Genomic DNA, 41,977 nt, shown 5'->3' on the forward strand with positions numbered 1-41,977 from the left:
GACGACAAGGTCACTTCCTTCAACTAATTCAATCCCCAGCTGCTTTGCAAGAAATAAGTGCTCATAATAAGCAGAGTTATATATGCCTGTCGTTAATAACACCGCCTGAGGCGAAGATGAAGCATTATCCGGTGCATAGCTGAACAGAGCCTTTTCCAACTCTTTAAACTGATTTTCCAAAGGGAGCACACGATAGTGCTCAAACAGTTCTGGATACACTTTTCTGATTACCTGCCGATTTTGATAAACATACGAGATACCGGAAGGATTGCGCAGATTATCTTCCAATACTCGGTATTCACCGTTTTCATCCCGTATAAGATCAATTCCCGCTAGAAATAGAGGATGAATAAGCGGCAGGTCCATCTCTTTAACCTGCTCTTCATTATAGTAGACGCTGTTTTCGATTAGCTCTTTCGGCACAACTTCTTCCTTAATAATCTTTCTTTCACCATAAATATCTTCTAGAAAGTGACTTAACGCCTCTACTCTCTGTTTTATTCCTTCCTCGATCTCTTTCCACTTCTTTTCTGGAATGATGATAGGAACAAAATCAAATGGAGGGGTCTGTTCGGTATCATCCTCATCTGGATTAAAAGTAATGCCCTGCTTTAAAAAGTGTAACCGGGCTTTTTCATGTTTTTTTCGCAATTCTTCTGCAGAAGCCACTGAGATTGTCTCGTTAAAAGCTTTGTAGTGGTCCTTGGGGTTTCCTGACCGATCCATCATTTCGTCGAAGAAACTATCTGCTTGATAGTTGATTAACATGTGACTCCCTCCTTTTTCAGATTCTATGAAACTTTACCCATATAACAAAGTTTACACACAAAAAATGTAAAAAAAGCCTGTATTTTCTTATTACCAGAGAGGGTATAGGGTTAAATTACTATTTTATGAGTATATTCATATGATAATTTCCTCTTCGTTGAGAAGTCTTTTACTACGAAGAGTGCGCGTCTCCAAGCAAGTCGGTCCACCGGAACATTACCTAACGGACCTTATAAAATAGAAAATGAATAACACTTAAGTTATATTAAAAAAATATTACAAGTGGAAAACTGGTTTAACACTCATCCAAATAGTGGTAAATATTTTATATACTATTCTAGGAGGTTGATGAAAATGGCTAAGAACAATAACCAAAACCAAAATCAATCGATGACTACGGAAGAAGCAGGTCGTAAAGGCGGAGAGAAAACAAGCCGTAAATACGATCAAGAACACTTCGAGAACATTGGTAAAAAAGGCGGCGAAAAAACGTCTCAAAACCATGATCAGGAATTCTATGAAAACATTGGCCAAAAAGGCGGCGAAACGACCAGCCAGGAATACAGCAAGGAACATTTTGAGGAAATCGGTCAGAAAGGCGGCCGTAACTCAGGAAATGGTTCTACTACTACTTCCACAAATAATACGTCAAACAATAATACGTCAAACAAACAATTTAAAACTGGCGAAAAAGCTCCAGAATCCGGTAACTATAAAGTAGATAAACTCGTAAACGGAAATAAAAGCGATAATAATAAGGAAATCAGCCTGAGTGAAGGCGACCAATTCCCACCTTCTCCTTCAGAAAATGAAGCAGCTTACTGGGTGAAATCTTCCTAAAACTCAATAATACCCGGCCTTTTGTATTTAAATACAAAAGGCCGGGTATTATTTATTGCAATGTAATATTAGGGTCTATGAAACTTCCAATTAACTATCAATAGAATCCAGTAGAGTCTAGTCTAATCATGGCTTATTCGTTTTATTATTTTGTTTTTCAGCCCAACTCCATGTTCCCAGTATTCTAGCTATTGCTCTTTCTTTTTACAAAATCCCCATTAAAATAAATCCGCCGATGCCGACAAGCACCCCATAAAGTAAAGCAGGTCCCAGGGTTTTTCGGATGACGTTTCCTTCTTCCCCTTCCATACCTGCGACAGCGCTTGCCGCGACCACATTATGGACACAGATCATGTTCCCCGCTCCAGCACCTACGAGCTGTGCGGCGAGCACCACTTTAAGGTTCGCATCTGTAGCCTCCGCTATATTGTACTGAATCGGTGAGAAAGTAAGGGTTGAAACCGTGGCACTTCCCGTTATAAAGGAGCCCAGTTCCCCGAGAAACGGTGCGGCGAAAATCCACATTGGCCCAAAAGCAGCCGCCATTCCCTCAGCAATATAACTTGGCATGCTCATTAAATCATTCATATTCATCCCGGAATTACTGAACACATGCACCATAGCAAGCGTTGCCGATAATGTAACCGCGGTTATTTTCATCGTGGACAGCGATTGCTTGGCCGCCCGCCCGAAATGGTTAAACGATTTTCGCTGCACAAGCAGGGCTAATAGGGCTGCGACGACCAGCACCGTTCCAGGCGAGTATAATACGGCCCAGCTCGACGCAATTCCGTCCACGCCTAAAATGTTCGACCACGATAAATCGATAGCCGTCTGTGTAAATTCCTTAAACCACGGAACAATACGTGTAAGTAACAGCAGAGCCACGACAATAATGTAAGGAAACCATGCCCGGATCAATCCCATCTCGGATTTTTCTTCATTATCCTTGAAATCCTCCTGTTTAGCATCTGTCCATACAGTGGATGGAAGAAGCCATCCCTTTCTGGCTGTTATAGCTGCGACCACGAGCCCGGTCAAGGACCCCAGAATCGCTACAAATTCCGGTCCAAACAAAGTGGCATACACAAGAGCTGAAACATTATACGTGATCCCAATGAGCAGCGTCCACGGGATCATCACGAGGGCATCTTTTATTCCCTTCCCTTTTCCGAAAAACAAGGTCAGCACAACGACTAAAATAAATGGAATAAATGTGCCCGCGAATAAATCAATCAGGGTGACGGTTACGCCAACCTCCTTGAAAAAAGCAGTACCCGCATCGGGCAAAGTGCTGAGTCCGACCAGTACCGGCGTTCCCACCGCCCCAAAGGCCACGGCCGTACTATCCGCAATTAGGGCTGTCGCCACCGCTGCCAGCGGCCTGAAGCCAAGGGCAAGCATTAACGGAGCCGTCACCATGGCCGGTGCACCGAATCCTGCCGCTCCCTCAATTAATGACCCGAATAAAAAAGCGACAAAAATAAGCTGAACCCTCATGTCCTGGGAAATACTCTGAAATCCCTGATTAATACGGGTTACCGCTCCGGTATTACGAAGGGTGTTCAATAACACAAGCGCTCCAAATAATATTAATAAGATCGTCAGCGTTTTATGTACGCCCTGCAGGATGGAAGAAGCAATCACCTGGCCTTCCATTCCCCATACAGTCATCGCTAAAATAATTACCACTACAGCACTGATGGACATCCCTTTGATCGCTGGCATACGCAATAAAACCAGCAACAGAAAGGGAACAATCACAGCACTTAGTGCCACCACCATCAACATTTGATCTCCTCCTCTTTCCTTACATTGATTTTCTTATTCCTTAAACGAACTTTGATTGTCAATAGTTGATACGGTCATCTGATGACCATATTACTCATGGTAACCGCTTACAATGATGTTTTCAATAGGAAGTTATCACCGATTCCACAATTTTCACAAAATATCGATCTCTTTCCCTATTTTCGGTCCTCCCCATGAAACCCTAAAAGAATGAGCTATACAGCTTTTTATTGAAAGCGATTTCTACCCGTGCTAAAATAAGGATTATAAAGTCATCTGATGACCTTACCTATGTTGGTGACACAAGAATCCATGCTGCCTTTCTATAGGAGCGAATGGATCAAGGTATACGCTGCTTTTAGCAAGGTACATAGAGGCAACCATGATGCTGCGCCGGATATGTATAAAAAAGGAAAAGGCATCGCGCCCGCCCAACAATAACGGTAAGATACAAGCGGATGATCATCGGGATCAACATAACGAATGGACGATAACGCCCGATACAGCTACAGGCTGTTTAACCATAAGAGGAGGAATAACATGAATCATAACCACACAACGAGTGACGTGATCCTGATCGGTGCAGGTGTCGTGAGCGCGACACTGGCCACGCTTCTGCACAAATTAGAGCCGGAATGGCGCATCACCCTGTTCGAGAAGCTCGACTCCGCCGGACAGGAAAGTTCCAATGAATGGAATAACGCTGGAACCGGACACGCCGCTCTCTGTGAACTAAACTATACCCCTGAACAGCCGGACGGCTCCCTGGACATTAGCAAGGCCGTGAAAATTAATGAACAATTCCAGGTTTCCAGACAACTCTGGGCCCACCTGGTCGAGCAAGGCAACCTTCAGAGTCCTGAAGAATTTATCCGTCCCTTGCCTCACATAAGCTTTGTGTACGGAAAAGATCATGTCGAATTTTTGACGAAGCGGGTTGAAGCCCTGAAAGATCACCCTCAGTTTCAGGGGATGGAGTTTTCCATAGACCCCGAACAAATTAAAAAGTGGATTCCTTTAATGATGGAAGGCCGTTCCACTGAAGAGCCGATCGCGGCAACGAAATTCGACCATGGCACAGATGTTAATTTTGGAGAGCTGACCCGCCAAATGCTGAAACATTTAGACCAGCAGGACAATATAGAGATCCGTTACAATCATTCCGTCGATGATATTCAACAAAGAGAAGACGGAGCATGGGAAGTTAAGGTACGAAACCTTAAAGAAGAAACCATCGAAGAGCATACCTCTTCCTTCGCCTTTATCGGTGCAGGTGGCGGCGCCCTGCCATTGCTGCAAAAAACAGGCATTCCGGAAAGTAAACGCATCGGTGGATTTCCGATCAGCGGTGAATTCCTCGTCTGTGACAACCCGGAAGTCGTGAAGCAGCACCATTCCAAAGTATATGGAAAAGAACCGGCCGGCACTCCGCCGATGACGGTTCCGCACCTGGACCGACGCCATATTGAAGGAAAAGACACGCTGTTGTACGGACCGTTCGCCGGGTTTACCCCTAAATTCTTGAAAACCGGATCGATGATGGATCTGTTCGGTTCGGTGAAGCCGACGAATGTGATCACGATGCTCGCAGCCGGCGCAAAAAACACCTCCCTGATCAAATATTTGGCAATGCAGCTGAAGATGTCTAAAAAGGATCGAATGGAAGAGCTGCGGAATTTTGTTCCGAATGCATCCAATGAAGACTGGGACCTGCTCGTAGCCGGACAGCGCGTTCAATTGATTGAGGATACAGAAGAAGGCGGCCGCGGTGCTCTCCAGTTCGGTACCAAATTGATTCACGCAGAAGACCGTACCATGGCTGCTCTTCTTGGCGAATCACCAGGGGCATCGGTTTCCGTTTCGATTATGCTCGAGGTCTTACACAAGTGCTTCCCAGAGTATCGTGAGTCCTGGGATCCGAAGCTGAAAGAAATCATCCCTTCCTACGGCGAGTCCCTGGAAGATAACCCTGAGCTGCTGAAGCGGGTTCATGATTCTACCTCACGCACCCTTGGTTTGCTGGAGCCTGTAAAATAAACGAAGTTACTCCTTATAACAACAGAATGACGAAACAAAGAAGCATCGATGCGCTAAATGACGCATCGATGCTTTCTTTATTTTGGGGGCTTAAATTGATCATATAGGAGCCACATTTTATAAAAGCGTCTTTCCGTGCAGATAAAATGAAAAAAAGTCTATCTTCCCATTTAAACTCCTTGTAAATTGGGTATATAATACCTATACAAACATTTAACATAGGCTATAACTCACATACAGAAATAAACCATTATTCACAGGGGAGAACCTTAAATGATCCTGAAAGAACTGATTTCCAATTTAGCTATCCTAGTGGCCATCTTATTTGTATATACCCAGTTAACCAATTCTTCCCCACTGAGACGAACTTCCTCCAGACGGCAGAAAATCACGGCCGGCGTCCTCGCAGGTATATTGAGTAACGTTCTGATGCTGTACAGCATACCTATGGACAGTGTCATCATCGATTTACGGCACATTCCAGTGGTCTTAATGTCCTATTACGGCGGCAGCATTCCTTCTCTCATCACTATGATGCTGATCGTGATGGGCCGATTTTTATTCGGGTTCACGACCCAGGCGGTACTGGCCATCATTTTTATTGGCGGGACGACGTGCCTAACGCTTGTCATTACAAAATTCAAATTATCGAAAATGAAGAAGGTTTTCCTGGCCCTGACCATGTCCAATCTCATCTTCACCATCTTGTTAACCTTTCTTTCACTTCAAATGGATACATTGATTTCGCTGGTTCTTTCCTATTGGAGCATATCGTATCTCGCCGGCTTTCTATCTTTCTATGTGGTTGAATATGTACGCAGAAATCAGAAAATCTTAAACAAATATAAATTCGAATCCGTTACTGACGGGCTAACGGGGCTTAACAACGTACGCAAATTTGATCAAATCTTTAATGAAGTCTGCACCGAGGCACAGAACAGAGACGAAAAGATTTCTTTACTGTATATTGATATCGACCACTTTAAGACAGTGAACGATACTTACGGTCACGTCGAAGGGGATCAAGTCCTGGTTGAATTAAGCCATATTCTAACCAGCACCGCCCGCTCCTTCGATTACATCAGCCGGAATGGCGGCGAAGAATTCACCGTGATTCTCCTCGACTGCCCTGCCCAGCGTGCAGAAGAAATCAGTGAACGGATCCGGAAAAAGGTTCAAAATCATGCCTTTCGATTGGCTACAGGTGAGTCTATTTCTATTACCGTGTCCGTTGGTATTGCCTGTTATGACGAAACAACCAACACGCCGCAATTACTCATTGAAGAAGCCGATCAGGCACTTTATGAAGCAAAACAATCCGGCAGAAATCAGGTCTGTCTATCCCCTACGTTCGCGGGTGAGCATGTGAAAAGCAGTCCGGAAGTCTATTCTTAGACGAACCGGACTGCTTTTTTGTAAAAGAAAGCAGCTGCGTCGGTAATTCCGTGGAGCACAATCTCAGCTAATCGAAGCCTCCTGTGATAAGATGTGTTACGTACATATTGAACCACGATTGGAGCATTCACCATGGTACAACTAGCCAAAAAAGGTTATACCTTATTTATAACTTTATATGTCCTTATGCATTTCGTTGTCTATTTCACCGGCGGAGAAACACTTTCTCCGGTACTTTCCATATTCGGTCTCACTGCCTTCCTGCTCGGCTACTTTTTCCTGCCGATGAAACAGGCAGCCATATCGCTGTTACTGCTTGTCATCGCCTTGATCATTCACCTGACCGCAGGGACCTCCTTAATCGAAGCGACCGTCTCCGGCTTCACCGTAATGAGTGGGCTGATCGCTCTCTTACTGATCGTTCCGACGATCAGCTGGGTCTTAGAGGAAAAGCCATACATCGAAGCGGTTATTAACTTCGCGCAGAACCTGCTCAATACGAGTCGCAAGTTCTATTTCGGCATGATGGTTATCACGCAGATCATCTCTTACTTCCTATTATTCGGTTCGATCCCAATGGTCTACGGGATGATCGACGATTTTTTGGAAAATCAAAAAGGAGAAGTATGGGAGAACTATAAAGGAACCGCCCTGCTGCGTGCGTTTTCCCTGACCACCATGTGGGTCGTCAGCATTCCTAGCTTTATCTTCGCCGTACAGGCGCTCGGAGCATCGCTCGGTTTATCTATCCTGCAGGGATTTGTCATCGCCTTCGCCGGCACCCTGTTGTCCGTTCTATTCTCCCACTTCCAGGAACGTCATTATGGCGTCGATCTTACGGCTGGTATTCAGGAGGAACTGGGTCGAATTGAAGAAGAAAAGAAAGAAGATCCAAACGGGAATCGCGATGCGCTCGAATTCGGCATCTTGTTCGTCACTTTATTCGGATCTATCTTTCTAGTAAACGCCTTTTGGCCCGTGGATCTCTTACTGATTATCCCGATCGTTATCGTAGCGTGGGTCCTTCTCTACTTCATCGTCCGCCGAAGAAGCAGCGCGATTGCAGAGAATGGAAAAACGTATGTCGGAAAAAGCATTCCCAACAAAGCCCAGCAGTTTTCCATCTTACTTGCCGCCGGCTTTCTCATCAATGCCGTCAATCAGTCAGGCTACGGCGAGTATATTATTGACGGATTGTTTTATATTACAGACGCCGTCCCGTTCTTAAACTTCCTGTGGGTCCTTCCGTTTGTTGTGATCATCCTCGGATTTATTGGACTCGGCCCGCTTACAGTAATCGTACTTGTTTCCGGGATTCTACAAGGTGTGGAACTGCCTTATCCCCCGGAGATTGTCGTGCTGGGGATTACATCCGGGAGTGTGATTTCGATTATGTTGTCGCCGCTGATTCTGCCCTCTATTATTTTGAGTTCGGTGAACAAGCTCAGTATTATTAAGAATGGTTTGTTGTTTAACTTTAAGTATGCGATTGCGTTTTATGTGATGGTGCAGATATACCTGCAGTTGTTTGTGGTGTTTTTTATGTAATAAAAAAAGAGAGGCTTAGCCAACTAGCGTGTTGGTAAGCTTCTCTTTTTCTGTCCTATTGTTGTCCATGAGGGAATTTGATAGAATGCATCACTAATAACAAGGTGGGGGGAAAAAATTGAGCAGAATCTTCTATTTAGTCTACTAAAAAACTAAAAACCCGCTCATTCTGAGAGCGAGTTTCATTAGTAATTTTAACGTAGAAGTTGAAGTACTCCTTGTGGCATCTGGTTTGCTTTCGCAAGCATTGCTTGGGAAGCCTGTGCCAATATAGAAGATTTGGTTTGATTCATCATCTCTTTAGCCATGTCTACGTCTCGTATGCGTGACTCTGAGGCAGTCAGATTTTCGGACGATGTACCAAGATTGTTAATAGTATGCTCAAGACGATTCTGATATGCTCCAAGTTTAGAACGCTCAGCTGATACAGTCTCAATTGCACCATCTAGTGTAGTAACCGCAGAGTTTGCTCCACTTTGGGAAGAAATATCGATTGTATCAATACCTAAACCTTCTGAACTCATATCATTTATTCCTAAACTTATACTCTGATCTTGATTAGCCCCAATCTGGAATTTAAGTGAATTATCATTCATCGTTAAACTATCGTCACTAGTCTGAGTACCTGCACCATTTCCTTGAGAAGAGGATAACGTAGATGGATCGTCTAAGTTTATTTTTAAAGTAGCCCCATCTATAGTAACTTCTTTACTAGTTGTACCAGCATCTATTTCAGCCTTTGAAAAAGAAACAGTTTGGGTATTACTTCCATTACCTAATTCAATATCTACTTTTTGGAATGCTCCATCATCTGCATCTGTAGTTGACTCAGCATCATGAGTGACTAGCTGATTCATGGTTATAGTAGCGCCATCTGAAAGATTGTCTCCAAAGTCAACTACTTCTACAGAACCTACTTGATTAGTATTAGAAATACCAGTAGCATTGCTCTCTAAATCACCATTCATAAGTGTTTTAGTATTAAATTCAGTTTCTCCTGATATACGTGTAACCTCTTTTTGTAGCTCACTCATTTCTTTTTGTAGTTCTTGACGATCAGCATCAGTGTTTGTGTCGTTTGCCGATTGTACAGAAAGCTCCCGCATTCGTTGTAGGATTGAATGAGTTTCATTTAATGCACCTTCTGCTGTTTGCACAAGAGAAACACCATCTTGAGCATTCCGAGAAGCTTGATCTAATCCACGAATTTGACTGCGCATTTTTTCGGAAATTGCAAGACCAGCTGCATCATCAGAAGCATTGTTGATACGAAGACCAGAAGACAACTTTTCCATAGAATTTTGTTGTGCATTATTCGCTTGACCTAGTTGGCGGTGCGTATTTAGCGCCGCGATATTGTGATTAATTCTCATTTAAAAATTCCTCCTTGAAATAGTTTATCTCACTTCCTTGTGAGATACATTGGATAACACACAAAAAGTCGGCCGACTTATGTAATGTTTTTACATTACTTATATCGGACGACTTCGCTAAAGTTTTAATCTTTTTTGTTTTTTAATAGACTAAAGGGATTATCTGATAAATTCGTCGCTTCTGCGCTCTCTCTTTCAATCTCTACAGAAATTTCTAGGAAAAAAACCTGAATGTTTATAGCAATCTAGAAACAGGTAATGGCAATCAGTTTATTTAGGTCTTCTCTAAACATGAAAACATTTCCTTCTTTGCGATTATTGACAATCAACTGATAAGGTAATTCCTTTCTAGTGCTAGCAAATAAAACAATTAAGCGTATAAAGGCTTATTGATCCACCGAAGATATAGGAGTAGCATCTCCCAATTCTCGGTAGAGATTAGTGATTAAAATTCTATAATTATTGTCTATCTAGAAGTATTAATTTGATTGTTAATGTCAGGGTTAAAAACCGTTCTATCTTTAGTATAATAATAATATTTCTTATAGTAACTATCTTTTGAGAAATCCCATTCAATGAAGTGTTGTTTTTCGTTTAATAAAAAATCAATTATAAGAGATTTAGTGTTATTAATAGACCGATTATCTTGATTGTCTAATTCTGCTTGGATATCACGTAATCTAACGTTCATTTCTTGCTTATGTTTACTGCTTAGTTTGGGATAACTAAAAAATATTAATACCCACCAGGATAAATTATCTTGGAAAAAATCAGACCAGTTAATACTCTCTAATTTACTTTTGATTAAGGTATTTACTTTCCTAACTATTCTTCTAGAACTAATAAATTTAGACTCTCCCATTAGACACAAAGCAGCTATATGGGTCGGTGTTTCATTATCAATTAATAACTCAGTAATTTCTTCTATAAGAGAGGTTGAAATATTAATATTATAATTAGAAATAAACATTAGGAAATCAATCCAATCTGCAGGATGATTTCTAAAGATATCATTCCTAAACCTTTCTATATTCCTTTCAATAATCTCGTCGATAAACTTACGATCTTCATATAATTCAAACATCATTACAAAGATTCTAATCACCTTCTGAGTAGAGGCGTAACTAGCTGATTTAGTGTATGTTAGTAGTATAAAACTGACTAATTCATTTGCTTCCATATTTATTTCTATATCATTATTATTTTCAATGTTTTTTAAAATAGTACTTAAGATATAAGAAGATATTAATGAACTTTCTCCACTCGCCTTTATAGCAATATTCAATTTATTTCTAATATCTTTATACTTTATTTTACGAAGATATTTTTTTGGGTTAGATTTTTTTTCAATGTTTGAAGCAACTTCCAGGTAGGAATCTGGAATAGCTTCAATATTAATTATCTCATTATAAATTATTTCTATTAACTCTTCTTTGGGATCAGGTTCAGGACTGAATATAGTCATTAAATCATCCATCACAGGAGATAATTGATACATCCATAAGTTAAGAGTATCATCTCTTTCAAAATGACTTTCTTTTAATTCATTTATTTTTAACTGAAATTCATTTATTAAGTTGGACAATTCATCTTTTATTAATTGCTGTGTTTCTTTATCATTTGCAAATATATAGTAATCATCTACAAATCTAAAAATTTTGTAATTATAATCTTCTATTAATCCTTCTCTTCGTAAATTTCGCCCCAGCTTTTGATCTAAATGTACAAATAAAAACTCCGCTAACAACCTACTAATTTCGGGACCTACAATTATTCCATTTGTTTTAGATCCATTTATATTTTGTAAAAACTGATCTATATTTGTATATACTGAATTCGAATTACTCAATTTTTTTGAATCATATATCTTGTTTGAGATTAGCCACTTAAATGAATGTGTATAAATGCTTGGAAAACAATCTTGAATGTCGACTACATTCAACACTTTAAATTTATCCCTATGATAAGTAAATGAGATGTCGTTTAAAAGTTGAGTAATTGTTTTGAAAGGATAATGTTTAAAGTACGTCCCTGATGACTCAAGTGTTATCAGCAATTGTTTTTTTGTCTTATCCGTATAATACACCGTTTGTTTATTATTTTTTTTATAAGTTAAGCTATTTGTCCTTCTCGCTTTTCTTGCTGAAAAGTCTACTTTGTTATGCGTAATATTAATTATGTCATTTTCAAATAAGTCTATAAAAACGAGAGATTGCAACAAACCTAATGGATTAATTAAAGAAATTTCTCTAAACCCTCCACTTTTTTTTCGAACTTTAAATTTTAGTGGTGCTGAATGCCAAGAATGATTGAAATATTTCGCCTCAACCCCCACACCTCTTATTATTTTATTCAATTTCTTTTTGTTTTTATGTAGGTACTCATATAGAAAACGATGAGTAAAATGATTCCCTTTTTCGTATGGTAGTAAATCTGTTAATAAGTAATCTAAATTTTGCCTATTAAATCTTTGAGAATGTTCGTTATTCATTTTGACACTCCTATTTAATAAATGGTAATATGCAGATACACAATATCAAGAGCTAGCGCTCGCTAGTTCTTAAAGGGAATGGCGAGATGATTAATCATCTCGCCATTCCTATTTACACTACATTTCTTAGAAGTTTGTTAGCTAATTCATTATAGCTATAATTCTCTAAATTCTCGTTAGTAAAAACCATCACTCTTTTTTTCAATTCGCTATGACTTAGTCCTACTTTCTTATGTAATAAGATGGCCTTATTGTTTAAAAATAATGAAATAAACTTTTTGTTGTTAATTTGATTTACAATTTTCGCAGGTATTCTAACGCCATTCCTTTTAAAACAAATAAATATTGACTTACAAAAAAAGTTTTTAGTATCATTTGTTATCTTTTCGAAGTCTTCATTGTGATTAATGAACTTTTTTAATTCCTTGTAACTATCGCTGATTCCCCTCACTTGCCAACGATTCTTTGATTGGTTCTTTTTACTCCCATAGTAAACAATTCTTTTAAATATTAATTCTAATTGAAAGCTTAGTAGTCTTACATCATGATGCTGATCATAGGATAATATAATTTTTTCTATCTTATCGTTATATTTATCCAATTTCTTTTTGGCTATTCCAACTTTAAAAGGTTGGTTAGCCGCCTGACCCTTTTCAAATTCATACCCTAGATAATCAAAACTATATTTTACACTCTCAGAATCCCTAAATTCAGTTTTTTTATTATTAATACCTAATTTTTCCCCGAAAATATCTTTAATAATTTTTCCTATTTCAGTTTCTAAATATGTACGACTTATCTTTTCATCTAATATTAATATACAATCATCTACGAACCTAGCAAAATGAAGCATATTTTCGCTAAATTTATTCCTAATACCGAGATCAAATTGCTTACCTACTATCTCTACGAAAGCATTGTGCAATCCAATACCGGGTGTGAGTTTATCAATATTGTGAAGATATTTCCTCAGAAAATAATATTCATAAGGCTTAAGATTAAGAGAGCGTTGAATGAGATTGAAACATTTTTTTGGATTTATATTGTAGAAGAAATTCTTAAAATCAAATTTATATACAGTATATCTATTGTAAAGATGTAAATACGGTATGATATTCATTAACTCAGTCATTATATATGAACGATTAGGGTACGTTACTTTGTAATATGTATTTAGAAGTAACTTATAATAGTCTAAAACAATTTTTTCATTATTTGGTATCAAATCTTTGTTAATTATCTCTCTACCTTTTACTTTTTCCTTTGAGTAAGGAGTTATTTCCTTCTTATTTTCTATTAAAGTGCTAATAATATCTTTTTCCTCGTTAAAATCATTAGTTAATGTTTCTACAATATTTCCCCTCATATTTATAACCTCATCCCATGGAAATTTTTACATTAATTTCTGATTATCAACTTCTTAGATAAATGTTCAATTTACTCTAAAAAGCACACTTTTGATTAGATTAAATCTTCCCATGGAAAATTGTCTCATTTTCAATTATCTTTATCAATTGATATTGTTTATTTTACTAATATAAATTTAAATAAATGTCGTATCCTTGGATAGGAAACATTTAAGGGGATGACTCCCAACAAGCTATTGTATTAAAGTGCTAAGCTCCTGTATATTTATAGATCAAAAAATTCCATATATTAAGAGATTACTATTCTTTAAACATGGTAATCGTAGATAATTGTAGCTTTTCCTCTACATAACAATAACTCCCTCATTATTATATAAAGCGAATGAGGGAGTTTTTAGACCTTATTTTATTCTTCTGAAATCAGTTAATAGTTCCAATTTAGGATAGAGACAGCAGAAAAGCAACCTTTCTATTTCTATAAAGCCTTTTCCTCAGAAGAACTTATTTTCTTTTGATACGTTCCACGCAACATCTGAATGAAGAAATAAGCCCCAAGCAAAGTCCATCCTGCTACCATGATCCATTCATAAGGCCAGATCAGGCTTGCCGGCATACCAGGGAAATACAAAACAATGAACCCTAAACTTAATACTAGAGCTAAGTAGCCAAAGATTGGTGATTTGGCTGCGCGGAAAGGCCGCTCCATCTCGGGTTTCTTTTTCCTTAGTACAATAAAAGAAAGAGCTACAAAGAAATAGGCCACAACAATTCCTAAGCCGCCAGCATCTACAATCCATACAAGTGCGGACCGACCTAATAGTGGTGCTAGCATAGATAGGATACCGATAAATAATATCGAATTCGAAGGTGTCTGGTATTTAGGATGCAGGCGACCGAACCATGCAGGCAGCATTCCAGATTTCGCCATCGCATAGAGAACCCGGCTACCTCCAATAATGAAAGAGTTCCAACTTGTAATAATCCCAGCCACACCACCAAGGATAAGAATTTGGGCAAAAGTATTTGAATTAAACAGGGCACCCATCGCATCTGCAGAAGCGAGCTGGGCATTTGCCAGCTGAGCAGGGTTTAATCCTAACCCCACGCCTAAAGCAATCGCGAGATAGAATACAACAGCACTGGTTACAGATACAATTAATAATGTACCGATTTTCCTGCGAGGCAGATTGGCTTCTTCCGCCACCTGTGGAATGACATCGAATCCGACAAATAAGAAGGGGACCATCACTAACACGGTCATGATGCCGCTTGCACCTCCAACAAAGAATGGAGACAGATTCCCTGGGTCTCCAAGGAAGGCAGAACCAAAAATTAATATGAGTCCTACGGCAATAATCATTAAAGTAAATACCGTTTGCAGGACGGCTGCCTGCTTTAAACCGATGTAATTAATGAACGTAATAATTAAGGCGCCAACAGAACCAATCAACACCCAATTTAAATGAACATCCCAGCCGACAATGGTCCACAGATAACCAGCCTGATAATCCGGCAGTAAGTAGTCAATGACAGTCGGGAGAGCGACCGCTTCAAAAGTAGCTACGGATACATATCCTAGAGTAATTGCCCAGGAGGCTACAAAAGAGTACTTGGCTCCTAAAGCTTTATGAACATATTCATGTTCCCCTCCAACTTTGGGCATCGCTGAAGCGAGTTCTGCATAGTTTAACCCCACACAGATGACAAGAAATCCACCAATTACAAAAGCGATAACCGCTCCCATTGAGCCTGCTTCCGTAATCCATGTACCGGAGAGCACCACCCATCCCCATCCAAGCATTGCTCCGAGGGCCAGGAATAATAAATCAAAGTTTGACAGGACTTTCTTTAACTTTTGTTCTTTCATTGAAAGGTCCTCCTTGGTTTGGGCTTTCTTAAAAACGTAATTTTTTCTGATCGTTACCTTCAAATCACTTATTGTATAACCCATAAATTAAGACGATTAGTGAAAGCTATGTATTGTCTTGTTTGTTTCAAAATTCAGTAAATTAAAGCTAAAAATATAGAGGTTTTATTGCAGATAGATTCATAACATTCTTGTACCTCTGGGAAGTGGACAGGCACTAGCAGAAACGCACTTGCCACACCACCCATGAGTACTTAAGCCTTCAATTACTTCGTTTTGGAGAAGAAATAATTCTTTCCACGACGTAAAAAACTATTCAATACCTCCGATGGAAAGATATTTCGTTTCAATGTAAGGCTCGATCCCCTCAGGACCGCCCTCACGTCCAATGCCGCTCTCTTTCATACCACCGAACGGTGCATGTGCCGCAGACGGTGCACCATCATTCCACCCAAGTATCCCGAACTTCAAATTCTCCTGATAATAGATTCCGGTTCGGTAATCATTCGTGAAGAAGTAAGCGGCGAGGCCGAACGGTGTATTGTTGGCAATCTCCACCGCTTCTTCATTATCACAGAAAGTGGTAAGTGGAATGACTGGACCAAACGTTTCTTCCTGCATAATGTCCATGCCTTCCCCGACGTTTTCGAGTACAGTAGGATGAACAAAATAATAGCCTTTCTCATCGTCTTTATCGTATTGATGACCATAGAGTACTTTCGCACCCTTATCCACGGCATCTTCAATCTGCGTATGGATCTTTTCATAACCACCCGCGTTAATAACCGGCCCAACATCCGTTTCTTCATGGAGACCATTGCCGACCTTCAGCTCTTTGACGCGTGCGGTAAGTTTCTCTGAAAATTCATCTGAGATGGATTCATGGACGAGCACGCGATTCGCGCAGATACATGTTTGTCCGGCGTTCCGGAACTTCGAAGCAAGCGTCTGTTCGACAGCGAAATCGATATCGGCATCTTTTGCCACGATAAGGGGCGCATGGCCTCCGAGTTCCATGGATACGTGTTTCATCGTTGCCGCACTGTTTTTCATTAGTAATTTGCCTACTGGCGTAGAACCAGTAAAGGTGATTTTACGGACGAGTGGACTATCTGTGAAAATCGGCCCAACATCTGCCCCGTGGCCATTTACGTATTGAACCACATTTTTGGGAATCCCTACTTCATGGGCTAATTGGACAAGTCTAATCGTTGTGAGCGGTGTTTCTTCAGCAGGTTTCACCACGAATGTACAGCCCGCGGCTAACGCAGGAGCAGCTTTTCTAGTCATCATCGCAGCCGGGAAGTTCCACGGTGTGATGGCAGCCACGAGCCCGACAGGCTCTTTGGTTACAACAATGCGTTTGGATTCTGAGTGAGAAGGAATCGTTCGCCCGTAGATTCGCTTCGCTTCTTCCGCATACCAATCGATATAGCTTGCCGCATAGGCGACTTCTCCACGTGATTCTTTGAGCGGCTTTCCGCTTTCAAGCGTCATCACTTCCGCCAGCTGTTCCGTTTCTTCTTTAATTTTGGTCGACCATTTTTTTAGTAAATTAGACCGCTCATGAGCATTCACCTTTGACCACGATTTGAATGCCTCATCTCCCTCTCTTAAGGCTGCTTCAATATCTGCAGCTGAGGTCACATCTACTTCTTTCAAAATATTCCCGGTCGCCGGGTTTTTCACTTGGATTGTATTCCCCATAAAGCCTCTTCCTCTCTTCGATTAGTCTGCCGCTTCCTCAAAAGCCTGTTCCAAAATCCTCATCCCTTGATTCAATTCCTCATCTGTAATCACAAGCGGTGTCAGAAAACGAACCACATTTCCTTTTACGCCAGCGGAAAGCAGCAGTAGCCCATTATTGTTAGCATAGGACGTGATCGCCCCCGTTTTGGCTTTATCCGGGTTCCCTTCCGCATCAACAATTTCTACCGCAACCATCGCGCCAAGTCTGCGGATATCGCCAAGATAATCGTGACGTGCTTTCAACTCTACTAATTTATCTTCCAGTGTAGCACCAATTTGTTCAGCTTTATCGCTTAAATTTTCCTCTTCCATAACCTCAATGACAGCAAGAGCCGCTTCGCAGGCTACAGGATTCCCGGCATATGTTCCACCAAGTTCCCCTGGAGAGGAAGCATCCATCATTTCGGCTTTCCCTACCACGGCACTTAGCGGCATGCCTGCTGCAAGGGATTTCGAAAGTGTCATCACATCCGGCTCAATATCGAAATGTTCACTTGCGAATAAACGTCCTGTCCGGCCGAAACCTGTCTGGATTTCATCAGCCACAAAAACAATGCCGTGCTCGCTGCAGAAGTCTCTTACTTCCTGCACAAAGCGCTTCGGAGGAATAATGAAACCGCCTTCACCCTGGACCGGCTCCATCACGACACAAGCTACCGTTTCCGGTGCGACCGCAGTGACGAAATACTCCTTAAAGCGCATGATACTGTAATCAATATACTCTTCATCCGTCATCTGTTCAGGTTTATTGGCCATATAAGGATATGGAGCCTGGTAAATCTCCGGCGTATAAGGACCGAAATTGTATTTATACGGCTTCACCTTGCTGGTCATGCCCATCGTTAGATTCGTACGTCCGTGGAATGCGCGTTCAAAGGAAACAACAGCCTGGCGATTGGTATATTTTCTGGCTACTTTAACCGCATTTTCTACAGCCTCAGCTCCGGAATTAAACAGCATCGCCATTTTATCGAACGATCCAGGCGTAATCGTGCATAACTTTTCCGCCAGATTGATATAGCTGTCATACATAATGACGTTAAAGCCCGGATGAAGATAGCGGTCCGCCTGCTTTTTGACAGCTTCCGTTACTTTTGGATGGGTGTGCCCAACATTAAGCGTACCGATGGCTCCGGCAAAATCAATCCATTCACGACCTTCATTATCGAATACTCTTGCACCTCTTGCGTAGTCGGCTATATTGGTGTTCCCATTCCCTATCCCTTTTGGTATGTACTTCTTTCTTTTTCGCTGCAACTCGTCTTTGTTCACTGTTTTATTGGTCACTGTTGATCCCTCCCGCAGAATTTATAGATAATTATGACAATTTTCTGGTACAATTAAAAGTACCAGATTTTAAATAATAATGGGACCAGATACGTTGTAGGAGGAGCTAGCTGTGTTTTTCCATATTGAAAAAGGAGCCGAACAACCGGCCATTTACAAGCAGATTTATACGAACTTAAGAGACCTGATCCTCGACGACCGTCTCAGTAAAAAGAAGCTCCCATCCAAGCGAAAACTGGCACAGGATCTGGAGGTCAGCCTCAATTCCGTAGCCCACGCCTATGAACAATTACTGGCGGAAGGCTATATATACAGCGCAGAGCGCAAAGGGTATTTTGTAGAAGATATTACAAGTTATATTAAAAGAAACGAAGAAGACGTGCCGTTCCCAGAGGAATTGAAAGAGGAAGGTACTAAAAATGGATTTCAGCCCGAGGTGACGTTTTCTCATATTGCGACGGATGCGGAGCACTTTCCATTTAAGAAATGGAGAAAGTATCAGCAGAAAGTCATGGAACACCATCGCACTCAGCTTGCTCTTTTACCACACCCCCAGGGGCCTTATGAACTCCGCGAATCGATCGCAACGATGATTGCTCTCACAAGAGGCGTGCGCTGCCGGCCCGAACAAATTGTCATCGGATCCGGAACCCAGCCGCTCATTCATAAACTCATGTCCTTACAAACAAAAGATACACAAGTGGCTGTCGAAAACCCCGGGTATCAGCGGTTTTATAATTTACTGAAAAACATGGGTTTCCCGGTAAGTCCGGCGGGGCTGGATCATCAGGGCATTTCTATTCAGGAGATTCGAGAAAGTGACCCTCAATGGGTGTTTGTAACGCCCTCCCACCAGTTTCCCACTGGTACGATCATGCCGATTAATAGGAGAATTGAACTTTTAAACTGGGCAGCCGAGTCGCCTGTTCGTTACATTGTAGAAGATGACTATGACAGTGAATTTAAGTACGGAACCGATCATATCCCTTCCCTGCAAAGTCTCGACCAGAACCAGCAGGTCATCTACACCGGGACGTTTTCAAAAACGCTGCTGCCGAGTTTGCGTATCAGCTACATGGTTCTTCCTCCTGATTTGTTAAAAAGATACCGTAATGCTTTTGGTGATTGGATCGACGGCCCGTCAGGACTCAACTTGTGGACACTCAAGTATTTCATTGATGAAGGGGAATATGGGAGACACGTTAAGCGAATGAATGCCTACTACAAAGCGAAGCGGGCTGCGCTTATTCGTGAACTGCGCCAGACGTTTCAGGACAAGATAACCATTCACAACATTCCTGCCGGCCTTCATTTTTTAGTAGATATTGAGACTACTCTTTCCTATAGTGAGATTGAAGAGCGTGCCAGAGATAATAAAATTGTATTATATACGATTCGCCGCTTTTTCTTACAGGATTACGAGATGACGGAGGAAGGAAAGAAGAAACTGGTGATTGGGTTTGCGAATATGGAAGATGATAAGGTGCGGGAGTCTGTGCAGCGTCTTGCCTCGCTTTTCTAGGTGTAGGGACATGGTAAAAACAAATTCTAGTATTAATAATATTACATGTCACCAAACCTCAAATATAAGAAAACCCTAAAAAAGTGGTCCGCATCATTTCGATGCGGACCACTTTCAATTTAATTTACTAGATTTGTCCCAGCCATTGTTACTATTAAATACCTGGTTGATAAGATGTTTCTGGAATATCTTCATAGCGTTCTGGATCAAGCTCATCTACTGACCCGTCTGCTACGCCCTCAATAATCGCTTGTAACCCTGTTTCTACGGCTTTAACAAGCATTCCTTTTTTCTTTTGTCCCATGCTTTGTGTTTGTCCTGTAACTTCAAAAAGCACGGTTCCACTTCCATTTAAAGCAAAAGATCCTAGTGCCGTACCTGGCAAGTCAAGACCTTGACTGTACAACGTAATGTTATCAAATGGGGAATTTCCCATAGATTGAAGAGCATCATAAGCAGCCAAATTCAGTTGGCGTGAGAAATCATAGTCATAGGTGTCTTCATACTCTGCATATTTAGATCCTGCTTCGCTTGATGGATCAGGAACAAATTGACCAGACAGAGATAGTGTGACGGGTTCTGACGTTCCATCTACGTAATAAAGTCCCTGGTGATGCAAGTCTACAAACACATCGACTTTACCAAATTCATCTTCTAAGTCTTTATATACATCTCGAACCGTTTGAGCTTCAGGTGTGATATACCAGCCAGGTTGTGAAGAAGAACCCGGCACGTCTTCTGGTTCAGGAGTGTAGTCTAAATCTGGATTAAAATCGCGGTTCACATCGAATCCAGGTTGAGATGCATAGTCATCCCCTTGTATAGTGGCCCTATTTTCCGAATAGTAGTGGTTCCACGTCGGACCATCCGCTCCCTCTAGTTGAGGGAAGTCCTGTAATACTTCCTCCCACGACATGACATTTCCGCGGCGATCGAGTTCTGAAGCATCTGGGTTCATTTTAGGCAGCGTAACGAGTGTAACTTCTTCAAGCATGGCTTTTACATCAGGAGAGTTGCTGGATCCTAAATGCTGAAGTAGATTTAAAATCGCTTCCGTGCCGGTTTTTTCATTACCATGGATTTCACTTTCAATTAAAATGACACGATCCCCTGTACCGACACGTGCCTGGTAAATGTCTCGACCTTGGTTGGATTGTCCTACTACTTCGACGTCTACACGTCCTTGACTTGATCGTTCAATTTTCTCAAGTTTTTTAACAAGCTGGCCATAGTCTGTAAATCCAGAGCTGTTGTAAGTTTGCTGTTCAGGCGTACCTGGATGGTTCCCTGCCGCGTATGTAGGCATGGCTAAACTTGTACAAAGGGCAAGAGTACTGACAACAGTTAAGATTTTTTTCTTCATATTATTCACTCCTCAAATTTTTGTTATTCGCCGTACCCACTAAGCGGAAGGTCATCCCAGAAGGACGTATCTGCATCGTTAATAGAACCATCAGCTAGAGCTTCAAGTGTGGCTTCCATTGCAGTAACGGCTTGTTGAATCAGCTTGCCATTGCTCTTTTGTCCCAGGACATAATCCTCGTATTCGTGATCGGCCATTCCACGCATTTCAAACAATAACGTGGCGACATCATATTCTACTGCAAGACCGTTACGGCTGATCGTTTCTGCTTTTCCACCAGGATACTTAGAAAGTAAGCCATAACCTTTATCACTTACAGCATTGTAAACCACAGAACCAAGCTGCTTAGAACGTTGAAGCACTTCATCATCTACATTTTCTGTCGTCGGATAAAGAATAGAACCTGACACAAGCTCATCTGAATCACCCAGTGTCGTTTGTGTACCTTGGTGATGAAGATCAATCATGTAATCCGGACTGTACTTTTGTAAAACATTCTCATGAAAGGCCTTCGTTTCAGGCTGTTCACGAGCCACATGGTCACGGTTTAAATCAACTCCATTTGCGTTATAGCGCGTATGTGTACCTGATACGTAATCATCTAATGAGAAATTAACATCTCCTTCTGCCCCATCAACATTCAATCGTGGAGCAATAAGAACATTTACGTTATCTAGAATTTCTTGAGTTTTCTTTCCGTTTGAAGTTAAATTCTGAATAAGTTTAAGAGCCCCTTCTGTTGTTAACGTCTCGTTTCCATGCTGCTGGGTAAGAAATAGTACAGTAGGATTATCTTCATCAGAAGAGAATTTTGCTAAGTATAAGTCTCGTCCTTTTACAGATTCTCCGTAAGTTTCAAGCTCCATAGCTTCAGATTGACTGTCAGCCTTCTCCAATACTTTAACCATCTCTTCATAACTATGAAGGCGTTCATTTTTAATCGTCTCATTACCTTCATAATTTGGACCGTTGGCACTGTTACCTGCCAATACTGGTCCTGTTGCGGCTCCAGCAGCAAGTAAAGTACCTGCTAAAGCCATTGATAAGACTTTTTTCTTCATCAATCACCATCTCCCTTCAAATTTTGTTGTCTACACCACTTCAATAATGAACAATAGAAATCCTTTCATTTTAAGGAAAATAATAACATTTAACTAGATGAGGATAGGTGTTTTGAAGGAGTTGATAAAGTTATAAAAACTATAGTAAAAGAGCTGGCAATCTTAAAGTCACAAATGAAACAACGTGGTTAAGCAATATGCTGAACCACGTTGTTTCATTTGTGATAAATATATATCAGTGTGTATTTGAAAGACTCTGTTGATCAATTTTGGGGTTTGAAGCCCGATACTAAGTTACTTCTAATACCTACGTAACATTATCCAGATAAAAAATATGCCCCTTTAACTCTATTGTCTCGGTTCCTTGTTTAAAGGTTAACTGCTCTTGTTGTGGATTGAAATCAACGTTAGTTTCATATTCCACTTGAAAATCCTGTCCATCATCTAACCCACTTACATCATAAACCTGATAGTAAATTTCATGCCCCTCGGTGCTTTGGGTTACTCCTTTACTTTTCGTTGCATCGAAATGAATTTCGGCCATTGTTTCACCTCCCTCTCCTTGAACAATTTCGCCAAATGATTACTTGAGCCTGCTTAATAAAGGAAACAGTTGTATTTAGGTGAATTTGGTCATTGATAAGATGGAAACATATGCATCTAGGTAACTATAAAGCTAGTTCATACATTATACTCTAGTAACATATGCTTTAGTAGAAGGATTCTTTGGTTTGACCCCCAGGACGTTACACTAATAGAGTAAAGTTATCGGTATAAATATCTACTTTAATTGCAATTCCACCTCATAATCCTTGCGGTCATCGCTCAACTCATCCTCGGATCCATTACGTGCATCCCACTCCATCTTTATCCACTCAATTGATTTGGCTTCACCACGTTCCAGATACCATATAATATTTCCTTCTTTTATAACACCTTTATCTATCTCACCGCCTAAAGAGTCACTCATAAACATATCAGCTTCTACCTGTTCTCCTGTGCTAGTTACTAGAGTTGCTTGATCTGGGTAGGTAGTAAACTTATGGTCTGTGGTGTTCTCCATTTTAAACTTAACCCCTACAGCAGACTCTTTTGCGTTTTCATCTTCCATAGTAGGCGCTTCCTCCGTAACAACCACCTTCTGAATCTCACTCTTTAGTCCTTTAAAATCATCTGACCAATTAGCATCCTCATAATAAGTCCATATATCATCTTTTTTAGATTTATCTCCCTCGGATGTACTATCTTCACTTGAGCTGCTATCACTTGCCTGTGCTTCCTCTGTCTTCGCCTCTGCCTTCTCTGTATCGTTTGCCTCTAATTCTTTACTTGCTTCATCTGTGCCACAAGCCACCATTAGACTAACCGCCCCAATTCCCAAGAATACTACTAACTTTTTCATACAATCTCCCCTTTATGATTTTCTACATGTGAGTAACTCTATGTAGGTAGTTTTATCTTATAGTAAAAATATGTAAAAAGGAACGGTGATTTAATAAATGGCAGAACTATATAACTATACTCCACTAGCACAAAAATACTAAAACGCAATGTCTCAAAAAGCCGTGAGATAATAAGATAGGATGAGCCGTTTCCTTTCCAAACACGCCAGCATGTCCTCCGCTTCTACCACATATCCAATAATGACATACAGTTGGTCACAATATTCGATACATGTGAATTAATTCACAATATAGTCATCAATGCTCCTCATATCCACCTCTACCCCGTGATATAACATAAGTAAGAAGGTATTTAGGAGGTGGGAAAAATGAAGTTCAAAAAAGAAATAACCTGGGTAGTCTATCTCACTGGTATCATTTCCCTCTTCGTAGCATTCGTTGGAGTTTCATCGAGCCGCAATTCTTCCTTCACTTCGTTTCAATCGATCCAGGGAGAGAATATCCCGTTATACGGGAAAGGATTATACCAATTAGACTCGGTGAGTGCGGCCGCTCAAGTGATCGCTCAGGACTGGGTAACCCTCTTATTCGGACTGCCGTTATTGTGGTTCTCTTTACACTGGGCTAGAAGAGGAAGTATGAAGGGGCGAATCCTTCTTGCTGGCACAATTGGATACTTTTTGTACACCTATGCCTCGTACGCTTTGTTACTTATGTATAATGATTTCTTCTTATTGTATGTTCTCTTGCTTTCCGCTTCGTTCTTTGCCTTTACTCTGACCATGATGTCATTCGATTATGAAAAGCTGCATCAATCATTTGATGCTCATATCCCTGTGAAAACGATCGCTGGATTCTTGTTCTTCCTGGCGGTTCTGCTGCTCGCATTGTGGCTAGGTCGAATCCTGCCAAGTATCATTCAAGATACCCCGCCTGTCGGTCTTGAACATTATACGACGCTCGTCATCCAAGTGCTCGACCTCGGTTTTATCGTACCAGCAGCTATTCTGTCCGGCGTACTTGTTCTCCGAAGAAAAGCGTTTGGTTATTTGCTTGGAACTATCCTTATTGTAAAAGGGCTCACTATGCTGACAGCGATCACAGCTATGATGGTAAACATGATGAGATCCGGAGAAACTGTTTCCATTATAGAACTTTCCCTATTTCCATTATTAAATATCTTCGTTGTCTACTGTCTTATTCTTATGCTGAAACATGTGAACGAACACAAATCTGTAACAGGAGGTCCTTCTCATGAAAACCCTAATCGTTTATGGCACCAGACACGGTAGTGCTAAAAAGGTAGCGTACAGGTTACGTACCAAATTGCCGGGAGAGGTCCATGTAAGATCCGTTATGAAAGAGAGGATCCCACCTTTAGGAGATTACGACACAATTGTTCTCGGAGGTTCTATTTATATGGGGAAGATCCAAAAAGAATTAAGGCAGTTTGCGGAAGAAAAGGAAACGGAATTACTCCAGAAAAAGGTGGCACTTTATATCTGCGCCGGAGAGCCGGACCCTGCTCTGCTGGAACGAGAACTAAAGGATAGTTTTTCTGAAAAATTGTACGATCATGCTGTAGTAAAAGAAGTGGCTGGTCACGAGATTCATATGGATCAGTTAAATCTATTAGAGAAGTCCATTTTACGTATGAAAGGCGTTAAAAGGAGCACCTATCAATTATCAGAGGAAATGATGGATCACACAGCTGAAAAGCTGGCAGACCCTCACTCCTAAGTGAAGTTCTATTCCTATAATGTCACAAAAGCGCACACATAAAAGGAGCTCCTCAATAAATGAGAAGCTCCTTTTATCAACTTTTTACAACCCGATTAAAGATCAGATATCCCCCGGCCATCGCAACGAATATAACAAGCAATCCCGCAAAACCATCCGTAAATCCCGTACGCTCAATCGCAAATCCAAATAGCGGAAAGCTGACCATGATGATGAAGCTCTCCATTAACCCAATTAACGAAAAGAACGTGGATCTGACGTTACTTTTCAAGAAGTTTTGCACAAATGAGCTGAAAATCGGTTCGAACAGACTCAGCAGCTGGGCAAGGAACAAAAATGATAATAGAATGGCCCAGTCCGTGGCAAATATAAATAGCATGAAAAACATAAGGAAAAGCCCTAAACCATAATACAGGATATTGAAGAATTCAAATCGTTCTTCGACTTTATAAGCCATCTTCGCCATTACGACCCCGAGGAGTCCTTCTACCGTAAATACGGCTCCTACCACCACAGAAGAGTAGCCTAACTGAATGAAGTATTCCTGACCGTAAAAAACGATAATCACCATCACCGCACTTGCCAGGATAAACAGTATCACAGGCTGGTGAATAGCCGGATTATTCCTCCATACATTTACACCCAATTTAAATTGGTGCACCCACTGGTTATACCACCGGCCTGCCACCTCTTCTGTTTTTTCACGTTCCGGTTCCTTCAAAAAGAAAAGAGGAATTAACGCAAGTACGTGTGTGAAGATGGTTGAGCCATACACCCACTCCCAGCTGATATCCGCCATAAAACCGCCGAGAAATTTGGCAAAACTGAGAGACAACAAGGCAAGAGCCGTCATCGTTCCCATTACCTTGGTATATTCCTTTTCACGGTTTTCATTTTTCAATGTATCGTAAGCAAACGCCTGCTCGGCGCCTGAATGGAAAGTGATCATAAGTCCCATAGATAAAAAGCCCAGCGTAAACATCGAAAACGTTCCGCTGATTAACATGAACAGTCCGTAAAGGATGCTAAACAAATTTCCGATCAGGAGACTTGCTTTTCTCCCGTATAAATCTGCAATCATCCCTGTAGGCACCTCGAATAAAACAATAGCTAAATGAAGAAAAGCTTCTAATAAACCGATTTGACCGAACGTCATTCCTCTGTCGCCAAGATAAATAACCCATAAGGCACGGTCAAAGAATAACTGCGCAAAAAATATATACCCATACAGCATATAAATACTACGTTTTGTTTTAAACATTGAAATTCGTCCTCTCTTATACATAAAAAGCCACACGGAAACACTCCCGTGCGGCTGATTCGCTATTTTTAGGAGTTCATACGTACGTTCACATCTATGAAATTTCAGCTAAAAAAGGACACACTTGTCCCGAGGACGGCTGAAATTCCAATGATAGACATCATATAAAGAAGATATTTACTCTCACTTTTGATGTCTAACGTGAACGTATGCATGACTTTCCCTCCTTTATGTATAAGTTATGTTCTCATTATATAACGTTAGTTATGTATGGACAAGGCAAGGAAAGGCAGTACTCAAACCACAAGATTATGATAATACTAGACTATCGGGGCGCCTTATACAGGTGAAAAACAACATACATTAGTAAACGTTAAATATTCTAATGCTATCCGAATGCTTACTTACATTGGATAGATATTCAATCCAATATTGATTTGTCATATTCAAAAAATTTTTCGTCATCTATATCTGAATATTCCTTTAATGTATCTTCAAATATTGAATTGAATGCTTTGATATTATTTAAAAATTTAATCTGATCTCCAGAAAGCTTCAGAGTACCAGTTCCACTTTCTTCTACCTCTTGTTTAAGTAATGTTAGAGTAGTGGAAATCTCCTGTAACTTATTAAGAATCCGACTGCTATTTAAATCAGCACCCTTTACAACTTGGGCAATATGAGATAATTCTTGGAAATTATCTTTTCCATTCGTATATATACTATTTATTTGTATAACGGTTTTTAAATCAATGGTTTCCTCACTTATGGCCTCATCGATAAGCTCACTGTAAGTACCAAAATCAATATCAAACCACTTGAAAGAAGAATTAAATACACGATTTTCAAGATAATCATGATAAGCATTATATTTATTTATTGTAATAAAAACGGTCACACTTAAAGCAGTTAATAAAAGAATGAAAATAGCTGCTTTGTAAGATCCTTTTCTCTTCATTCCTAACCCTCCACCTATAGATTGAAGCAGTATAATGGCTTCCCCTAAACGCTAACATATTTGATAATGTTATGTTTAATAGACTACGGTGTTTGGGTCAATTGTTAAAATAGGTACTTCATAATTTAAAAGTTCAAGTTTCACAATAGGAAATTCATAATAAAACCTAACGCAAATATGATAAATTGAAGGTAAACGTAAGTTAGATTCTTACATTAACAAGAGGGCTGGCCCAAAGTCATAAATTGGCCTTTATGGGACAGCCCCTTTGTGACTAACTAGAGATGATACGTTCCGCCAGTCTCCTACTTTCCTTTCGATAAAAACCCCAACTAATCCCCTGATTTTTACGAACTGCTTACAATTTTTCTGGTCCAGCCCGTACTATTCCTCTAATCCCGCTACCCCGAAGCCCCCGGCGCCAGAATGAGTCGATATCATCCCGCCCGCCTGAATCCATCTTACATTTTGGAAGCCATTTTCTTTGGCAACCTCCTCCATCCGCTGCTTGATCCTTTCATCCAGTCCGATAGAGTAAATAAAATAAATCTGCTTCCTATCGATATTGAATTCAGTTAAGTAATCACGGAAGAGTTTTTCAGTGGCTCTGCTCATTTTCCCGCGGTACTTCTTTGTAGACATAAGCTTTCCATCCTTCAATTCAATGCATGGCTTTATTTTAAGCAGAGTTCCAATGAGAGAAGCCATATTGCTCACACGTCCCCCCGCTTTGAGAAACTCCAGGCTGCCTGGGATGAAAGCCAGCCTTGATTTAGGAACAATTGCCTCTATCTTTTCAACAAAGCGTTCAGGTTCAATGTCAGGTTCCTCTTCTAAAGCTTTAGCAGCGTCCAACACAATGGCAGCTAATCCTCCCGTAACGTTTAGAGCATCAATAAGAAAGATGTCTTCAAATTCTTCCGCCGCAATGACCGCATGCTGAAAAGATGAAGACGCTTTTGATGTATAGCCAATATGGATAATGGTGCAATCCGGAAAATTCTCTCTTATATTTGTAAAGAATTCTTGGTACTCATGAACATTTGTGGAGGTCGTAGAGGGTATTTTCTTCGTACGTTCGTAATAGTCATATATATCCTGAACCGGCAATGAACCGTCTAAATAATCCTTACCATCCATAATGATGTGCATAGGGACGACTTGAATATTGTACTTTTCAACTAAATCATCCGGTAAGTCGGCACCGCTTTCAGTCGATAAGATGATCCTTCGCATTCTATCTCCCCCTTAGTATATTTAAGTCCGTGCTCACTCTTCCTGCATTATGCTTTAACTATACATGAGAAAATCGCATTGTGATAACTATTATTTGCCATAATTTTATTGCACATTTCGGGAATTTGATTATACCGCAGAGGCAAAAAACTGTGAAAAGCTGCTACTATTGTATTCTCCTTTGACGTAAGGTCTTACCTTCAAGATTAGGATTCTTTCTGTCTCTGATTTATTTTTCAATTGTGGAATTTTGCAGAAAATTATGGAATAATAGGTAGTTACTACTAATAAAGTAAGGTGGCATAAGTTGGTACATAAATTATACTATCGTCATCAAAATGGCGGCAAATTAAGGACTGGTTTTTGGTGAAATAAGCTATTTTCGGGAGGAGTAGTATTGAAAAAAATATGCAGCATGTGGACGGATGAACAAGAAGCATTAGGTATTATTGAATGGGAAGACGAAGTGTTTGGCACGTGCTTTCGACCAATAAAGCTTTCCGAGCACGATCATGGGGGCTTTTCCCTAATCGGTAAGCGCTGGTACACCACCTACAATGGAGCACGTGAGTTTTTTCGACATAAGACAAACAATCTACGAATAAATGGAAGAATGAGAAAAAAAGAGCTAGGGATTATGAATTATGTTGTAAAGAAGAGAAATAGAGATACCTATAACATAACAGACAAAAAGCAAGGCACAGACTCTAAGTAGCCAAAGCTTTGCTTACTCACTTTTAAAAGTAAGAAAGTTTTAAAAATAAAACCTGCCATCTTATCATCAAGTACCCATAAGTATAAAAAGCCCCTCCATTGGCGAAAGGGGCGGATTCCTTGGAGTATTAACGTACCCTATACGAATCAAATACAAGGATGAATGTACGACGATTATTCCAAAATCACCTGTCACTGTATCTGCGTTCTAATAGAACTTGTTCCATTTTATTAATATCCAATATTATACAAATTTAGAATAATTTGAAACTTTCTGAAGGGATCTCTCGTAAACAAAGAGTAAATTAAATTTCTATAATGGAGAGGATTTTGTTTAAAATGAGAGGAACTAAGAAGTATTTTAAGTTTGTCGTATGGTTTTCTTTACTGTTTCTAGCTATTGGGTGCTCTAACTCCAGTTCTAATTCAAGTTCTTCAGGAGCAGAAAACAACTCGACTTCCGAATCCTCAGCCGAAGAAAACAAAGAGAACGACGATGAAAGTGAAAGCAAGCAAAATATACGAGCTGCTTTAGAGAGCATGTTTAATGGACCAAATAAGAAGTTACAAACAGCATTAGACGGTATGGCAAACAAGGAATTTGGGAGCGAAGCCTACCAGAAGCACCTTAGTGATTATGCTGAATACTTTGAGCAGCAATATAAACCCAATGTAAGCGACAGTTTCTATGAAGCTTCTTTTATAGAAACTCCAGATGCTTCCTATTACCTAAAAGCAGCACATCCAGAGAATCAGTTAAAAACGGAAGGTATAACGATAGAGGATCAGGAAGGCTATTACAAATTTTCGATGGATGTGTCTTATACCACTAACAAAAGCGGTGAAAATAAAACGGTAGAAATTAGAGGGCATGCCCAAACGGATGAAGAAGGAAAGGTCAGTAGTATTAATTTTATTAACCCAAATGAACTTTACCAGGAATTAAGTTAAAAAATCAGCCCCGGGGTTACCAAAACAACTCCGGGGATTCTTATGTAAAGGATTTAAAAGAAAAAGCCCCACCCTTTAATTGAAGGTGAGGCCACACCTTTGAATAATCTTTCGCAGGGGGCATGCCCATTGCAATCGTGAAAGGTTCAAAGATAAATCAAGTCTAACACTTTCACTTTTTCCTTCCAAATCATAAATACTATATTCAAAAAGTTTTTCATAGAAGTTCTATTTTAAATGCTAAACCTACGAGAAATCCTCAGGAAATTTGTAAAGATTGTTCAGTAAAGAAAAAGAGCTTACACCGACTTTGGATACGGAGCATAACCCTTCGCACTTTATATAGATGATAACAATTGGGTTCGGACAATATCTCGGCATCACTATAGTAAATTGACCAACAACTTAGAAGGCTGTGGCGTAAGTAGATTCATTATGATAATGCTAAAAATTGTTAAAATTGTGGTTACACAAAAGATAGATCTAAAGATAACGGGAGCAGCAAATAACGACTCCCTTTATCTTTTATAAACCAACCTGGCCTGCAGCGTAGGTCGCATGTTTTGTGCTGAATCCTTCAAAAGTTAATTGCTCAATTAGTCCTTGGCGTGAAAAAGAAGTGTAATCAAGATAATCTTGAGCCATAATAACCGCCTGCTCCTGCCAATCGACCGTTATGTTTTCTACAGCATAGGTTGCGTCTTTTGTGCTAAAACCCTCAAACTTTAATTGATCGATTAATCCTGATTTAGAGAATGCCGTGTAGTCAAGATAGTCCTTAGCCATTCTAACCGCCTGTTCCTGAGAAACCGTTACACGGGCTTCTTCAGCTTCTTGTTCTTCTCTAGCTTTACGTTCTTCCTCCTCTTTTGCTATTCGTTCCTCTTCTTCTTTTTTCGCCTGCTCCTCAGCCTCTTTTGCTTCTTGTTCTTCTCTAGCTTTACGCTCTTCCTCTTCTTTTGCGATTCGTTCCTCTTCTTCATTTTTCGCCTGCTCCTCAGCCTCTTTTGCTTCTTGTTCTTCTTTAGCTTTACGTTCTTCCTCTTCTTTTGCTATCCGTTCTTCTTCTTCTTTTTTCGCCTGCTCCTCAGCTTCTTGCTCTTTCTTTGCTTGTTCCTCTACTTTCTTTTCTTCCTCTTCTTGCTCAGCTTTCTCTTCAGCCTCTGCGGAAGCTTCCGTTGTAACTTCTTGAGCAATAGGCGTTTCTTCAACTGGTGCTCCAATAACGGCTATAACGAGAAGTGCGAACAGGCACCCCCCTGATTTTGCAAAGTTCCTGAGCCTGTTACCTTTACCTTTTACAAAGGCTAAGACAGCAAAGATTACCGTACCTGCAAAAGCTGTGAACATCAAAATTCCTAAAAAGGTTTGGAAAGCTCCGTCCTCAGATCCTAAAATCATTGCCAGGGCCAGAAATAAGTATAGACAACCACCTGACTTAGCCAAATTCCTGCGTCTGTTATCCTTACCTTTTACGAAAGTTAAAACAATAAAGACTACCATACCTGCTAAAGCCGTTAACATTAGGATCATTAAGAATGTTTCCACTGATCAATCTCCCCTTATTTAGTTTTAAATACCTACTACTATTATATCATTTAAAAGGATATACTTTTCCAGGTAATTGTCTAATCAAGGTGGTTTTTCATTCAAAAAATCAATAATAAATATACAAGGAAGAGCCTTTTGTATAGTTCAGAACTCTGAGCTTCCCGAACTTCTAAATACTGCTCACAAATGATATTTATTAAAATTTACGCTTCCATTACTAAAAACATGTAAGAAAAAGCCTCCCAAAGTGTAGGTAAACTTGTTAGAGGCTTTTAGAAAATAGTTGAATGTGAAATTCTATGTATAGAAAATGCTAATTCCTGACATACAAATGATTTGTCTCTATAGGTGCAAGACTGAATAAATAGGACGGACAGTTCCATTTATTCAGTCCGCTAGTAAATCCATATACTTATTTTTAACTTATTGAGCTACTACTACACCCATACCATATGAATCTAAATCACTTGAATGAACCGACCTGATCCGAAAGGTGATTCTTCGGCCGTATCCTACGTAAGCTCCCTGGTGAACATTGGAAGAATCTCCGGCAGAACCCCAGTGCTCCCCTCCATATACTGCCTTCCACGTTTCGACGCCATCAACCTGAAACACCTCTGCAACCACAGCATTGTCCGCATCAAAATCATTAAGTGAATCAATCATGGTTACGGATGCCCAGGCAAGAAAGCTTCTGTTCCGTCCGAGATCAATCGTCACGGTGTTGCTGCCCCCATGATTTTTCAGTCCCCACATGCTAATTTCATATGCATCCATATGCAGCCTCCTGACTTTTATTCCTGCCTTTTAATAGGTGCATCTTTATCGATGAATGTCTTAATAAGCGTATTTTTCGTAACATCTACACTCATTTTCACTTGTCTTCCTGAAGGAGGTTGTTCAAATTCAGCTGAAATAAAGCCGACAGATTTTTGGTCGATATGAGGAGGTATCATACGTTGAATTTCTTCTTCCGTACACGTGTAACTTCTTCCATTAATATCTACATTACGATGCATGTGTACGATTTCTCCATTGCTTTTATCATAGATCATGTAAACTAACATCGGCATTTTCCTTTCTAGGTTTGTCTATCATTCATCCAGTACCATAACTGACCCCACACCGTAAGCTTCCATATCATTAGGGTGCATGGAACGAATCCGAAAAGTAATGGTTTGTCCAAAACCAACATACGCTCCCTGGTGTACATTAGAGGAATTACCAGCAGCACCCCAGTGATCACCGCCAGATACAGCTTTCCATGTTTCTATTCCATCAACTTGAAACACCTCTGCAACGACAGCGTTATCTCTATCTAAATCGGATAGGGAATCCATCATGGTGATGGTTCCCCATGCGACAAATCGCCGTGGGCGTCCTAAGTCAATCGAAATGGTTCCGTACCCTCCTGCGTTCTTTAATGCCCACATGCTTGCTTCTGCGAACCTTGAACCAGCGGGCCTGACTGGAGAACCATAAAGCGCCTGTATCCCTTCAATGTCATCTGAATGTAAAGTTCTCCTTTCTCCTTCATAAGTTGGCCACATAATCGCGTTACCTATAGTGGAATGAGCTAGACCAAGAGCGTGGCCAACTTCATGAATCGCCACAGTAAGAAGATCACGTCGCCTCCACCACCAAAATCCACCGTCCTCTGTATCCCATTTTTCATCGTTATCAAAGTGAACATCACCAGCAGTAGGAAGTGAGTTTACAGGGGGCGGATAAAAAGCGTGAGCAAGTACATTTCCAAAGCCATCAAATGGATCGTCATCTCCATGACTTCCTGTTGCCCATAAAAATCGAATATCAGCGTCCGCTTCCGTCGTCACTTGTGTAAATGTTAAAGGCGTAACATCTGCCCAACGATCCATTGCTTGCCTCATAATGTCCCATTCTCTAGTCCCAGAAATATCGCTCGTTCCATTCTGAAAAAAATACCTGATGTTCGTATTTTCCCATCTACCACCACTTAGGCTATAATCGTTTACTTTCTTACGAACATCTTCCCCTGGTAACAAATCAGGCAATCCACACCTAGGCTTTTGCATCTGAGTAATCGTAGGTTCATCTAATTTTCCGGTGATAGACAACCCAAAATACAACTGATAATCCTTCACAGCTTCATCGACATGTTTGCAGAATGCTTCTTCAAGACAAGGACAAGAATGATAATAACCGAACTTTTTCAGGTATTTCTTCAGGTAAATAACTTTACGATCCTGGTCTCCCATGCTTAAAAATTGCGAATTAATTTTATCCATGGAACGCCACCATGCCTCCTTATGAACCTGATCTAAAGCAATGGACATTAAGAAAAGGCTTAGCTTGGTAAAGATAAAAAAAGAACAGTCTCAAGGTAAACGGTTGCTTAACTTCCATTCTTGTACACGTTAAGAATGAGATAAACCTTCCTTTACTCGACTGTTCTGTCATCCATAATTTAATAAGAACCTGAAATCCATGATCTACGAAACGTTGACATTAAGACCGCCTACTGACCTCCTTATCTCAAAAGAATTAATGACTTAATAGCAAAATAATTCGATAAATCTTTCCATATTCCTTCAATAACTACTTTTTTTCTTTTTTTCCACTACTCCTTACTAATCTGACAATTTGCTGATATGACCAAAATGAACATATAGAATAATTTATTTAAACGCAAAAAGCACGCTCCTTCCGTTAATTTCACGGAAAAGCGTGCTCGCTGAATGAAAATTATAGGATATCAACCCTGCGAGAAGTCCTCGGTAAGTTTGCGTAAAGTCCTCGAAAATAGAAAAGCGTCACGAACCGCCTCTGGAGAGCGACTCATGACGCAACACTTTGTATGGATGATTCCGATTGGGCTCGAACCAACGACCTCCACCCTGTCAAGGTGGCGCTCTCCCAGCTGAGCTACGGAATCGTATGTAATAAGATGTCGTCTGACAACTAATAATATACAACGTAACCGAATTCGTGTCAACAGAATTTTAATTTTTTGTGAACAACGTGTAAATATCCTCAAAATATCCTATTTATCAAGCGCTTTCTTCGTCTGCTCTACTTTTTACATAATTATATGATAAAATAGTTATGGTACGTTTATGTACAGAAGGCAGCGGGAATTTGGATAGGAGCTTATTTGCATGTTAGGAGGTAATCGGATTGGGCAGAAAAGGATCCATGACTGAATATACAATTAATAGCAGCTATCTAGATGAAGAAATGACATTAAAAGTGTACACCCCAGAAAATTTCTCCCCCTTGTATAAGTACCATTTTTGTATTATGCAAGATGGTAACGATTATTTCCAGCTGGGACGTGCGGCCACACTAAGTGATGAGCTGCATGGTGAAGGAAAGATTGAGAATACCATTTTTATTGGTATTCATTATAGGGACAAGTACGATCGACAGGATAAATATCATCCGGACGGAAAGAAACAGGCGGAATATGTGAATTTCCTCATCCGCGAAGTGGTTCCGTTCCTTGATGAAGAGCTGCCGGGTTATCATATGGGCAGTGGTCGAACGCTTGTCGGGGATTCGCTTGCTGGAACGGTTTCGTTCATGACAGCAGTGAAGTTTCCGAATGTTTTTGGCAATGTGATTATGCAGAGCCCTTATGTGGATGAACATGTGTTTGAAGTGATTAAGTCCTCAAAAGATATGTCTTCGTTAACGATTTACCACACGATCGGTGATCAGGAGTATGACGTGGAGACAACGGAAGGTGCCAGGAAGAACTTCCTTCAGCCGAACCGTGACTTAAATAACTACTTGACCGGACGTCCGTGCAGCTATACGTTCCACGAGCTTGAAGGTGATCATACGTGGGGCACGTGGCAGAAGGATTTCAAACGCGCTTTATTAACCATTTTTGGTGAATAAATGAATTGAAATAAGAATCAGGAGGGGTATTTTCCATGAGATACGGTATTGCAGTATTTCCATCAAAAAAAGTACAAGATGTCGCGAATTCCTATCGTAAACGCTATGACCCGCACTATGCTTTGATTCCGCCACACATTACAGTCAAAGAACCATTCGAAGCGGAAGAAAGTGAAATCGAGGAAAAAATCATTCCTGAATTAAAAGAAATTGCGAAGAATACCGAGCCTTTTTCTTACGGCATCTACAAAGTGAGTTCCTTTTCTCCGGTAACGAATACGATCTACCTGAAAGTGGAGCCTTCTGAGGAGATTTTCGACTTGAATGAAAAGCTTCATACAGGCAGCCTGCCGGAGAAGAAGGATTTTAAATTCGTCCCTCACATTACGATTGCCCAGAAGCTTTCGGATGATGAGTTTTTCGATGTATACGGCAGCTTAAGCATGAACAAATTCGACATTCAGGATAACGTTGGCCGCTTCCAGCTTCTTTATCAGCTGGAGAACGGTGCCTGGAGCGTGTATGAAACCTTCCGTCTTGGGGAGGGATAAGCACATGGAGATCAGACAGGTTGCAAGTCCACAAGAGAAAGACGACGCGTTTCACGTAAGACGCGTCGTCTTTGTTGATGAACAGAACGTGCCGGAGAATTTAGAAATCGATGAACACGATGACACGGCCGTTCACCTGGTAGGCTATGAGCAGGGTGAGCCGATCGCTGCGGCTCGTCTGCGGTTTGTCGGCGATTACGGAAAGCTTGAACGCATCTGCGTGAAGCGCCCGTACCGGGGCAAGCGGTATGGCAAAGAGATGATTCTGTTTATGGAATCTCTCATTGAAGAGCATACGTATCAAGCCTCCAAGCTGAATGCGCAGACGCATGCAGAAGCTTTCTATCAATCATTAGGCTATGAAACCGTATCCGGCGAATTTATGGATGCTGGCATTCCTCACGTTACGATGATAAAAACCTTATAAACGAGAAAAAACTGTCGATCCACTTGGATCGGCAGTTTTTTCGTTTAGGTCCTCTCCTTTTTGTCCACAATGAAGGATAAAGAATTGACGAGGACTGTGATCATATATGGATTATCTTCAAATTACGGTGGAAACGTTGTTCGGTTTCCTGGCCTTATTTATTCTCACCAAAGTATTAGGAAAAACACAAATCACGCAAATCACCGCGTTCGACTTTATCGCTGCCCTCGTACTGGGAGAGCTTGTAGGCAATGCGCTTTATGATAAAGAAGTCGGCATTCCTCAGATTGGTTTTGCCGTACTTTTGTGGGGCGTTCTCATCTATGTTACGGAAATCATAACAGAAAAATATAAATCGACCCGCGGGCTGCTGGAAGGCCGACCTTCGCTGATCATTTACAAAGGGGACATCGACCGTAAGCAGCTTAAGAAAAGCAAGCTGGATATCAATCAACTGCAGCACCTGCTGCGAGCAAAAGACGTATTTTCGGTACAGGAAGTACAGTATGCCGTACTTGAAACAGATGGTACCGTTTCAGTGTTAAAGGCTTCCCAGTATCAGAACGTAACTCGGGGAGACATGAACCTGTCACCGCAAGCCGTTCCACTACCACGTACGTTGATCAGTGACGGTGAAGTCATCTGGGACAGCCTGGAGGAAATCGGCCAGAATGAAGCCTGGCTGAAACGTCAACTGCAATCGCAGAATTTTAACTCACCGGAGGACGTCCTTTACGCCGAATATAAAGAAGGCGAGCCGCAGCTATTTTTGATCGGCTTCTAATGCTGTAAAAATAAAACGGTGGTCCTGAATCTGATGGACCGCCCTTCCTTGCTTCACTAAAGCAATCGCATACGCCGTAACGGCCGTCCGGTACAATAACCACTGGGACAGCTGAGGAGCTTTTACCCCATAGTGTTCACACATGGCGGCAACGAGTTCTTCATGGCTGATCCCTTTTTCGTGTGCCTGAATACAGCTTTCCATCATATCCAGGATCTCTTCGTGATAATCGATATTGGTTTGAATAGTAGCTGATGCGTCCTCTTCTAGCTCTCCGTGGCCGGGTACATAGCCATCGCACGAAATGGTCAGTAATCGGTTCAGACTTTTAAGTGTTCGATCGGCATCAGAATGGTAAGGGATTTTATGCTTATGTAAAGTTTCAACTCCAAAATAACTGTCCGCTGCGTAGAGAATTCCGTGGGCGCGAAGGGCAAGCTGGTGATAGCTGTGGCCCGGCATAAGATAGGTTTTTCCTTCAATGGCTCCGGCCTGAAACGTCCCCTCCTCAATCACTTCATCAATGGTAATCGCAGGACCCTGCAGAAACTTATTCTGCAGCTCTTCAAGCGGATCATTGCCCCCGAATAAGTACAGCGGTTCAAGACCTGGATACTTCAGAACGGCTTCTTCAAAAACAGGCGCAAGCGTATAGACATCGTAATTCTGCTGGATATAAGCCGCTCCCCCGTAATGGTCGGCGTGCGCATGCGTAATAAAAAGGTGCGTCAATGGAAGCTCGCGTTCGTTCAGCTCCTTGAGCACCTTCTTTATAGAGGAACGGTCCAGGCCAGCATCAATCAGCAGGCCGTCTGTTCCTTTATGGATATATCCGATATTCACGGAACCGCTATAGTAATAACAGTGTTCATTGATGGAATGAAAAGACACAAGATCAACTCCTTTAGCTTTTCTAAATACTTTCGCTAAAGTGTTTCCCTTTTCCTGTTACATCGGAATATACTTTTTCATGAGCTGGCTTGGCTGGCTGCCATGGATTCTTCACGGCATGCATATCCTTAGAGGTAAAAAGATTGCGGCTCATTTCCTGATATTCGAGCCGGTCCTCTTCGCGTGACTGCTCATGCTGCTTTAATCGATTATCGAGCGTCGTTTTAAAAATTTGTTCCAGCATAAAAGGAGAGCGTTCAGTCTGGATTGTACGATCATGATAATCCTTATATTGATAATGATTAACCGGCAATATATACCCCATCTATAACTCCTCCTCGTCTATAGACCCATACCCTTTTTCCGAACCTGATATACCTCCCTTACGCATCCTTTATTCAAAAAACCGTTCGACTTTACCCATCTGCTTATTCAAGAAGCGCTCCATATCCGTCATCCGTTTGGAAAACCTGCGGTCCCAGGCTTGAATGTCCTGATCCCAGCCCTGGAACTTCTTCTCAGGCTGTTTAATGATTCCATAGTTTTTCGACGTTTCCTCATTGATTTCCTGTAAAACTTCAAAGATTGTTTTCTCTTTTTTCTCCGTCATGAAAGCTTTTCACTCCATTTATAGAAAATCGATTGTAAACCGGCAATGGCCAGGATCAGCACTAGAAAATAACCAAAAGGAATATAGTAATATAGAAGAAAATTAATAAGTGCCGACCAGACACCGACACACCAGTGACAGCTCAGCCCCTCCCCGATCCAGCCGTTCGGTATTTCCCATTCTTCCTTCTTCCCATCTTCAAGCTCAACTACTTTCGTATGAAAGAAGGGCCTTCTCAGCCATTCCATAATCAGGTCATCTACAATCAGCCGAGTTAGCCGGAAGCTCGCAAGCCCCAGTAATAATAACTCCAACCATGTTATACTCCCCATTTCTTAAACCTCCCTTTTGAAAATCATGACACGGGTAAAACTCTATATTTATTAATTTATTCAACTACCTCGCTTATCTGTACAATCCGTTCCGATTACTTTATGTTTTAAAAATGTAAGACAGAAAAATACGCTGTACCCTAATCGGCCGCAGTACCTTCCCCGTGAACACCTAGAACCTGAGTCTTCCACGAAAATGCTTTATTATGGAAGATCTTTTGATCAACCACAGTGATTAACGCAAGCTAAGCCATAAAGAAAAAGCCACTACGCTCGTCGGTAGTGGCTGAAGAACTTTTTAATTAAATCCAGGAAAATCCGCCCCGGCTGCTGGAAGACTCATCGTGGCGATCTTTTGATTCACCAGCTACGTCATCTTTTCTACGGCGCCCCCCGAAAAATGGATCGACACGGTCTTTACGGTCATGATGTTCTTTACGCTGAGGTTCAATAAATACGTTTTCAGCTTCAATTACAAGGTCTTTCACGCGAATGACCTTTTTCTTCTCAGACATGCTATTCATCTCCTTATTCGAATTCACTGTTACTCTATGCGTTTGTCTCGATGAAGTATGGTCTCATGCCCATTATTCAATAAAAAACATACAGAATTCAGGAAATATGACAAATGCCCACACCGTCAAAGGGTCAAAACATATTCTAGTAAAGACAATACGTCAATTCGTATGGAAAGGGGAAAATAAATATGAGCTGTGGTAAAAAACATGATAGTGGCTCTTGCGTCATTGATATCCTTAAAGATATCGTTGATGCTCAAAATGATGTCATCCACGAATGCATGACGAGCTGTGAGCAATCCATCGCTGATCTATTAGGGGATACAGGCGGAGGTTCTGGATTCGATACGGTTCCGGTTATTCTTTACTGTAAAGATGGCTGCAAACCTTTTAAAGGATACGGTTCGAAAAGAAGTGGAGATGCCTGCGAGATTAGAGGAAGCTTCTTCTTCCGTGTTAAATCTGTAGATCATGACGGATGTGCGGTAGTTGAGCTATTGTTCGCTGATCATCACAACAATGTAGGAGGAGCAGATGAATCATCTGATGGGTACCATCATCATCATGGATTTGATCCGAAGTCTCCTGCTGACCAAAGCTGCAGAAACCTGCGCGCTTCCGGTATCTGTATTACGGTAGATCTTAACTGCTTCTGCCACGTGACTTGCCTGCCTGCAACAGCAGCACTGTAATAATCAAACGAAAACCGCGCTGACATAGCGCGGTTTTTTTCTTAGAATCCGATTAATCGAATATCGGTAATGTCCTTAAACGGTACCTCTTGCTGGAAGGGCCGCTGAAAAATCTTTAAGTGGACGATTCCTTCTTCATAGTCCGTAATATATCCTCTGTATTTATTGTCCTCGGTCGATACCTCACACTTCATTTTTGGCACGTGTGGAGATAACGTGAAAAAGTAGTTCACTTTTTCCTCAAGCGATAATTCATGGAAACGAAGTCTGCGATCTCTTGAAGATTCAGGCTGTTCCTTCTTCTCTGACTCCTCGGCAGGTCCCTCCTCTTTCGCTTTTGGTGGACTGGCAGCAGGTGCCGCTTTATTCTGGCTCCTCAGCCTCAGTTCTTTTTCATGAAGAGAAGTCGAGGGTGCCTCTGATTTAGCGGGCTGCTCGGCAGGTGCTGGAGCAGACTGACTCCGCTGGGTACGAAAGCTGGTCTGCATGGAAACTTCAGCAGGTTTGAATTTAGGTTGGGCGATATAAAGCATCGGTTGCTTTGCCATTCGTTTGTTTTCCGTGTTTTCAGCCATTCTGGATCTCTCCTTTTTAAATAGGGTCATCGTTCTATGTATATGCTTGGTTGGGACAGCATGTTCACAATCGCCTAAGTTCGACATTATTTCTTCCTTTTATACAAATTTTTAACACAGTAACGAACGATCCTTTTCTCTATTGTTCAGGATAATGACCTGAACACAAATCCCTTATTAACCATGATATTCAAATCCCGACTGAATTATTTCCAGTGCCAAGTAAAATGGATCTTTTGTTTCACTCATATCCCACTGCGAAATTAGTTGGGATCAATTGAAGAACTGGTGACTTGAACTACCCCCACTTACTCTCTGACACTCCTTGAAGTTGGGGGATTCCTAAGAGCACGAACCTAACGGTTCGTTCAAATGATTAGGCTAGCCCCGTCGCACCGACGGTTGTAAGGATTCTTTGAATCTCCTTCAATATATTGAAGCT

General features: G+C 41.0%; 39 protein-coding genes and 1 tRNA gene (1 of these 40 only partly in view). 14 read left to right on the plus strand and 26 right to left on the minus strand.

Features of this window, described 5'->3' with window-relative positions:
* On the minus strand, positions 1-768 hold the 5' portion of the coding sequence (locus ACTWP7_RS16240; RefSeq protein WP_443124096.1) for a circularly permuted type 2 ATP-grasp protein. The gene continues 684 nt to the left of window position 1, outside the view; only the first 768 of its 1,452 coding nucleotides appear in the window; it begins with the start codon at positions 766-768; its stop codon lies beyond the left edge, outside the window.
* A gap of 354 nt (positions 769-1,122) precedes the next feature.
* On the opposite strand from ACTWP7_RS16240, the gene ACTWP7_RS16245 reads away from it, so the two are divergent.
* Positions 1,123-1,608: a YjzC family protein gene (locus ACTWP7_RS16245; protein ID WP_443124097.1), complete on the plus strand. Its 486-nt coding sequence runs from the start codon at positions 1,123-1,125 to the stop codon at positions 1,606-1,608.
* Positions 1,609-1,812: 204 nt separating this feature from the next.
* Here ACTWP7_RS16245 and ACTWP7_RS16250 read toward each other — a convergent pair whose 3' ends face one another.
* Positions 1,813-3,399 (minus strand): L-lactate permease, encoded by a 1,587-nt coding sequence (locus ACTWP7_RS16250; RefSeq protein ID WP_014642657.1) that lies wholly within the window; start codon positions 3,397-3,399, stop codon positions 1,813-1,815.
* A 483-nt stretch (positions 3,400-3,882) separates the two neighbouring features.
* Between ACTWP7_RS16250 and mqo the strand changes: the two genes are divergently transcribed.
* The 3 genes from mqo (at position 3,883) to ACTWP7_RS16265 (ending at position 8,379) form a co-directional block, all read left to right on the plus strand.
* Positions 3,883-5,436 (plus strand): malate dehydrogenase (quinone), encoded by a 1,554-nt coding sequence (mqo, locus tag ACTWP7_RS16255; protein ID WP_443124098.1) that lies wholly within the window; start codon positions 3,883-3,885, stop codon positions 5,434-5,436.
* Between the two features lie 273 nt (positions 5,437-5,709).
* Entirely contained in the window at positions 5,710-6,831 is a 1,122-nt protein-coding gene (locus ACTWP7_RS16260) for a GGDEF domain-containing protein (RefSeq protein ID WP_443124099.1), read from the plus strand.
* Between the two features lie 132 nt (positions 6,832-6,963).
* Positions 6,964-8,379, plus strand: a complete 1,416-nt coding sequence (locus tag ACTWP7_RS16265; protein WP_443124100.1) for a hypothetical protein — start codon at positions 6,964-6,966, stop codon at positions 8,377-8,379.
* A 194-nt stretch (positions 8,380-8,573) separates the two neighbouring features.
* Here the strand turns inward: ACTWP7_RS16265 and ACTWP7_RS16270 are convergent, their stop codons facing one another.
* From ACTWP7_RS16270 to gabT, 6 genes are all read right to left on the minus strand, one after another.
* Positions 8,574-9,752: a flagellin N-terminal helical domain-containing protein gene (locus ACTWP7_RS16270; protein ID WP_443124101.1), complete on the minus strand. Its 1,179-nt coding sequence runs from the start codon at positions 9,750-9,752 to the stop codon at positions 8,574-8,576.
* 466 nt (positions 9,753-10,218) lie between these two features.
* Entirely contained in the window at positions 10,219-12,243 is a 2,025-nt protein-coding gene (locus ACTWP7_RS16275) for an RNA-directed DNA polymerase (RefSeq protein WP_443124102.1), read from the minus strand.
* 112 nt (positions 12,244-12,355) lie between these two features.
* Positions 12,356-13,609 carry a hypothetical protein gene (locus ACTWP7_RS16280; protein WP_443124103.1) on the minus strand — a complete coding sequence of 418 codons (1,254 nt, stop codon included), beginning with the start codon at positions 13,607-13,609 and terminating at the stop codon, positions 12,356-12,358.
* A gap of 476 nt (positions 13,610-14,085) precedes the next feature.
* A complete protein-coding gene (locus tag ACTWP7_RS16285) occupies positions 14,086-15,477 on the minus strand; it encodes an APC family permease (RefSeq protein WP_443124104.1) in 1,392 nt (463 codons plus the stop codon).
* Positions 15,478-15,789: 312 nt separating this feature from the next.
* Complete coding sequence (locus tag ACTWP7_RS16290) at positions 15,790-17,184, minus strand: NAD-dependent succinate-semialdehyde dehydrogenase (RefSeq protein WP_443124105.1); 1,395 nt, start codon at positions 17,182-17,184, stop codon at positions 15,790-15,792.
* A 21-nt stretch (positions 17,185-17,205) separates the two neighbouring features.
* Positions 17,206-18,513, minus strand: coding sequence for a 4-aminobutyrate--2-oxoglutarate transaminase (gabT, locus tag ACTWP7_RS16295; RefSeq protein ID WP_443124106.1), 1,308 nt, complete (start codon positions 18,511-18,513; stop codon positions 17,206-17,208).
* Positions 18,514-18,625: 112 nt separating this feature from the next.
* On the opposite strand from gabT, the gene gabR reads away from it, so the two are divergent.
* The gene (gene gabR, locus ACTWP7_RS16300; RefSeq protein WP_443124107.1) at positions 18,626-20,035 is read left to right on the plus strand and encodes a MocR-like transcriptional regulator GabR; all 1,410 of its coding nucleotides are present in this window, start codon (positions 18,626-18,628) and stop codon (positions 20,033-20,035) included.
* A 154-nt stretch (positions 20,036-20,189) separates the two neighbouring features.
* Here gabR and ACTWP7_RS16305 read toward each other — a convergent pair whose 3' ends face one another.
* The 4 genes from ACTWP7_RS16305 to ACTWP7_RS16320 all read right to left on the minus strand — a co-directional run bounded on the left by ACTWP7_RS16305 (position 20,190) and on the right by ACTWP7_RS16320 (position 23,861).
* Positions 20,190-21,398 carry a M14 family zinc carboxypeptidase gene (locus ACTWP7_RS16305; RefSeq protein ID WP_443124108.1) on the minus strand — a complete coding sequence of 403 codons (1,209 nt, stop codon included), beginning with the start codon at positions 21,396-21,398 and terminating at the stop codon, positions 20,190-20,192.
* A gap of 23 nt (positions 21,399-21,421) precedes the next feature.
* On the minus strand, positions 21,422-22,459 hold the full coding sequence (locus ACTWP7_RS16310; protein ID WP_443124109.1) for a M14 family metallopeptidase: 1,038 nt from the start codon (positions 22,457-22,459) through the stop codon (positions 21,422-21,424).
* Positions 22,460-22,766: 307 nt separating this feature from the next.
* Positions 22,767-23,003, minus strand: coding sequence for a hypothetical protein (locus ACTWP7_RS16315; RefSeq protein WP_443124110.1), 237 nt, complete (start codon positions 23,001-23,003; stop codon positions 22,767-22,769).
* A 237-nt stretch (positions 23,004-23,240) separates the two neighbouring features.
* Entirely contained in the window at positions 23,241-23,861 is a 621-nt protein-coding gene (locus ACTWP7_RS16320; RefSeq protein WP_443124111.1) for a hypothetical protein, read from the minus strand.
* Positions 23,862-24,230: 369 nt separating this feature from the next.
* Between ACTWP7_RS16320 and ACTWP7_RS16325 the strand changes: the two genes are divergently transcribed.
* Together ACTWP7_RS16325 and ACTWP7_RS16330 are read left to right on the plus strand one after the other, a co-directional pair.
* Positions 24,231-25,154: a hypothetical protein gene (locus ACTWP7_RS16325; RefSeq protein ID WP_443124112.1), complete on the plus strand. Its 924-nt coding sequence runs from the start codon at positions 24,231-24,233 to the stop codon at positions 25,152-25,154.
* The gene (locus ACTWP7_RS16330; protein WP_443124113.1) at positions 25,117-25,602 is read left to right on the plus strand and encodes a flavodoxin domain-containing protein; all 486 of its coding nucleotides are present in this window, start codon (positions 25,117-25,119) and stop codon (positions 25,600-25,602) included. Before ACTWP7_RS16325 ends, ACTWP7_RS16330 begins: the two co-directional genes overlap by 38 nt.
* Positions 25,603-25,678: 76 nt before the next feature.
* Here ACTWP7_RS16330 and ACTWP7_RS16335 read toward each other — a convergent pair whose 3' ends face one another.
* The 3 genes from ACTWP7_RS16335 to ACTWP7_RS16345 all read right to left on the minus strand — a co-directional run bounded on the left by ACTWP7_RS16335 (position 25,679) and on the right by ACTWP7_RS16345 (position 29,057).
* Positions 25,679-26,863, minus strand: coding sequence for an MFS transporter (locus tag ACTWP7_RS16335; protein WP_443124114.1), 1,185 nt, complete (start codon positions 26,861-26,863; stop codon positions 25,679-25,681).
* Positions 26,864-27,284: 421 nt separating this feature from the next.
* On the minus strand, positions 27,285-27,821 hold the full coding sequence (locus ACTWP7_RS16340; protein WP_443124115.1) for a hypothetical protein: 537 nt from the start codon (positions 27,819-27,821) through the stop codon (positions 27,285-27,287).
* Between the two features lie 384 nt (positions 27,822-28,205).
* On the minus strand, positions 28,206-29,057 hold the full coding sequence (locus tag ACTWP7_RS16345; RefSeq protein ID WP_443124116.1) for a DegV family protein: 852 nt from the start codon (positions 29,055-29,057) through the stop codon (positions 28,206-28,208).
* Between the two features lie 397 nt (positions 29,058-29,454).
* On the opposite strand from ACTWP7_RS16345, the gene ACTWP7_RS16350 reads away from it, so the two are divergent.
* Both ACTWP7_RS16350 and ACTWP7_RS16355 read left to right on the plus strand, forming a co-directional pair.
* Complete coding sequence (locus ACTWP7_RS16350) at positions 29,455-29,772, plus strand: hypothetical protein (RefSeq protein WP_443124117.1); 318 nt, start codon at positions 29,455-29,457, stop codon at positions 29,770-29,772.
* A gap of 338 nt (positions 29,773-30,110) precedes the next feature.
* Positions 30,111-30,722, plus strand: a complete 612-nt coding sequence (locus tag ACTWP7_RS16355) for a hypothetical protein (protein WP_443124118.1) — start codon at positions 30,111-30,113, stop codon at positions 30,720-30,722.
* Between the two features lie 525 nt (positions 30,723-31,247).
* Here the strand turns inward: ACTWP7_RS16355 and ACTWP7_RS16360 are convergent.
* The 5 genes from ACTWP7_RS16360 to ACTWP7_RS16380 form a co-directional block, all read right to left on the minus strand.
* On the minus strand, positions 31,248-32,270 hold the full coding sequence (locus ACTWP7_RS16360) for an Ltp family lipoprotein (RefSeq protein WP_443124119.1): 1,023 nt from the start codon (positions 32,268-32,270) through the stop codon (positions 31,248-31,250).
* Positions 32,271-32,696: 426 nt separating this feature from the next.
* Positions 32,697-33,050 carry a hypothetical protein gene (locus ACTWP7_RS16365; RefSeq protein WP_014642609.1) on the minus strand — a complete coding sequence of 118 codons (354 nt, stop codon included), beginning with the start codon at positions 33,048-33,050 and terminating at the stop codon, positions 32,697-32,699.
* Positions 33,051-33,067: 17 nt separating this feature from the next.
* Positions 33,068-33,340: a hypothetical protein gene (locus tag ACTWP7_RS16370; protein WP_443124120.1), complete on the minus strand. Its 273-nt coding sequence runs from the start codon at positions 33,338-33,340 to the stop codon at positions 33,068-33,070.
* Between the two features lie 27 nt (positions 33,341-33,367).
* Positions 33,368-34,540 carry a matrixin family metalloprotease gene (locus ACTWP7_RS16375; protein ID WP_443124121.1) on the minus strand — a complete coding sequence of 391 codons (1,173 nt, stop codon included), beginning with the start codon at positions 34,538-34,540 and terminating at the stop codon, positions 33,368-33,370.
* Positions 34,541-35,114: 574 nt separating this feature from the next.
* A tRNA-Val gene (locus tag ACTWP7_RS16380) sits at positions 35,115-35,187 on the minus strand.
* Positions 35,188-35,429: 242 nt separating this feature from the next.
* Between ACTWP7_RS16380 and ACTWP7_RS16385 the strand changes: the two genes are divergently transcribed.
* The 4 genes from ACTWP7_RS16385 (at position 35,430) to ACTWP7_RS16400 (ending at position 37,917) form a co-directional block, all read left to right on the plus strand.
* Positions 35,430-36,155, plus strand: a complete 726-nt coding sequence (locus tag ACTWP7_RS16385) for an alpha/beta hydrolase (protein ID WP_014642606.1) — start codon at positions 35,430-35,432, stop codon at positions 36,153-36,155.
* Positions 36,156-36,190: 35 nt separating this feature from the next.
* Positions 36,191-36,706: a 2'-5' RNA ligase family protein gene (locus ACTWP7_RS16390; RefSeq protein WP_443124122.1), complete on the plus strand. Its 516-nt coding sequence runs from the start codon at positions 36,191-36,193 to the stop codon at positions 36,704-36,706.
* Positions 36,707-36,710: 4 nt separating this feature from the next.
* Positions 36,711-37,133, plus strand: coding sequence for a GNAT family N-acetyltransferase (locus ACTWP7_RS16395; protein ID WP_443124123.1), 423 nt, complete (start codon positions 36,711-36,713; stop codon positions 37,131-37,133).
* A 106-nt stretch (positions 37,134-37,239) separates the two neighbouring features.
* Positions 37,240-37,917 carry a DUF421 domain-containing protein gene (locus ACTWP7_RS16400; protein ID WP_443124124.1) on the plus strand — a complete coding sequence of 226 codons (678 nt, stop codon included), beginning with the start codon at positions 37,240-37,242 and terminating at the stop codon, positions 37,915-37,917.
* On the opposite strand, the gene ACTWP7_RS16405 is transcribed toward ACTWP7_RS16400, so the two are convergent.
* From ACTWP7_RS16405 to ACTWP7_RS16425, 5 genes are all read right to left on the minus strand, one after another.
* Positions 37,897-38,808 (minus strand): MBL fold metallo-hydrolase, encoded by a 912-nt coding sequence (locus tag ACTWP7_RS16405; protein ID WP_443124125.1) that lies wholly within the window; start codon positions 38,806-38,808, stop codon positions 37,897-37,899. The genes ACTWP7_RS16400 and ACTWP7_RS16405 overlap by 21 nt on opposite strands.
* Positions 38,809-38,830: 22 nt before the next feature.
* On the minus strand, positions 38,831-39,133 hold the full coding sequence (locus ACTWP7_RS16410) for a hypothetical protein (protein WP_443124126.1): 303 nt from the start codon (positions 39,131-39,133) through the stop codon (positions 38,831-38,833).
* 69 nt (positions 39,134-39,202) lie between these two features.
* Entirely contained in the window at positions 39,203-39,418 is a 216-nt protein-coding gene (locus ACTWP7_RS16415) for a hypothetical protein (protein WP_443124127.1), read from the minus strand.
* Positions 39,415-39,750, minus strand: coding sequence for a DUF1360 domain-containing protein (locus tag ACTWP7_RS16420; RefSeq protein WP_443124128.1), 336 nt, complete (start codon positions 39,748-39,750; stop codon positions 39,415-39,417). The genes ACTWP7_RS16415 and ACTWP7_RS16420 overlap by 4 nt, the downstream gene beginning before the upstream one ends.
* A 302-nt stretch (positions 39,751-40,052) precedes the next feature.
* The gene (locus ACTWP7_RS16425; protein ID WP_014642596.1) at positions 40,053-40,265 is read right to left on the minus strand and encodes a hypothetical protein; all 213 of its coding nucleotides are present in this window, start codon (positions 40,263-40,265) and stop codon (positions 40,053-40,055) included.
* A 191-nt stretch (positions 40,266-40,456) separates the two neighbouring features.
* On the opposite strand from ACTWP7_RS16425, the gene ACTWP7_RS16430 reads away from it, so the two are divergent.
* The gene (locus ACTWP7_RS16430) at positions 40,457-40,960 is read left to right on the plus strand and encodes a CotY/CotZ family spore coat protein (RefSeq protein ID WP_014642595.1); all 504 of its coding nucleotides are present in this window, start codon (positions 40,457-40,459) and stop codon (positions 40,958-40,960) included.
* A 41-nt stretch (positions 40,961-41,001) separates the two neighbouring features.
* On the opposite strand, the gene ACTWP7_RS16435 is transcribed toward ACTWP7_RS16430, so the two are convergent.
* Positions 41,002-41,535 carry a CotO family spore coat protein gene (locus ACTWP7_RS16435; RefSeq protein WP_443124129.1) on the minus strand — a complete coding sequence of 178 codons (534 nt, stop codon included), beginning with the start codon at positions 41,533-41,535 and terminating at the stop codon, positions 41,002-41,004.
* Positions 41,536-41,977: the final 442 nt, after the last annotated feature.

This window comes from Halobacillus sp. B29 (genome assembly GCF_052246755.1).
Classification (GTDB): Bacteria; Bacillota; Bacilli; order Bacillales; family Halobacillaceae; genus Halobacillus; species Halobacillus halophilus.

Coding starts and splice junctions, on each gene's coding strand:
- ACTWP7_RS16370 (WP_443124120.1), bottom strand. CDS start 33,340: ATGTTAGTTTACATGATCTATGATAAAAGCAATGGAGAAATCGTACAC.
- ACTWP7_RS16435 (WP_443124129.1), bottom strand. CDS start 41,535: ATGGCTGAAAACACGGAAAACAAACGAATGGCAAAGCAACCGATGCTT.
- ACTWP7_RS16270 (WP_443124101.1), bottom strand. CDS start 9,752: ATGAGAATTAATCACAATATCGCGGCGCTAAATACGCACCGCCAACTA.
- ACTWP7_RS16290 (WP_443124105.1), bottom strand. CDS start 17,184: ATGGGGAATACAATCCAAGTGAAAAACCCGGCGACCGGGAATATTTTG.
- ACTWP7_RS16420 (WP_443124128.1), bottom strand. CDS start 39,750: ATGGGGAGTATAACATGGTTGGAGTTATTATTACTGGGGCTTGCGAGC.
- ACTWP7_RS16245 (WP_443124097.1), top strand. CDS start 1,123: ATGGCTAAGAACAATAACCAAAACCAAAATCAATCGATGACTACGGAA.
- ACTWP7_RS16335 (WP_443124114.1), bottom strand. CDS start 26,863: ATGTTTAAAACAAAACGTAGTATTTATATGCTGTATGGGTATATATTT.
- ACTWP7_RS16355 (WP_443124118.1), top strand. CDS start 30,111: ATGAGAGGAACTAAGAAGTATTTTAAGTTTGTCGTATGGTTTTCTTTA.
- ACTWP7_RS16425 (WP_014642596.1), bottom strand. CDS start 40,265: ATGTCTGAGAAGAAAAAGGTCATTCGCGTGAAAGACCTTGTAATTGAA.
- ACTWP7_RS16330 (WP_443124113.1), top strand. CDS start 25,117: ATGAAAACCCTAATCGTTTATGGCACCAGACACGGTAGTGCTAAAAAG.
- ACTWP7_RS16400 (WP_443124124.1), top strand. CDS start 37,240: ATGGATTATCTTCAAATTACGGTGGAAACGTTGTTCGGTTTCCTGGCC.
- ACTWP7_RS16430 (WP_014642595.1), top strand. CDS start 40,457: ATGAGCTGTGGTAAAAAACATGATAGTGGCTCTTGCGTCATTGATATC.
- ACTWP7_RS16325 (WP_443124112.1), top strand. CDS start 24,231: ATGAAGTTCAAAAAAGAAATAACCTGGGTAGTCTATCTCACTGGTATC.
- ACTWP7_RS16275 (WP_443124102.1), bottom strand. CDS start 12,243: ATGAATAACGAACATTCTCAAAGATTTAATAGGCAAAATTTAGATTAC.
- ACTWP7_RS16320 (WP_443124111.1), bottom strand. CDS start 23,861: ATGAAAAAGTTAGTAGTATTCTTGGGAATTGGGGCGGTTAGTCTAATG.
- ACTWP7_RS16265 (WP_443124100.1), top strand. CDS start 6,964: ATGGTACAACTAGCCAAAAAAGGTTATACCTTATTTATAACTTTATAT.
- ACTWP7_RS16365 (WP_014642609.1), bottom strand. CDS start 33,050: ATGGATGCATATGAAATTAGCATGTGGGGACTGAAAAATCATGGGGGC.
- ACTWP7_RS16375 (WP_443124121.1), bottom strand. CDS start 34,540: ATGGATAAAATTAATTCGCAATTTTTAAGCATGGGAGACCAGGATCGT.
- ACTWP7_RS16415 (WP_443124127.1), bottom strand. CDS start 39,418: ATGACGGAGAAAAAAGAGAAAACAATCTTTGAAGTTTTACAGGAAATC.
- ACTWP7_RS16395 (WP_443124123.1), top strand. CDS start 36,711: ATGGAGATCAGACAGGTTGCAAGTCCACAAGAGAAAGACGACGCGTTT.
- mqo (WP_443124098.1), top strand. CDS start 3,883: ATGGACGATAACGCCCGATACAGCTACAGGCTGTTTAACCATAAGAGG.
- ACTWP7_RS16305 (WP_443124108.1), bottom strand. CDS start 21,398: ATGAAGAAAAAAATCTTAACTGTTGTCAGTACTCTTGCCCTTTGTACA.
- ACTWP7_RS16285 (WP_443124104.1), bottom strand. CDS start 15,477: ATGAAAGAACAAAAGTTAAAGAAAGTCCTGTCAAACTTTGATTTATTA.
- ACTWP7_RS16345 (WP_443124116.1), bottom strand. CDS start 29,057: ATGCGAAGGATCATCTTATCGACTGAAAGCGGTGCCGACTTACCGGAT.
- ACTWP7_RS16390 (WP_443124122.1), top strand. CDS start 36,191: ATGAGATACGGTATTGCAGTATTTCCATCAAAAAAAGTACAAGATGTC.
- ACTWP7_RS16410 (WP_443124126.1), bottom strand. CDS start 39,133: ATGGGGTATATATTGCCGGTTAATCATTATCAATATAAGGATTATCAT.
- ACTWP7_RS16260 (WP_443124099.1), top strand. CDS start 5,710: ATGATCCTGAAAGAACTGATTTCCAATTTAGCTATCCTAGTGGCCATC.
- ACTWP7_RS16250 (WP_014642657.1), bottom strand. CDS start 3,399: ATGTTGATGGTGGTGGCACTAAGTGCTGTGATTGTTCCCTTTCTGTTG.
- ACTWP7_RS16280 (WP_443124103.1), bottom strand. CDS start 13,609: ATGAGGGGAAATATTGTAGAAACATTAACTAATGATTTTAACGAGGAA.
- ACTWP7_RS16340 (WP_443124115.1), bottom strand. CDS start 27,821: ATGAAGAGAAAAGGATCTTACAAAGCAGCTATTTTCATTCTTTTATTA.
- ACTWP7_RS16315 (WP_443124110.1), bottom strand. CDS start 23,003: ATGGCCGAAATTCATTTCGATGCAACGAAAAGTAAAGGAGTAACCCAA.
- ACTWP7_RS16310 (WP_443124109.1), bottom strand. CDS start 22,459: ATGAAGAAAAAAGTCTTATCAATGGCTTTAGCAGGTACTTTACTTGCT.